Annotated in this window: 56 protein-coding genes, 2 tRNA genes and 2 pseudogenes (1 of these 60 running past the window's edge); 21 read left to right on the top strand and 39 right to left on the bottom strand. The window is 69.0% G+C overall.

From position 1 onward, the window contains the following. A protein-coding gene (locus AB0J16_RS53650; protein ID WP_358555300.1) for a hypothetical protein crosses the window boundary here: on the bottom strand, positions 1–620 show its 5' portion. 382 nt of this gene lie to the left of the window's left edge; the window shows 620 of its 1,002 coding nt (coding positions 1–620); the start codon lies at positions 618–620; its stop codon lies off the left edge, out of view. Positions 621–662: 42 nt separating this feature from the next. After that, positions 663–1,019 (bottom strand): annotated as a pseudogene (locus AB0J16_RS53645) (helix-turn-helix transcriptional regulator); the annotation flags it as partial. A 389-nt stretch (positions 1,020–1,408) separates the two neighbouring features. Between AB0J16_RS53645 and AB0J16_RS53640 the strand changes: the two are divergent. Beyond that, a complete protein-coding gene (locus tag AB0J16_RS53640; protein WP_358555187.1) occupies positions 1,409–1,855 on the top strand; it encodes an ATP-binding protein in 447 nt (148 codons plus the stop codon). A gap of 56 nt (positions 1,856–1,911) precedes the next feature. Here the strand turns inward: AB0J16_RS53640 and AB0J16_RS53635 are convergent, their stop codons facing one another. Beyond that, positions 1,912–2,439 (bottom strand): hypothetical protein, encoded by a 528-nt coding sequence (locus AB0J16_RS53635; RefSeq protein ID WP_358555184.1) that lies wholly within the window; start codon positions 2,437–2,439, stop codon positions 1,912–1,914. 4 nt (positions 2,440–2,443) lie between these two features. Here AB0J16_RS53635 and AB0J16_RS53630 point away from each other — a divergent pair, with 4 nt between their 5' ends. Continuing rightward, entirely contained in the window at positions 2,444–2,749 is a 306-nt protein-coding gene (locus tag AB0J16_RS53630; protein WP_358555181.1) for a hypothetical protein, read from the top strand. 204 nt (positions 2,750–2,953) lie between these two features. Here AB0J16_RS53630 and AB0J16_RS53625 read toward each other — a convergent pair whose 3' ends face one another. From AB0J16_RS53625 to AB0J16_RS53580, 10 genes are all read right to left on the bottom strand, one after another. Next, positions 2,954–3,082, bottom strand: coding sequence for a hypothetical protein (locus tag AB0J16_RS53625; protein ID WP_358555178.1), 129 nt, complete (start codon positions 3,080–3,082; stop codon positions 2,954–2,956). Positions 3,083–3,299: 217 nt separating this feature from the next. Beyond that, on the bottom strand, positions 3,300–3,959 hold the full coding sequence (locus tag AB0J16_RS53620; protein ID WP_358555175.1) for a hypothetical protein: 660 nt from the start codon (positions 3,957–3,959) through the stop codon (positions 3,300–3,302). A gap of 709 nt (positions 3,960–4,668) precedes the next feature. Next, complete coding sequence (locus tag AB0J16_RS53615; protein ID WP_358555172.1) at positions 4,669–5,316, bottom strand: 2'-5' RNA ligase family protein; 648 nt, start codon at positions 5,314–5,316, stop codon at positions 4,669–4,671. Between the two features lie 9 nt (positions 5,317–5,325). Then, a complete protein-coding gene (locus AB0J16_RS53610) occupies positions 5,326–5,523 on the bottom strand; it encodes a hypothetical protein (RefSeq protein WP_358555169.1) in 198 nt (65 codons plus the stop codon). Between the two features lie 608 nt (positions 5,524–6,131). Next, a tRNA-Ala gene (locus AB0J16_RS53605) sits at positions 6,132–6,204 on the bottom strand. Positions 6,205–6,310: 106 nt separating this feature from the next. Continuing rightward, positions 6,311–7,825 (bottom strand): von Willebrand factor type A domain-containing protein, encoded by a 1,515-nt coding sequence (locus AB0J16_RS53600; protein ID WP_358555166.1) that lies wholly within the window; start codon positions 7,823–7,825, stop codon positions 6,311–6,313. A 94-nt stretch (positions 7,826–7,919) separates the two neighbouring features. Next, positions 7,920–8,453: an isoprenylcysteine carboxyl methyltransferase family protein gene (locus AB0J16_RS53595; RefSeq protein ID WP_358555163.1), complete on the bottom strand. Its 534-nt coding sequence runs from the start codon at positions 8,451–8,453 to the stop codon at positions 7,920–7,922. 5 nt (positions 8,454–8,458) lie between these two features. Continuing rightward, complete coding sequence (locus tag AB0J16_RS53590) at positions 8,459–9,478, bottom strand: 3-oxoacyl-[acyl-carrier-protein] synthase III C-terminal domain-containing protein (RefSeq protein ID WP_358555161.1); 1,020 nt, start codon at positions 9,476–9,478, stop codon at positions 8,459–8,461. Positions 9,479–9,619: 141 nt separating this feature from the next. Continuing rightward, positions 9,620–10,666 carry a class I SAM-dependent methyltransferase gene (locus tag AB0J16_RS53585; protein WP_358555158.1) on the bottom strand — a complete coding sequence of 349 codons (1,047 nt, stop codon included), beginning with the start codon at positions 10,664–10,666 and terminating at the stop codon, positions 9,620–9,622. A gap of 22 nt (positions 10,667–10,688) precedes the next feature. Continuing rightward, on the bottom strand, positions 10,689–11,387 hold the full coding sequence (locus AB0J16_RS53580; protein WP_358555155.1) for a helix-turn-helix domain-containing protein: 699 nt from the start codon (positions 11,385–11,387) through the stop codon (positions 10,689–10,691). A gap of 54 nt (positions 11,388–11,441) precedes the next feature. On the opposite strand from AB0J16_RS53580, the gene AB0J16_RS53575 reads away from it, so the two are divergent. Beyond that, entirely contained in the window at positions 11,442–11,852 is a 411-nt protein-coding gene (locus tag AB0J16_RS53575) for a hemerythrin domain-containing protein (RefSeq protein WP_358555152.1), read from the top strand. 15 nt (positions 11,853–11,867) lie between these two features. Here AB0J16_RS53575 and AB0J16_RS53570 read toward each other — a convergent pair whose 3' ends face one another. Beyond that, positions 11,868–12,755 (bottom strand): carboxyl transferase domain-containing protein, encoded by an 888-nt coding sequence (locus tag AB0J16_RS53570; RefSeq protein ID WP_358555149.1) that lies wholly within the window; start codon positions 12,753–12,755, stop codon positions 11,868–11,870. A gap of 59 nt (positions 12,756–12,814) precedes the next feature. Between AB0J16_RS53570 and AB0J16_RS53565 the strand changes: the two genes are divergently transcribed. Further along, positions 12,815–13,843, top strand: coding sequence for a hypothetical protein (locus tag AB0J16_RS53565; protein WP_358555146.1), 1,029 nt, complete (start codon positions 12,815–12,817; stop codon positions 13,841–13,843). On the opposite strand, the gene AB0J16_RS53560 is transcribed toward AB0J16_RS53565, so the two are convergent. Beyond that, entirely contained in the window at positions 13,831–14,223 is a 393-nt protein-coding gene (locus AB0J16_RS53560) for a DUF3224 domain-containing protein (protein WP_358555143.1), read from the bottom strand. The two genes, AB0J16_RS53565 and AB0J16_RS53560, sit on opposite strands and share 13 nt — an antisense overlap. 36 nt (positions 14,224–14,259) lie before the next feature. Beyond that, a complete protein-coding gene (locus tag AB0J16_RS53555) occupies positions 14,260–15,423 on the bottom strand; it encodes an FAD-binding protein (RefSeq protein ID WP_358555140.1) in 1,164 nt (387 codons plus the stop codon). Between the two features lie 151 nt (positions 15,424–15,574). Here AB0J16_RS53555 and AB0J16_RS53550 point away from each other — a divergent pair, with 151 nt between their 5' ends. Continuing rightward, positions 15,575–15,928: a PLD nuclease N-terminal domain-containing protein gene (locus tag AB0J16_RS53550; RefSeq protein WP_358555137.1), complete on the top strand. Its 354-nt coding sequence runs from the start codon at positions 15,575–15,577 to the stop codon at positions 15,926–15,928. Here AB0J16_RS53550 and araA read toward each other — a convergent pair. The 9 genes from araA to AB0J16_RS53505 all read right to left on the bottom strand — a co-directional run bounded on the left by araA (position 15,925) and on the right by AB0J16_RS53505 (position 26,601). Beyond that, the gene (gene araA / locus AB0J16_RS53545) at positions 15,925–17,379 is read right to left on the bottom strand and encodes an L-arabinose isomerase (protein ID WP_358555134.1); all 1,455 of its coding nucleotides are present in this window, start codon (positions 17,377–17,379) and stop codon (positions 15,925–15,927) included. The two genes, AB0J16_RS53550 and araA, sit on opposite strands and share 4 nt — an antisense overlap. Then, positions 17,376–18,038 (bottom strand): L-ribulose-5-phosphate 4-epimerase, encoded by a 663-nt coding sequence (locus AB0J16_RS53540; protein ID WP_358555131.1) that lies wholly within the window; start codon positions 18,036–18,038, stop codon positions 17,376–17,378. Before AB0J16_RS53540 ends, araA begins: the two co-directional genes overlap by 4 nt. Continuing rightward, the gene (araB, locus tag AB0J16_RS53535) at positions 18,035–19,684 is read right to left on the bottom strand and encodes a ribulokinase (protein ID WP_358555128.1); all 1,650 of its coding nucleotides are present in this window, start codon (positions 19,682–19,684) and stop codon (positions 18,035–18,037) included. The genes AB0J16_RS53540 and araB overlap by 4 nt, the downstream gene beginning before the upstream one ends. Positions 19,685–19,726: 42 nt before the next feature. Then, a complete protein-coding gene (gene yjfF / locus AB0J16_RS53530; protein WP_358555125.1) occupies positions 19,727–20,710 on the bottom strand; it encodes a galactofuranose ABC transporter, permease protein YjfF in 984 nt (327 codons plus the stop codon). Continuing rightward, positions 20,707–21,720: an ABC transporter permease gene (locus AB0J16_RS53525; protein ID WP_358555123.1), complete on the bottom strand. Its 1,014-nt coding sequence runs from the start codon at positions 21,718–21,720 to the stop codon at positions 20,707–20,709. Before AB0J16_RS53525 ends, yjfF begins: the two co-directional genes overlap by 4 nt. Continuing rightward, positions 21,717–23,288, bottom strand: a complete 1,572-nt coding sequence (locus AB0J16_RS53520; protein ID WP_358555120.1) for a sugar ABC transporter ATP-binding protein — start codon at positions 23,286–23,288, stop codon at positions 21,717–21,719. The genes AB0J16_RS53525 and AB0J16_RS53520 overlap by 4 nt, the downstream gene beginning before the upstream one ends. A gap of 53 nt (positions 23,289–23,341) precedes the next feature. Beyond that, positions 23,342–24,313, bottom strand: coding sequence for an ABC transporter substrate-binding protein (locus AB0J16_RS53515; RefSeq protein ID WP_358555117.1), 972 nt, complete (start codon positions 24,311–24,313; stop codon positions 23,342–23,344). 70 nt (positions 24,314–24,383) lie between these two features. Then, positions 24,384–25,367 carry a LacI family DNA-binding transcriptional regulator gene (locus AB0J16_RS53510; protein WP_358555292.1) on the bottom strand — a complete coding sequence of 328 codons (984 nt, stop codon included), beginning with the start codon at positions 25,365–25,367 and terminating at the stop codon, positions 24,384–24,386. Between the two features lie 226 nt (positions 25,368–25,593). Next, positions 25,594–26,601, bottom strand: a complete 1,008-nt coding sequence (locus AB0J16_RS53505) for a LacI family DNA-binding transcriptional regulator (RefSeq protein WP_358555114.1) — start codon at positions 26,599–26,601, stop codon at positions 25,594–25,596. A 125-nt stretch (positions 26,602–26,726) separates the two neighbouring features. Between AB0J16_RS53505 and AB0J16_RS53500 the strand changes: the two genes are divergently transcribed. From AB0J16_RS53500 to AB0J16_RS53470, 7 genes are all read left to right on the top strand, one after another. After that, positions 26,727–28,001 (top strand): sugar ABC transporter substrate-binding protein, encoded by a 1,275-nt coding sequence (locus AB0J16_RS53500; protein ID WP_358555112.1) that lies wholly within the window; start codon positions 26,727–26,729, stop codon positions 27,999–28,001. A 104-nt stretch (positions 28,002–28,105) separates the two neighbouring features. Continuing rightward, entirely contained in the window at positions 28,106–28,975 is an 870-nt protein-coding gene (locus tag AB0J16_RS53495; RefSeq protein ID WP_358555109.1) for a sugar ABC transporter permease, read from the top strand. After that, the gene (locus tag AB0J16_RS53490; protein ID WP_357648178.1) at positions 28,972–29,736 is read left to right on the top strand and encodes a carbohydrate ABC transporter permease; all 765 of its coding nucleotides are present in this window, start codon (positions 28,972–28,974) and stop codon (positions 29,734–29,736) included. The genes AB0J16_RS53495 and AB0J16_RS53490 overlap by 4 nt, the downstream gene beginning before the upstream one ends. Further along, the gene (locus AB0J16_RS53485) at positions 29,729–31,774 is read left to right on the top strand and encodes a beta-L-arabinofuranosidase domain-containing protein (RefSeq protein ID WP_358555106.1); all 2,046 of its coding nucleotides are present in this window, start codon (positions 29,729–29,731) and stop codon (positions 31,772–31,774) included. Before AB0J16_RS53490 ends, AB0J16_RS53485 begins: the two co-directional genes overlap by 8 nt. A gap of 20 nt (positions 31,775–31,794) precedes the next feature. Continuing rightward, positions 31,795–35,796: an Ig-like domain-containing protein gene (locus AB0J16_RS53480; protein WP_358555103.1), complete on the top strand. Its 4,002-nt coding sequence runs from the start codon at positions 31,795–31,797 to the stop codon at positions 35,794–35,796. A 60-nt stretch (positions 35,797–35,856) separates the two neighbouring features. Beyond that, positions 35,857–36,057, top strand: coding sequence for a DUF4236 domain-containing protein (locus AB0J16_RS53475; RefSeq protein WP_357939902.1), 201 nt, complete (start codon positions 35,857–35,859; stop codon positions 36,055–36,057). Positions 36,058–36,223: 166 nt separating this feature from the next. Next, on the top strand, positions 36,224–37,606 hold the full coding sequence (locus tag AB0J16_RS53470; RefSeq protein ID WP_358555100.1) for an amidase: 1,383 nt from the start codon (positions 36,224–36,226) through the stop codon (positions 37,604–37,606). A gap of 26 nt (positions 37,607–37,632) precedes the next feature. On the opposite strand, the gene AB0J16_RS53465 is transcribed toward AB0J16_RS53470, so the two are convergent. After that, on the bottom strand, positions 37,633–38,352 hold the full coding sequence (locus AB0J16_RS53465) for a phytanoyl-CoA dioxygenase family protein (RefSeq protein ID WP_358555097.1): 720 nt from the start codon (positions 38,350–38,352) through the stop codon (positions 37,633–37,635). A gap of 93 nt (positions 38,353–38,445) precedes the next feature. Between AB0J16_RS53465 and AB0J16_RS53460 the strand changes: the two genes are divergently transcribed. Beyond that, entirely contained in the window at positions 38,446–38,976 is a 531-nt protein-coding gene (locus tag AB0J16_RS53460) for a type II toxin-antitoxin system Phd/YefM family antitoxin (RefSeq protein ID WP_358555094.1), read from the top strand. On the opposite strand, the gene AB0J16_RS53455 is transcribed toward AB0J16_RS53460, so the two are convergent. Next, complete coding sequence (locus tag AB0J16_RS53455; protein ID WP_358555091.1) at positions 38,977–39,837, bottom strand: intradiol ring-cleavage dioxygenase; 861 nt, start codon at positions 39,835–39,837, stop codon at positions 38,977–38,979. 183 nt (positions 39,838–40,020) lie between these two features. Here AB0J16_RS53455 and AB0J16_RS53450 point away from each other — a divergent pair, with 183 nt between their 5' ends. Then, complete coding sequence (locus tag AB0J16_RS53450) at positions 40,021–40,827, top strand: SAM-dependent methyltransferase (protein ID WP_358555088.1); 807 nt, start codon at positions 40,021–40,023, stop codon at positions 40,825–40,827. Between the two features lie 4 nt (positions 40,828–40,831). Here the strand turns inward: AB0J16_RS53450 and AB0J16_RS53445 are convergent, their stop codons facing one another. Together AB0J16_RS53445 and AB0J16_RS53440 are read right to left on the bottom strand one after the other, a co-directional pair. Beyond that, positions 40,832–41,446 carry a hypothetical protein gene (locus tag AB0J16_RS53445; RefSeq protein ID WP_358555085.1) on the bottom strand — a complete coding sequence of 205 codons (615 nt, stop codon included), beginning with the start codon at positions 41,444–41,446 and terminating at the stop codon, positions 40,832–40,834. Continuing rightward, positions 41,443–42,255, bottom strand: a complete 813-nt coding sequence (locus AB0J16_RS53440) for a hypothetical protein (RefSeq protein WP_358555082.1) — start codon at positions 42,253–42,255, stop codon at positions 41,443–41,445. The genes AB0J16_RS53445 and AB0J16_RS53440 overlap by 4 nt, the downstream gene beginning before the upstream one ends. A gap of 452 nt (positions 42,256–42,707) precedes the next feature. Between AB0J16_RS53440 and AB0J16_RS53435 the strand changes: the two genes are divergently transcribed. From AB0J16_RS53435 to AB0J16_RS53425, 3 genes and pseudogenes are all read left to right on the top strand, one after another. Beyond that, positions 42,708–43,535 (top strand): trypsin-like serine protease, encoded by an 828-nt coding sequence (locus AB0J16_RS53435; protein ID WP_358555079.1) that lies wholly within the window; start codon positions 42,708–42,710, stop codon positions 43,533–43,535. A gap of 131 nt (positions 43,536–43,666) precedes the next feature. Beyond that, positions 43,667–44,242: a dihydrofolate reductase family protein gene (locus tag AB0J16_RS53430; RefSeq protein ID WP_358555076.1), complete on the top strand. Its 576-nt coding sequence runs from the start codon at positions 43,667–43,669 to the stop codon at positions 44,240–44,242. A 157-nt stretch (positions 44,243–44,399) separates the two neighbouring features. Next, positions 44,400–44,540: pseudogene (locus AB0J16_RS53425) on the top strand (ISL3 family transposase); the annotation flags it as partial. An 821-nt stretch (positions 44,541–45,361) separates the two neighbouring features. Here the strand turns inward: AB0J16_RS53425 and AB0J16_RS53420 are convergent. Beyond that, positions 45,362–45,434 (bottom strand) — tRNA-Ala (locus AB0J16_RS53420). A gap of 76 nt (positions 45,435–45,510) precedes the next feature. Between AB0J16_RS53420 and sigJ the strand changes: the two genes are divergently transcribed. Continuing rightward, on the top strand, positions 45,511–46,404 hold the full coding sequence (gene sigJ / locus AB0J16_RS53415) for an RNA polymerase sigma factor SigJ (RefSeq protein ID WP_358555073.1): 894 nt from the start codon (positions 45,511–45,513) through the stop codon (positions 46,402–46,404). Between the two features lie 7 nt (positions 46,405–46,411). On the opposite strand, the gene AB0J16_RS53410 is transcribed toward sigJ, so the two are convergent. Further along, a complete protein-coding gene (locus tag AB0J16_RS53410; protein WP_358555070.1) occupies positions 46,412–46,942 on the bottom strand; it encodes a Clp protease N-terminal domain-containing protein in 531 nt (176 codons plus the stop codon). Positions 46,943–46,946: 4 nt separating this feature from the next. Continuing rightward, positions 46,947–47,162, bottom strand: a complete 216-nt coding sequence (locus AB0J16_RS53405; protein WP_357648152.1) for a helix-turn-helix domain-containing protein — start codon at positions 47,160–47,162, stop codon at positions 46,947–46,949. 81 nt (positions 47,163–47,243) lie between these two features. Here AB0J16_RS53405 and AB0J16_RS53400 point away from each other — a divergent pair, with 81 nt between their 5' ends. After that, a complete protein-coding gene (locus AB0J16_RS53400) occupies positions 47,244–47,981 on the top strand; it encodes a dienelactone hydrolase family protein (RefSeq protein WP_358555067.1) in 738 nt (245 codons plus the stop codon). Positions 47,982–47,984: 3 nt separating this feature from the next. Here the strand turns inward: AB0J16_RS53400 and AB0J16_RS53395 are convergent, their stop codons facing one another. The 6 genes from AB0J16_RS53395 to AB0J16_RS53370 all read right to left on the bottom strand — a co-directional run bounded on the left by AB0J16_RS53395 (position 47,985) and on the right by AB0J16_RS53370 (position 52,330). After that, positions 47,985–48,806 (bottom strand): metal-dependent hydrolase, encoded by an 822-nt coding sequence (locus AB0J16_RS53395; protein ID WP_358555064.1) that lies wholly within the window; start codon positions 48,804–48,806, stop codon positions 47,985–47,987. Further along, the gene (locus AB0J16_RS53390; protein WP_358555061.1) at positions 48,803–50,050 is read right to left on the bottom strand and encodes an MFS transporter; all 1,248 of its coding nucleotides are present in this window, start codon (positions 50,048–50,050) and stop codon (positions 48,803–48,805) included. The genes AB0J16_RS53395 and AB0J16_RS53390 overlap by 4 nt, the downstream gene beginning before the upstream one ends. Positions 50,051–50,174: 124 nt before the next feature. Next, a complete protein-coding gene (locus AB0J16_RS53385) occupies positions 50,175–50,861 on the bottom strand; it encodes an SRPBCC family protein (RefSeq protein WP_358555058.1) in 687 nt (228 codons plus the stop codon). Between the two features lie 29 nt (positions 50,862–50,890). After that, the gene (locus AB0J16_RS53380; protein WP_357939863.1) at positions 50,891–51,271 is read right to left on the bottom strand and encodes a hypothetical protein; all 381 of its coding nucleotides are present in this window, start codon (positions 51,269–51,271) and stop codon (positions 50,891–50,893) included. Then, a complete protein-coding gene (locus AB0J16_RS53375; protein WP_358555055.1) occupies positions 51,268–51,630 on the bottom strand; it encodes a hypothetical protein in 363 nt (120 codons plus the stop codon). The genes AB0J16_RS53380 and AB0J16_RS53375 overlap by 4 nt, the downstream gene beginning before the upstream one ends. A 10-nt stretch (positions 51,631–51,640) precedes the next feature. Then, a complete protein-coding gene (locus tag AB0J16_RS53370) occupies positions 51,641–52,330 on the bottom strand; it encodes a TetR/AcrR family transcriptional regulator (protein ID WP_358555052.1) in 690 nt (229 codons plus the stop codon). 54 nt (positions 52,331–52,384) lie between these two features. Between AB0J16_RS53370 and AB0J16_RS53365 the strand changes: the two genes are divergently transcribed. Next, a complete protein-coding gene (locus tag AB0J16_RS53365; RefSeq protein ID WP_358555049.1) occupies positions 52,385–53,740 on the top strand; it encodes a DHA2 family efflux MFS transporter permease subunit in 1,356 nt (451 codons plus the stop codon). Next, positions 53,710–54,204, top strand: coding sequence for a DUF523 domain-containing protein (locus tag AB0J16_RS53360; protein ID WP_358555047.1), 495 nt, complete (start codon positions 53,710–53,712; stop codon positions 54,202–54,204). Before AB0J16_RS53365 ends, AB0J16_RS53360 begins: the two co-directional genes overlap by 31 nt. A gap of 33 nt (positions 54,205–54,237) precedes the next feature. Here AB0J16_RS53360 and AB0J16_RS53355 read toward each other — a convergent pair whose 3' ends face one another. Beyond that, the gene (locus AB0J16_RS53355) at positions 54,238–55,479 is read right to left on the bottom strand and encodes a transposase (RefSeq protein ID WP_358555044.1); all 1,242 of its coding nucleotides are present in this window, start codon (positions 55,477–55,479) and stop codon (positions 54,238–54,240) included. Positions 55,480–55,481 lie beyond the last annotated feature (2 nt).

Genomic DNA, 55,481 nt, shown 5'->3' with positions numbered 1-55,481 from the left:
GCGAGCAACTGCCGGGCGTCGTCCAACTTCTGTTCGACCATGCGCAGCGGTTCACCAAGCATCGCCAGGCCCAACGCCTCTTGCAGCGTGGTCTCGGCGCGAACCTTGAGTGGTAGCCGGGTGGTTGTCCGTTGCGCCGCCTCGGCCAGAGTGAGCACCCGCAGCGCATCCCGTCGGTCATAAGCCAGCTGAGATTTCCGAAGCAGCACATATGCCTGCATGGAGCTGTCGTCGGCCTCCTGCGCCCACTCGATCGCCCGGTCGTACCAGTACGTCGCCGTACGCAGGTCGAGGAGGTCGCGGTACAGCCAGCCGACAAATTCCGCACCATCGGCGCCCACGGCCAGCAACGACCGTCGGACATCGTGCCGCACCCCATGGACAGCGTGCTGCACGGCGCCGAGGATGCCCAATACCTGCGGCAGCACAGCAGCGGGACCAAGCCTGCCATCGTTGGCTTTGCTCTCATCGAGCTGCTGGCGCAGGAGCTCTACGACGGCCCCATCGCGGCGGGCGTCGACCAGGAGAGTCTCGGCCGACGGCAACTCCTCCACGCTCACGGCCGCCCAGGAAGCGATGCTCGGGCCGGCGAATCCCGTCAATGCCAAGGCTGACCGCATGGCCGACTTCTCCGGCAGCTGAAACCACAGACGATCAGGCGGCATACCTAGCAGCCGTGCCCAAGCGATCAGACGCGCAAGGTCCTGGACCGGCGCCCCGGACTCGACGCGGCTGAGCTGGGCCTGACTGAGACTTAGCCATTCAGCAACTCGTTCCTGGGAGAGCGGCTTTCCATGCCAGGGATGGTGACGGTACGACCGGATTATCTGCCCGATGTGCCGAGTAGCGAAGGCCTGCTGCAAGGTGCCGTCTGACCAGAAGCCCGACGGGACGGTCGGCGGCTGCGTTCGGGGCTCATCTCGTCGACGCTGGCAGGGGCCGCAATGGACGCCCCCGTTGTCGCTGGCCAGACGGGTCCCACAGGCCGGACAGGATCGGGGATCCTGGCGTGTCGTCATACTCGTTCCCTTGCGTTGCGCCTGGCCTGAAACCTGCCCAATCTCCCACAAGTCATCTTTATGATGGCAATTCCAGAAAGAATCTGAAATATACATCCCGAAAGAGACCTCGAACAGGTTCTATGCCCGAGTATAAACGCCCGCATTGCGATTCTTAATCGACCATGCAGGGAATGCATAAGCGCTTTATGCGGGAAGTTGCATAGCCCCTTCGAGCGAGTTCACGGCAAGGTCACTTGGCGGGGATAACCCCGCCCCTGACGCACGAGCACGCAGAACGGCCCTCTCACGTCCCGCGCGCCGGGCTGACCCTACGAGCCGCACGACTGGCAGCGCGAAGTAATAAAGGGGAGCGGCCGCCAATCGTGCTAGAGCAGCAGCGAGGCAATATGGCCAAGACCGCCGACGACCAGTTCGTCAACTGCATCCCACTTCCTGCCATGGCTTCATCCGTGCCTACAGCTCGTATGCACACCCGGGCCTTGATGGCCAAATGGCACCTGACCCATGTGGTCGATGACGCCGAGCTGATAGTCAGCGAAATCGTGACGAACGCGATCAGGGCCACCAACATCATCCCGTCGCAGGCGCGCTACACGGAGTTGTACGACCGCATGGAGGTCGTCTGCTTGTACCTCTATCTGCTCACCCCTGAACTGGTAATCGAAGTCTGGGATCCCAAACGGGAGCCGCCGCGACGTCATGACGCAACCCTCGACGATGAAGGCGGCCGCGGCCTCTTCCTGGTGGAATCGCTATCTCAACGATGGGGCATCCGATGGCCCCCAACCGGCGGGAAAATCGTGTGGGCCGGTCTCGCGCTTGGCGCCACCTGAGAGAGAGCCCGGAACGGGCGGGCCGAGCCCCCGCCCTGAGCGAAGTGTCTTCATGGTCAAGCCCTGTGCGCCGGCTCGCGCTCGGGATCCGGGCCGTGGTCCGAGTCGTGGAGCGACGTGTCCGTTGTGATTGCCTTCGCTCTGTGGCGCTTGCGGATCACGAAGACCGCGACGAGTACGAGCAGTACGCCGACGATGATGAGACCCAGGCCGCTGGCGTCCTTCAGCCCTGCGGCGACTCCGATGCCGATCAGCAAAGGCATCGCTGCTGAGCAGGCCGCGCCTGCCACCATCGGGGGCAGGAGTGTGCGGTACGGCATGTGCGCCGCGCCGGCGACGGCGGGCACCATGCTTTGCACGAGCCCGATCGGTACGAGCCGGCCGACGAACACGGCCCAGGGACCGTGCTTGCGGAGCAGGGCCGTGGCCTTGTCCCAGCCCTTGGCGCCGCGCTTCTTGACGACGGCGCCCTGGAGCGCCACTTCGGCGCCAAACTCCCGCTGATCCTGGGCATCGTCATGGCCGCGGCCTCCTTCGCCCTGCTCGCCGCCGCACACCACCTGGCACATCCTGAGCGCGGTCACCCTGATGGGCATCGGACTCGGCCTGGCCTCCGCTGCCATGACCAACGCCATCCTCGCCACCGTCCCGCCGTCTCAGACCAGTGTGGCGACCAGCCTCAACACCCTCGCCCGGACGATCGGCGGCAGCATCGGCACCGCCGTACTCGCGGCGACCCTCTCAGCGACCACCACCGCCCAGCACTTGCCTGCTGAGGCCGGGTTCATCGCCGGCTTTTGGATCTGTGCCGGCGTGCTCGTGGTCGCTGTCCTGGCCGCTCTCCTGATCCCCACCGGCCGACGCCATCGGGCCGGTCAGCTCGTCGGCGAATGATCAGGTGGTGCGGTTCTGCGGGTGGGCTGCCCGCGAGTACGGGCCATCGTGATCGCTCTGCTCGACGCTGGCGTGTTCTTCAGCCCGGCCATGTCTCAGGTCGGCAGGTCAACGGGGGACTGCGCCTGCAGACATGAGAAAACCCGGCCCACAAGGAGCCGGATGGTATGTGCCTTCAGCATAGCAGGCGCGGCTGTTTCAAGATCATGATTTATGGCCGAGAATCGCGAAGGGCCTGCGCATGTTCCGGCAGGCCCAACGGGTAGCTTCGGTGATGTCGGCGCGTCCGGCCAGGCCCAATGCGCCGATGGTCAACTTGCGCAGAGAGGCCATGACGCGGAGCCTGGAGCGGGTGCGGACACAGGAGGGGCGTGCGGCCCTCGAACAGGTAATCTGGCAAAGAGCCAGAATATCCTGGCTTTTTGCCAGTAAGCCTTCGCCAGCACTTGGCCTCCTGCTCACCTCGTACACCGTCGACTCACCGCGTAGCGGCAGCGGGCCGGGGACGGAGCGGCAAGTTTGGCTTCGCATGTACGTCCGCCGGTCCCGCCTACTGATCCCGCCAGGCTGCGGCGCACACCTCTATCCAAGTCGCCAGATCGGGCACCTTATCCATGGTGAGCAGCGAGTACGGCGGGGACCCGGCCAGTGGCGTGACATGTGTGAACGCGTGGTCGGGCGCAAAGAGGACAAGCCGACCATTGCTGCGATGCGCCACCGTCAGGTTCCCGTTGGCCTCCACAGCGACGGCGTAGTACTCATCAGGGTCGATGGGAACCTCAAGGCCGGCGTCCTCCCAAAGCCACGTGTAGGCGGCGAACACATCAGCGATTCGAACGCGTGCCGCATCAAGCGTCAGCACCTGGTTCTGGTTGTTCCACCAGGTGTCAGGCTCCCCAAAACGTTCGATGATCCCACCGCAGACCCTCCAGAAGCTCTTGTGAACCCGAGGGACGAAGTCACCCTCCGCGTCAAAGGGCGTATGGCAGAACCATCCCCGCCGATCATTCGGCGATCCCCACGCCAGCAGCTCATAGTCCGTGCCATCAACGGAGACGGGTGTGAGAGCAGCCGAGCCGAACAGCGCAGACAGTTCGGGCAGGCCGTCAATCGATCCGCGAGTCCACCGCCGTGCCTCACCCACCACAACGCTCTCTCCGGGCTGGACGAACCACGTAACCTCGTCCATAAACGTCTCCCAATCGCTCATGGCTCCGATCATGGCACGCCCCAGGGGCGTCGATCTGCCTCTGACCTGGACCGATGGGCTGTTCAACACTCACTGGGCGGGGCCGCTGCTTGCGACACGCCCCACCTCCCGACATCCCGCGACGATCGTCGCGGACATATGGACTATAAATAACCGCAGGTCAGTGCAGGGATACGAGCTCCCGCGATCGGTAAGCGACGCAACACGCTGCGACCGCGTCAGGCGCTGGCATGGCCATCCCGGCCGTCCACTTCACCGGTTCGACAGTACAAGCCGGCAAGCGCAGCGAGGAGGAGCCGGCCTCGCGCCTGCCAGCCGGTCTGGTGGCCCTGCCCAATGCACCAACTGTCTCTGACCGCCCCACTGCAGCGGCCGACACGTCTGCCGGTCGCGCCATGCGGGCGGCAGCGGTGCCGGTAGCGGTGGAGTTCGAGCGCACGGTGCCGCCAAGCGGCATCCTGGGCGCCTGCGGACGGCCAGATCTGGCTCGGCCGGGCAGCAGGTGACGATCTGGGCCAGCACCACCACCATGCACGTCTTTGTCGGCGATGAGCGGCTCAATACGCATCGGGTGACGCTCACCAGGGCCGAGTTGGGCCGGCTGATGACAGACGGCGGGCGGTCGGGGCGGCCGTCTCCGGCCGATGCCAAACCGTCAAACATCAACGGAAGGTTGACACAAGATCAGACGGCCACCGAGCGTTCGTCTCTATCCAGCCCCGAGAGACACCTTCGTGCGGGTGGTCCAGCGATAGAGCCACTCGGGATCAAGAACCCGGTTCTGCACGATCAGCGCGACCTGCTCGACGTTCACACTGACCGGCTCGGCTCCGACCGCGCTCAGGGCGTCGATGTACGGCCTGCCCGGCCCTGCTGTGTTGATGTAGGTCAGGCTGACGTGCGGGTGAAAGCCCTTGGCTTGCTCAGCTGCCGTGGGCGCATTCCCCAGCACCTCGGCGATGCCGCTCCTGATCTCGCCCCACATCCCATGCAGCGGCCCTGCGGGGGTCGGAGTCAGCACAACTCCCTCGTCCAGCAAGGTCGGCCGGTGGAAGACCAGCTCAACGGGAGCCAGCCCGCCCAGACGGACCCCTACGGCCTCGGTGATCTGGTCAAGCTGCTCCTCGGGCACCTCGTCAACGAACCCGACCGCTTGCACGGTGAGATGTAGCCATCGCGCGGGTACTGGGTTGTGCTCCTCGATCCTTGCGAGGGCCGCCTGGTAGCGCTCGGCGAGCTGATGCAGTTGTGGCGCGTGCTCGAAGGTCAGGTGCCAGGTGTAGACCAGGCGCCCCGGGCGCCACCCTTCCCGAGGCCACCAGTGCGAGCGCACCTCGTCGGTGTCATGCATGCTCATTGAACCGCCTCAGATCTGTGAGGGAACGTCGGGAGCTTGCTCGTCCTGCTCGATGTTGTACTCGTCGATGATCGTGACGCGGTCGGCGGCCAGATGGGTTCCGACACCACCAGGATGGTCTTGTCCACGGCACCCGTGCATGACCTGGCTGCCCTGCGGCAGGCCGAGCGTGGCGGCCTTCTCGAGGTGACGCTGCGGGCGATCCACTGGTCTCGGGCGGGGTGGTGTTCCCTTTTCCGCGAGATCACTATCAGACCGCCTGGAGAAGGTGCGTCTGCTCCATGATCTACCTGCCGCTCTATCCGAGCGGATCGATGGCGCGGTTGGCTGGTTGCAGTCTGCCGGATGAAGCACAACAGAATCCCCGTGATCGTCTACGGCAGTCCGGCTGTCCTAACTCGGTTGGACGAACCGCACTCACCTCAACAGCTAACCACCGTTACCCCTTCGGCGGATGCCGGAAATGATCGATGTCCGGCCGACAAGATCTTCAGGTGGCCCGATAAGTCAACGGGAAACGTGTGGGCGAAGCCCACGCCCAAATCAAGCGCCCGGAGCGAAGCGGAGGCCCTTCAGGGGTCGCGGCTTCGGCGCGACTGGAAACAACGCCTGAGCCCTCAGGCGCGAAGCGCTCCCAAAGGCGAAGCCCTTTGTAGCCAGGGTGGGCGGCAACTCGCCAACCACCGAATCGGGTAACGGGCGGGCCCAGAAAAGAGCGTCCGGAGCGAAGCAAGGCCCTTTAGGGGTCGCGGCTACGGCGCGAACGCCTGAAGCCCTTGAGCGCGAAGCGCCCCGATGAAGTCCTTTGGGGAGAGTGGAGCTATGGGGATTCGAACCCCAGACCTCCTCCATGCCATGGAGGCGCGCTACCAACTGCGCCATAGCCCCTTGAACCGTCCCCAAGTGTATCCGACTCCCAGCCTCAGGCAGCCGCCCCAAGCAGCTGGGCCGCCTCCCGAAGAAGCGGCCCAGCCGGAAAATGCCTGGTCAACGGCTACCCCACCGAGCGGGCCTTGTCGATGAGTCCTGCCAGCTCAGTCACCATCGGGTCCTCCGCCGCCTCCGCCAGGCGCTTGGCCTGCTCCCCCAGTGTCGGCAGGGTCAGCCCGAACGCCTCCCGGTCCCGCATGTACACCGCGAAAGCCGCCGCCACCACGTCCACCTGCAGCCGCACCGGCGCCTTCTCCCATACCGACTCCGTCAGCGCCCCCACGTCCACCGACTTGCTCGTCTCGGCGGGGTTCCTGGTGTCGGGGTTCTGCCAGCGTACGGTCGCCTGGGCCAGTTGCCCCGTCGCGCCTGACTTGAGGCGTACCGCGTAGAGAGCCGTGACCGAGTGGCCTGGGCCGATCTCGCCGCCGTCCCGGTTGTCGTCGCGGAACTCCTCGGTGGACAGCGCGCGGTTCTCGTACCCGATGAGCTGGTAGCCCTCCACCACCGAGGGGTTGAAGACCACCTGCGCCTTGGCGTCGCGCGCCCGCAGCTCGATCGTGGCCGGGAGCTGCGAGGCGAAGACCTTGTCCGCGTCCTCCTGCGTGCTGACGTAGACGGCGGCGCCGTCGCCGTTGTCCGCCAGCTGTTCCATCAGCTGGTCGCCGTAGTCGCGGCCGACGCCGACGGTCAGCAGGGTGACCTGCCGGCCCGCGTACTCCTTGACCCGGTCCAGGATGGAACGCCACTCGGTGCTGCCCTGGTTGGCCAGGCCGTCGGAGAGCAGGATGACCCGGTTGGTGGCCGCGGGGCGGAATGCCTTGGCCGCCTGCTCATAGCCGGTGACCAGCCCGGCCTCCAGGTTGGTGCTGCCGGCCACGGCCAGCTGGTCGACCGCCGCGTGCAGCTCGGTACGAGCGGCCAGCGGCGTCATCGAGGCCAGCACCGTGGCCTCGTCGCTGAAGGAGACGATCGACACCTGGTCGCCCGGCGCGAGCTGGTCGATCAGCGTGTGCAGGGACTGCTTCACCAGGTCGAGGCGGCCGGGCTCGGCCATCGACCCCGACACGTCGATCACGAAGGTGAGGTTGGCGGGGCGCCGCGCCGCCGCGTCGGAGGCGCGCGTCTGCAGGCCGACGCGCAGGACGGCCTGGTTGCGTGAGGGCATCATGGCGCCGTCGACGTGCACGGTGAACCCGTCGTCCCGCGGCTGCGCGTAGTCCTGCCGGAACGCGTTGACGAACTCCTCCGGCCGGATCTGTCCCGGTTCGGGCCAGCGTCCTTCCTGGAGGGTACGGCGGGCATAGGTGTACGAAGCGGTGTCCACGTCCAAGGCGAACGTCGAGATCTGCTCCGCCGACGTGTCCTTCTGCTGCTCGGGTGCGGACGCGCTCGCCCGAGCCTCGGGCTTGGCATCCGCGGGAAGTTCGGGCCTGGACGAAGCCGACGGCGCGGCCCTGGACGAAGCGGGCGCCCGAAGGCCGGAGTCTCCCTTGTTCCCCCCGGGACCGCCGCCGCAAGCGGCCAGTGCCAGGAGTCCAGCAATTCCGACGCTGATCGCCAAAGGACGAAATTTCATCGCAACCACCTCCGGCCGTATGACGGCTCCCGGAAATGGCCTGGCCGGGCCGGTGACGCAAGCGAGCGCAAACCGCGATCAACACGTGATCCGGTCAGCCGACCAGCGCCGCCTCCTCCACCCGGATGCGAATCGTCAGCAACACCCCGTTCACCAGCGTGAACGCCAGCGCGGTGAGCCAGGCGGTGTGGACGAGCGGCAGGGCCACCCCCTCCGTGACCACGGCCACGTAGTTCGGATGACGCAGCCACCTGTACGGCCCGGCGCCGACCAGCGGCATCCCTGGCACCACGACGACGCGGGTGTTCCACTGCCTGCCCAGGGTGGCGATGCACGACCAGCGCAGCCCCTGGGCCAGCAGGACGATCGCGAGCATCGGCCAGCCGAGCGCCGGGATGAAGGGCCGGTCGAGCAGCCACACCTCGGCCGGGCAGGCCAGCAGGAGTCCGGTATGGGCCAGGACGATCCAGGGATAGTGCCGCCGGCCGTACTCGATGCCGCCCTTCGACCTGGCCCAGGCCAGATTGCGGCGGGCCACGGCCAGCTCGGCCAGCCGCTCGACGACGACCAGCCCGATCAGCAGCGTGTACGGACTCACCAGCCCGATCAGGCTCGTGTAAGGAGTCAAAGAGGTCACCAGTGCAGCAGGAGCAGCTCGGCCGAGAAACCGGGCCCGAGGGCGAGCAGCACGGCCGGCTGGCCCGGGCGGCCGCGCGTCTCCTGCAGGACGTGCAGTACCGAGACCGACGACATGTTCCCGTGCTCACGCAGTGACCGCCACGTGACCTCCAGAGCCGCCGGATCCAGGCCCAGCCGCTCCACGATCTTGTCGATCACCTTCGGGCCGCCGGGGTGGCAGATCCAGGTGCCGACCTGTTCGGGGGTGAGTCCGTTATCGGCGAGGAAGCCCTTGATGTCGCCCGCGAGCACCTTCTCCACGAAGGTGGTGAGTTCGGCGTCCAGCACGAGGTGAAAGCCCCGCTCGCTCACCTGCCAGCCCATGAGGTGCTCCGTGCCCGAGTACAGCCTGCTGCGCGTGGCCACCACCTCCGGCCCCTGGCCGCGTCCCACCGCGACCACGGCCGCCGCGCCGTCGCCGAACAGGCCGCTGGCGACCAGGTTCGCGATGGAGGTGTCGTCGCGCTGAGTGGTCAGCGAGCACATCTCGACGCAGACCAGCGCCGCCACCTGTTCGGGCCAGCCGCGCAGGTAGTCGTTCAGGCGCGACAGGCCCGAGGCTCCCGCCGCGCAGCCCAGCCCGAACACCGGCACCCGCTTGACGTCCGGCCGCAGCCCCACGCGCTGGATCAGCCGCGCGTCCAGGGACGGCGTGGCGAGGCCGGTGGTCGAGCAGAACACCAGGTGATCCACCCGCCTCGGCGATACGCCCGCCTTGTCCAGCGCACCACGGAGTGCCCGTTCGCTCAGGTCGAGCGCGATCTCAAGGTAGATGTCGTTGGCGCGGCCGAACGAGTCCAGCTTGGCGTAGTCGTCCAGGGGGAGGGCCAGGTTCCGGCTCTGGACGCCGGTGGCTGCGTGGAAGCGTTCGAGCTGGTCGAGGTCGGCTTCGGTCAGCCGGGAGAATGCCTCGGTGATCTCCGCCTGCGCGTAGCGGTAATCGGGCAAAACAGTCTGTACCCCCGAAATATGCATGTATCTCTTCTGCCGCGGAGAGGGGTCGGCTAACCTGCGGCCGCACGCATGCCCGTACGCGCCGGGCTTCTGAGCCGTTCGAGCCGGAGTACGCCGGCCGAAAGCCACGGACTTCAGCAAGCCAGCCAGAAGCCACAGCCCTCAGCAGGCGAGCCGCCACAGAGACGTCACCTCGGCGGCCCGCGCCGCCCTCAGCGGGTCGGTGTCGTCGGACGCGCGCCGGTGACGCGGCCGAGTGTCGAGCCGCCCCATGACCCGCACGCCCGCGCCGTCGAACGCCGCCATCAGGTCGGCACGGGGCCGCAGGCCAAGATGCTCGGCCAGGTCCGACAGCACCAGCCACCCTTCGCCGCCCGGCTCCAGATGCTCGGCCAGGCCGTCGAGGAAGCCCTGGAGCATGCCCCCACCGGGGTCGTACACCGCCCGGTCGAGCGGCGACGATGGCTCGGCGGGCAGCCAGGGCGGGTTGCACACGACGAGCGACGCGCGCCCCGGCGGGAACAGGTCGGCCGCCACCACCTCGACCCGATCGGCCAGCCCCAGCCGGGCCATGTTGTCGCGGGCGCAGACCACCGCGCGCCGGTCGAGATCGGTGGCCACGACCCGCTCGACGCCCCGCCTGGCCAGCACCGCGGCCAGAACTCCGGTGCCCGTGCCGAGGTCGAAGGCCAGCCGCTTGCCGGGCAGCGGCGCCTGGGCCACCAGATCAATGTATTCACCACGGATCGGGGAGAACACCCCGTAATGCGGATGGATCCGGGCACCCAGCGCCGGGACCTCGACGCCCTTCTTGCGCCATTCGTGCGCGCCGATCAGCCCGAGCAGCTCGCGCAACGACCCCACGTACGGACCCTCCGCCGGCCCGTAGACCTCCTCGCACGCCTGCCGTACGTCGGGAGCGCGGGTGAGCGGAATGACGTGGCCTTCGTCGTACGGGATGAGCAGCAGGCCGAGCGTCCGCGCCCGCCGGCCCTGGGCCTGGCGGTAGCGGTCGAACGTGGCGCCGGGCTCGGCCGGCTCGCACCGGCGGCCCATCGCCTGGAGCAACTGCCGGGCGTTCTGGAAGTCGCCGCGCCACAGCAGGGCGGTGCCCTCGCGAGCCAGGCGGTAGGCGGTGTCGGCCTTCATCCGGTCGTCGGCGATCACCACCCGAGCCGGTGGCGGCGCCTCCAGTGCGGACCGCCACACTGCCGAACACTCTTCGCCCGCCTCAGTCCATGTGATCATCAGGCTCAGACCGTTTCACGGACGACCGTCCCGTGGCCAACCCTTTTAGCAGCAGCCCGGCCACGAGAGCGCGCAGCCCCTCACCGTAGGTGTCGCGCGCGGTGAGCTCCTCCCACCGCCCGCCCACCGCCGCGAGGCGCGGCAACGCCTCGGCGTCGAGCGCGGCGAACACCTGCCGCCGGTACGTCGGCCCGCCCTCCTCCCGCCTGCGCAGCGCCGCCGCCCGCGCGGTGATCTCCCCCGCCGTGTAGTGCCAGATGATCCGGTACGCGGCCACGGCCCGCTCCAGCGACAGCCCGGCGCGTACGGCCGCGTCGATGATCATCTCCGGATACCACAAGGCGTTGACCGAGAGCAGGTCGTCCGCCCTGAGGACGTCCACGATCCACGGGACGCCCACCAGCGCGTCGTGCATGGCGATGGCCGCCGCGGCCATCCGCTCGTCCGGCTCGTCCGGGAGCTCGGGCCGGGGCATCCCCGCCGCGTAGTCGTCGAGCAGCAGCAGGAGGAGTTCCTCCTTGTCGTGCACGTGGTGGTAGAGGGCCATGGGCGTGGTGCCGACCTCACGGGCCAGCCTGCGCATCGTCAGGCTCTCCGTCCCTTCGGCCTCGATGAGCCGGTGGGCGGCGGACACGATGTCCGCCCGGGAGATCTTGGGCGGCCGTCCAGTACGTGCGGGCATCCTGTCATGCTACTTTCTATACGCGTATAAAAACTCTCCAGGAGGTGGTGTGACATGAGCGAAGAACGACTCATCGCCATGGGTGACGAGCTGGTGAAGCTACACGACGGCTTCCGGCGAGAGCTCGCGGCGCTGCGGCGGGCACCCGGCTCGCGGCCCGAGCTGCGGGAGCACTGCCTGACGTTCTGCGACGCGCTGCACGCCCATCACACCGGCGAGGACGGCGTCCTGTTCCCGCACCTGGCGGGCGCGCATCCCGAGCTGGTGGAGGTGCTGGCCCGGCTGCGCGCCGAGCACGAGGTGGTGGCGCGGCTGCTCGCGCGGATCCGCGAGCTCCCCGACGAGGGCGACGTCGGTGCCGAGCTCGATCAGCTGTCCCGCGAACTCGAGGCGCACCTCGACTACGAGGAGGAGCAGTTGGTACCGCTGCTCAACGCGATGACCGACTTCCCCGAAGGGCTCTGACCGACGCCGGGCCGGTTACGGGCGGGTCGTGTGCCGGGGGCCAGGGTCGAGGACGGCGTAGGCGTCGTGGACCCACTCCGTGAGCACCGGCCGCGTCCGCGCCGGATCGATGATGTCCTCGACCAGGAACGCCTCCGCCGTCCTGAACGGTGACCTGACCGCCTCCAGCCGCTCGGCGATCTCCGCCTTCACCGTCTCTGCCTCCGGTCCCGCCTCGGCGAGCAGGCGTTTGAAGGCCACCTCCAGCCCGCCCTCGATCGGCAGCGAGCCCCAGTCACCCGACGGCCAGGCGACCCGCAGGCCGTACCTGTCGTGGGGCCGGTGCGCGGCGCCCGCGACGCCGAAGACGCGGCGGACCAGCACGGACGCCCACGGGATGGTCGACTGGTAGACGGCGGCCAGCGCGCGGGCGCCGTGCCTGATGGTGCCGGCCCGCTCGGCGGCGCTGCCGATCACGAAGCCGGGCTGGTCCACGAGGTGGACGACCGGCAGGTGGAACGTCTCGGCCAGGTCCACGAACCTGGCCGTCTTGTCCGCGCCCTGCGCCGTCATGCCGCCGCCGTAGACGCGCGGGTCGTCGCCCGCCACGACCACCCGCCGCCCGGCGACCACGGCCCTGCCGATGATCACGTTCGACGGGGTGACGCTCTCCAGCCCGTCCTCCCCGTACACGGCCTGGCCGGTGAGCGCGCCGACCTCGCGCCAGCTGTCAGTGAGGGCGGCGAGGCGCTCGCGGATCGTCAGCCGCCCGGTCGCGTGCTGGCGGGCGACCCGCTCCTCGCCTCCCATGCGCTCGGCCAGCCGCTCGCGGCGCTCCAGTTCGGCGAGTTCGGGGTCCCACACGGCGTTCGTCCCTCCACCGGCTGATCGGTAACGATCCTTGAACCATAGGACGATTGTCATAGCGAGGTCAGGATGGATGGCACCTCCCGTCGCGCCCGGTTGTCGGGAGCATCGGTGACATGCGACGAATCCTGCCGGCCTTCGGGCTCGCGCTCCTGTCTCCGCTCGTGGCCGAGTTCCTGCTCGGCGACTTCCCGCTCACCTCGCTGCACTTCCTGGTCCTGCTCGCCCCCACGTACGGCGGCGCCGCGCTGCTGATCCGCGAGGTGGCGCGCAGGGCGGGGATCGGCTGGCCGGGCATCGTGCTCATGTCCCTCGCCTACGGCGTGTTCGAGGAGGGGATCATGACGATGTCGCTGTTCAACCCCGACTACGCCGGTCAGCGGCTGCTCGATCCCGGGTTCGTGCCGGCCTTGGGGATCGGGGTGCCGTGGACGCTGTTCGTGCTGGCGCTGCACACCGTGTGGAGCATGAGCGTGCCCATCGCGCTGACCGAGGAGCTGACCGGCGCGCGGCGCACCACGCCGTGGCTCGGCAAGATCGGGCTGACCGTCACCGCTGTACTGGCCGTGCTGGGCGCGGCCCTGACGACGGTGTTCAGCTACATGAACGGGCACTTCCTGGCCTCCGTGCCGCAGCTGGTGTCGATCGTGGTGATCGTGGTGGCCCTCGTCGCGCTGGCCTTCCGCCTACCGCGCCGCGTCAGCGCCGACCAACTGCCCCACCGGGCCGACGCCGACCAGCCGCCCCGCCAGACCGGCACCGACCGGGCGGCCGAGGCGCCCGCGCCCTGGCTGGTCCTCGTGGTGACGCTGGTGGCGGGCATGCTGTTCGAGGCGCCGAACGTCCTGCTCGGCGACCAGGTCGGCCTGGGGATCGCGCTGCTGGCCGGGGTCGAGGTGGGGATGACCGCTCTGGCCCTGTTCTGGTCGGCCCGGCGCGGATGGGACGGCAGGCACCGGATGGCGCTGGCCGGCGGCGCCCTGCTGACCTACGTGTGGCACGCCTTCTTCTCCGGCCCGGTCGTTCCGGCGACGCCCCTGATCAACCTGGTCAGCCACCTCGTGTTCGGCCTCGGTGCGCTGGTCCTGCTCGCGTTCGCCGCCCGCCGCGTCGCCGCAAATGCCGACGTTCCTCAGAGCCGGTAGTCGAAGACGTACGAGTGCGAGCCGTCAGGAGCGATGAGGATGTCCATCTCCCCTCTGAGGCCGCTCAGCCCGCCGGTGCCGGAGTCCGGGACGACCGAGACGCGCAGTGACTGCTCGCCCCGGTCGCCCACCGCGAAGTGCTGCAGGACGAAGCTGCCCGACCGGCCTGCCAACGTGCCCACGACCCGCTCCATCGCCACGTACGCACGGGAGTCCGCCACCGGCGTCAACGCCATGATCATGCTGACCGTACTGGTGCCGGTCAGGTCGCCGTGGAAGGTCTTGCCCAGCGTGACGTGGGCGAGCGACACGCCGTCACCCTCCTCGTACGGAGGCTGGGGTGTCCAGTCGGCGGTGTCGAAGGTTCCCTTGGCTGTCATGCTTCCCATGGTGCGGGTCATACCTGTCAGATCCGGTCAGGTACCCAGCAGCGTCCCAACGAAGTCGTTGCGGAACTTCCCCGCCGGGTCGTAGCGCCCCACCAGGTCCCGGAAGCGCTCCGGGCACGACGGCCAGCGGGTGAACAGTTTGCCCCAGTGCGGCCGGGGATCGAACGGCGCCAGCCGCTCCTCCACCAGCTCGATCACCGGAAGCACCGCCTCGGTGTCCTTGACCCAGGTGAAGTGCACACCCACGGTGTCGCGGCCGAGATACGGGCTGAGCCACAGGTCGTCGGCGGCGATCGTACGCACCTCGGAGATCTGCAGCACCGGCCGGAGGCGGTCGCCGATGGCCCGCAGCTCGCGCAGCGCCTCGGCCGCGCGCCCCCTGGGCAGCAGGAACTCCGACTGCAGCTCGTCGCCCGCGCTGCTCGGCGGCGAGTCGGCCCGGAAGTGCGGCAGCCGCTCGTGCCACGCCCCCGGCACGCCGAGCTGCTCGGTGCAGCTGCCGGCCGGCATGCCCGGCACCGGGTGGCGGGGCCCGTCGGCCGCGCGGGTGCCGTGCCACTCGCCCGGGGGCAGTTCGGTGCGGCGCTTGAGCCACACAGTGGTCGCCAGCCAGTTGGTGAACAGGCTGACGCTGTAGCCGGCCGACATGACGGCCTCGAAGTCGAAGTCGTCGGGCAGGCCCTCTTGGACGTACTGGCGCAGCTCGAAGGCGGGCACGAGGTCGAGCGTGACCGAGGTGACGACGCCGAGCGCGCCGAGCGCCACGACCGCGCCGGGGAAGTCGGCCTCGCCCCGCGCGAGGGTGATCAGGGAGCCGTCGGCGGTGACGAGGTCCAGCGCCGAAACGGCCGCCGACAGGCTCTGGTTGCCGCCGCCGGAGCCGTGCGTGCCGGTCGCGACCGAACCCGCCACCGAGATGTGCGGCAGCGAGGCCAGGTTGCCGAGCGCGAACCCGCTCGCGTGCAGCACGGGCGCGAGCTCCGCGTACGTCACCCGCCCGCCGACCCGCACGCGCGCCGCGGCGCTGTCGATCTCGATCTCGTACGGCAGGCGGTCCAGAGCGACCAGGTCACCCGTCGAGTCGGCGACGTCGTTGAAGGAGTGGCCACTGCCTAACGCCCGGATGGAGGTGGTGCCGGCGACAAGGCTCTGGAGCTCGTCGAGGGAGGAGGGATGATGCACGTTTTTCATCTGAAAGGCGATGTTTCCCGCCCAATTCTTCAACGTCACTGCCCTACAGTTCCATAGCTCTTGTCAGCGCCGCGAGGGGGCGCTAGTTTCGGGTGCCGCCGACGAAAGCGCCGACGACAAAGGCGCTCTGGGCGCCGCCGAGGAGAATTCCGTGCTCTACCTGTCCGAGGCCCTCGGTCTGGCCACGCTCGTGCTCTGGCTGTACTGCCTCTTCGACGCGATCACCACGCCGGAAGAGGCGTGCCGCAACCTGCCGAAGATCCTCTGGGTGCTCATCGTCCTGCTGTTCCCGCTGGTCGGCTCCATCATCTGGCTGGTGGCCGGGCGGCCGCAGACACTCCCGGCTGCGCGGCCGACCGGATACCCCGAGTACGACCGGCCGGGGCGCGCGACCGCGAGCAACCCCGACGACGATGAGGAGTTCCTGCGCCGCCTCCGCGAGCGGGCAGAGGAACAACGCAGGAACGCCCCGAAGCCACCTGACGACACCCCCAAGGGCGACTAGAAGCCCTGCGCCAGCCGGTAGTACGCCTGGTTCCAGCGCAGCTCCTTGGCGAACCCCCGAGCCGTCGTGTCCGCGTCGATGACCAGCAGTTCGACCCCGAGCATGTCGGCCAGGTCGGTCAGCTCCTCGGTGCCCACGGCCGTCGAGAGCACGGTGTGGTGCGGCGCGCCCGCGGTCAGCCACGCCTCGGCGGAGGTACGCAGGTTCGGCCGGGGCCGCCAGACCGCGCGCGCCACCGGCAGGTTGGGCAGCGGGTGCGGCGGCGCGACGATGTCGATCTCGTTGGCCACCAGCCGGAACCGGTCCCCCATGTCGGCGAGCCCGATGACCACGCCGGGACCCGGCTCGGCGTCGAACACCAGCCGCACCGGGTCCTCCCGGCCGCCGATGCCCAGCGGGTGGATCTCGCACGACGGGGTGCCCGTGGCGATCGACGGGCAGACCTCCAGCATGTGCGCGCCGAGGATGAGCTCCTCGCCCGGCGTCATGTTGTAGGTGTAGTCCTCCATGAACGAGGTGCCACCCGGCGCCATGGCCTTGAGCGTGCGCAGCAGCACCGAGGTCTTCCAGTCGCCCTCGCCGCCGAAGCCGTACCCGTCGGCCATCAGCCGCTGCACGGCCAGGCCGGGGAGCTGGCGCAGCCCGCCGAGGTCCTCGAAGTTCGTGGTGAACGCGCGGAAGCCGCCCGCCTCCAGGAAGCCGCGCAGGCCCAGCTCGATCCTGGCGGCGTAGCGCAGCGACTCGTTCCGCTCGCCCAGCAGCTCCGGCGCCACCCGGTAGAGCTCGGCGTACTCCTTGACCAGCGCCGTCACGTCCGCCTCGGAGGCGGCGTCCACGGCCTCGACCAGCTCGTTGACGCCGTAGGTGTTGACCGAGACGCCGAAGCGGAGCTGCGCCTCGACCTTGTCGCCCTCGGTGACGGCGACGTCGCGCATGTTGTCGCCGAACCTGGCGAGCTTGAGCGTACGCACCTCCGCCAGGCCAGCCGCCGCCCGCGACCAGGCGAGCACCCGGTCGGCCACGAACGGGTCGCTGACGTGCCCGGCCACGGTCTTGCGCGGCACGCCCAGCCGGGTCTGGATGTGGCCGAACTCGCGGTCGCCGTGCGCGGCCTGGTTGAGGTTCATGAAGTCCATGTCGATGGAGCTCCACGGCAGCTCAACGTTGGCCTGCGTGTGCAGGTGCAGCAGCGGCTTGCGCAGCGTGTCCAGCCCGGCGATCCACATCTTGGCCGGGGAGAAGGTGTGCATCCAGGCGATCACGCCGGCGCACGAGTCGTCCGCGTTGGCCTCCAGCATCACCCGCCTGATCGCGGCCGCGTCGGTGAGCACGGGCTTCCACTCGACGGGCACCGGGAGCGCCGCGGCGATCCGCTGCGACTGCTCGGCGACCTGGCGCAGCGTGTCCTCGCCGTACAGTCCCTGGCTGCCGGTCAGAAACCAGATGTTCAACGCGGGCTCCTCTGTTGTCCGTAGACGTTCTGATAGCGGTCGTACAGGCGGTCGATGTCGTCCTGGGCGATGGCCAGCGGCTCGCCGAGCTGCTTGGCCACGTGCACGGTACGGGCGACGTCCTCGCACATCACGGCGGCCTTGACCGCGGCTTTGGGGCTCGGGCCGATGCTGAAGACGCCGTGGTTCTGCATCAGCACGGCCCGCGAGCGGTGCCCCTTGAGCGTCTTCACGATGCCCTGGCCGATGGAGTCGTCGCCGATCAGCGCGAACGGCCCGACCGGGATCTCGCCGCCGAACTCGTCGGCCATGGCGGTCAGCACGCACGGGATGGCCTCGCCGCGCGCCGCCCAGGCGGAGGCGTACGTGGAGTGTGTGTGCACCACCCCGTTCACCTCGGGCATGTTGCGATAGACGTAGGCGTGCGCGGCGGTGTCGCTGCTCGGCGCGTGCTCACCGGCCACCAGGTTGCCGTCGAGGTCGCAGACGACCATGTTCGCCGGCTTCAGCTCGTCGTAGGTGACGCCGGACGGCTTGATGACGAACAGGTCCTCGCCGGGGACCCGGCCGGAGACGTTCCCGGCGGTCCAGACGACGAGGTTGTTGCGCACCAGCTCGGCGTGCAGGTCACAGACCGTCTTCCGCATGGCCTCGGTCATGAGCGGGCCTCGTTCCTGATCGCGCGTAGCGTGTGCAGCATTCGTCCATCCCCGAAGTAGTCGTGCAGTGTGCGGTATTCGGCGTAGAGCCGGTCGTAGGCGTCGGCCCGGTCCGCGTCGGGCACGTAGGCGTTCTCCTGGCGCGCGCCCATCACGGCCGCGGCCTGCTGGATGTCGTCGTACGCGCCCGCCGCTACGGCCGCGTGGATCGCCGAGCCGAGCGCGGGTCCCTGCTCGGAGTCGATGATCGACAGCGGGCGGCGCAGCACGTCGGCGTAGACCTGCATGAGGAAGCGGTTCTTCAGCAGGCCGCCGGCCACCACGAACTCCGCCACCGGCACGCCCGACGCCTCGAACGTCTCGACGATCACCCGGGCGCCGAACGCGGTCGCCTCGATGAGCGCGCGGTAGACGTCCTCGGGCTTGGTGGCCAGGGTCTGGCCGACGACCACGCCGGACAGGTCGTGGTCGACCAGCACGGAGCGGTTGCCGTTGTGCCAGTCGAGCGCGACCAGTCCGTGCTGCCCGACCCGCTGCCCGGCGGCCAGCTCGGTCAGGTAGTCGTGCACCGACTGTCCCCGGTCGGCCGCGAGCCGCGCGTACGAGGCGGGCACGGCGTTGTCGACGAACCAGGCGAAGATGTCACCCACGCCCGACTGTCCCGCCTCGTATCCCCACAGCCCCGGCACGATCCCGTCGCGGACCACCCCGCACATGCCGGGCACCTCGGCCAGCTGGTCGGAGGGCATCACGTGGCAGGTGGAGGTGCCCATGATGGCGACCATCTGGCCGGGCCGGACCGCGTCGGCCGCGGCGGAGGTGACGTGCGCGTCGACGTTGCCGACGGCGATGGCGATGCCCTCGGGCAGCTTGGTCCACTCGGCGGCCTGCGCGGTCAGCCGACCGGCGAGCCCGCCCAGCGGAGACAGCTCATGTCCCAACTTGCCGGCAAACCCGGAGAAGCCGGGGTTGAGGGCGGCGAGGAAGTCCTCGGACGGATAGCCCCCATCCTGATATATCCCTTTGTATCCGGCGGTGCAGACGTTGCGGGTCTCGACCCCGGTGAGCTGCCAGATGATCCAGTCGGCCGCCTCGATCCACCGCTCGGCCCGCCCATAGGTCTCCGGGTCCTCTTCGAGCACCTGCAGGCCCTTGGCGAACTCCCACTCCGAGGAGATCTTGCCGCCATAGCGCGGCAGCCAGCTCTCCCCGCGCCGCGCGGCCAGCTCGTTGATCCGGTCGGCGTGCGCCTGCGCCGCGTGGTGCTTCCACAACTTGGGCCAGGCGTGCGGCCGCTCGGGCGTCTGGAAGCAGAGCGGCGTGCCGTCGCCGGTGGTCGGCAGCACCGTGCACGCCGTGAAGTCGGTGCCGAGCCCGACGACCTGCGCCGGGTCGATCCCGGCCGCGGCCACGGCCTCGGGCACGGCGGTACGCAGCACGTCCAGCCAGTCCTGCGGGGACTGCAGCGCCCAGTCGGGTCCCAGCCGGACCTCGGAGCCGGGCAGCCGGTCCTCGATGACGCGGTGGGCGTACTCGTGCACGGCGGTGCCGACCTCGGCGCCGTCGCCGACCCGCACCACCACGGCGCGGCCGGACAGCGTGCCGAAGTCGACGCCGATCACGTATGTGTTGTTGTTAGCGTTCACACAATCTCCCTTGATCCGGTACGGCGGAGGCCGTGCCGGAGGTCAGGTCCGGCGCGCCGAGAATAGACGCTGGAGCAGGATGAAGACGAAGAGCAGAAGTCCGATGAATATCTTGGTCCACCACGAGCTGAGCGTGCCCTCGAAGCTGATGACCGTCTGGATCAGGCCCAGCACGAGCACGCCCAGCACCGTGCCGAGCAGGAACCCGGAGCCGCCGGTCAGCAGCGTGCCGCCGATGACGACGGCCGCGATCGCGTCGAGCTCCATGCCGACGGCGTGCAGCCCGTACCCCGAGAGCATGTAGAACGACAGCAGCACCCCGCCGAGCGCCGAGCAGAACCCGCTGACCGTGTAGACCGTGATCTTCGTCCGGGCCACGGGCAGGCCCATCAGCAGCGCGGACTGCTCGCTGCCCCCGGTGGCGTAGACGGCGCGGCCCAGGCGCGTGTAATGCAGCACGTACGCCGCCACGAGCACCACCACCGCGGCGATGATCACGCTCGGCGAGATCCACAGACCGGCGAACAGGTCGATCCTGGTCTGCGCGAACGCCGTGAACGTCGGGTCCTCGATGGGGATCGAGTCGGTGCCGATCGTGTAGCACAGCCCTCTGGCCAGGAACATCCCGGCCAGCGTGACGATGAACGGCTGGATGTCGAAGGCGTGGATGATGTACCCCATCACCAGCCCCAGCCCGGCGCCGATGACCAGCACCAGCGGGATCACCAGGTACGGCGGCCACCCGGGCCCCTTCATCAGGCTCGCCGAGATCATCGTGGACAGCGCGACCACCGAGCCGACCGACAGGTCGATCCCCCCGGTCAGGATCACGAACGTCATGCCGACGGCCACAACCAGCAGGAAGGCGTTGTCGATGAAGACGTTGAGTATCACCTGCCCGCTGGCGAACCCCTCGTAGCGGATGCCGCCCGCGACGAACATCGCCACGAACAGGCCGGCGGTCACCAGGACGGGCACGTACTTGGCCGGGATCGTCCTGAGGCCGTTGAGCGTCACGGTCGTCATGCCGTCACCTGGACCTTCTCCTCGGCCGCCGGGCTGGGCGGCACGGCTCGGCGGCGACGGCCGAACACCTTCTCGCGGAACGACTTCGACTGGATGAGGCAGACCGCGGTAACCACGAGCGCCTTGAACAGCAGCGTGGTCTCCGGCGGCACCCCGATGGAGTAGATGGTCGTGGTCAGCGTCTGGATGATCAGCGCGCCGAGCACGGTGCCGCCGAGCGAGAAGCGCCCGCCCGACAGCGAGGTGCCGCCGATGACCACGGCCAGGATGGCGTCGAGCTCGACCCACAGGCCGGCGTTGTTGCCGTCGGCGCTGGAGACGTTCGAGCTGATCATCAGCCCGGCGACGCCGGCGCAGAGCGCGGCGAAGGCGTAGACCATGATGATGATGCCGCGCGCGCGGATCCCGGCGAGCCTGCTGGCCTCGGCGTTCCCGCCGACCGACTCGATCAGCATGCCCAGGGCCAGTCTGCGGGTGAGGAAGACGGTGATCGCCAGGACCACCACGACCAGCAGGATGCCGAAGGGCACGGTCAGCCAGTAGCCGCCGCCGATGACCTTGTACGAGGGGCTGTTGACGGTGATGATCTGCCCGCCGGTGATCAGCTGGGCCAGGCCGCGCCCGGCCACCATGAGGATCAGCGTGGCGATGATCGGCTGAATGCCGACGACCGCGACGAGCAGGCCGTTCCACGCCCCGAGCAGCACCGACAGGCCGAGCGCCAGCGCCACGGCGGTGAACACGCCGGCGTCGTCGCTGATCTGCAGGCAGGCCAGCGCCCCCGCGATCGCCACCACCGAGCCGACCGACAGGTCGATGCCGCCGGTCGCGATGACCAGCGTCATCCCGAGGGAGACCAGGATGAGCGGGGCGCCGAACCGCAGGATGTCGATCAGGCTGCCGTAGAGGTGGCCGTCGCGCATCTGGATCGAGAAGAAGTTCGCGGTGAAGAACAGGTTGACGAGGAGCAGCAGGGCCAGGATGACGACCGGCCAGAGCAGGCGTCTCATTCCGCTCGCCCCCCGCCCGTGCCGCCACTTGCGATGGTCTCCATGAGCACGTCCGTGGTGAGGTCGTCGTCGTTGGGCAGCTCGGCGACCAGCCTGCGGTCGCGCAGGACGCCGACCTTGTGGCTGAGCCGCAGCACCTCCTCCAGCTCGGCGGAGATGAACAGCACCGCCATGCCGCCGTCGGACAGCTGGGCGACCAGGCGCTGGATCTCGGCCTTCGCGCCGATGTCGATGCCGCGGGTGGGCTCGTCGAGGATGAGCAGCCTGGGCTCCAGGATCAGCCACCTGGCCAGCAGGACCTTCTGCTGGTTGCCGCCACTGAGGTCGCGTACGAGGTGCTCCGGGTTGGCCGGGCTGATCTTCAGCGCGGCGATGTACTTGCCGACCAGCTCGTCCTGCTGCTCACGCGGGACCGGTCTGGTCCAGCCCCTGGTGGCCTGCAGGGCCAGGATGATGTTCTCCCTGACCGTGAGGTCGGGGATCAGCCCGTCCGACTTGCGGTTCTCCGAGCAGAACGCGATCCGGTGGTTCATCGCGACGCGCGGCGCGCGCAACGAGACCGGCGTGCCGTCGATGCTCACCTCGCCGGCGCTCGCGTGGTCGGCGCCGAACAGCAGCCGCGCGACCTCCGTACGGCCCGAGCCCAGCAGCCCGGCCAGCCCCACGACCTCGCCCTCGTGGACGGTCAGCGTGAACGGCTCGATGGCCCCGGCCCTGCCCAGCCCGCGCGCCTCCAGCAGCGGCCGGTCGAACACCTTGGCCTCACCGTGCAGCTTCTCCAGGGCGGCGAGCTCCTGGCCGATCATCTTGGCGACCAGCTCGACCTGGCTGAGCTCCGCGGTGAGGTATTCGCCCACCAGCCGCCCGTTGCGCAGGATCGTCATCCGGTCGGAGATCTCGTAGACCTGGTCGAGGAAGTGGGAGACGAACAGGATCGCGATGCCCTCCTCCTTGAGGGTGCGCATCACGCGGAAGAGCTGCTCGACCTCGCTCGCGTCGAGGCTGGAGGTCGGCTCGTCGAGGATCAGCACCCGGGCCTCGATGTCGATGGCGCGCGCGATGGCCACCATCTGCTGGATGGCCGGCGAGTAGGTCGACAGGGGCGCCGAGACGTCGAGATCGAGCTCCAGCCGGGCCAGCAGCTCCGCGGCCCTGGCCCGCATCCGCGGCCAGTCGATCCGGCCCCAGCGCCGGGGCTCGCGGCCGACGAAGATGTTCTCGGCGACCGAGAGGTTCGCGCAGAGGTTGACTTCCTGGTAGACCGTGCTGATGCCGGCCCCTTGAGCCTCCAGCGGGCTGCCGAACGCGACGGGCTCGCCGAGCAGCTCGATGGTGCCGGCGTCGATGGAGTGGACGCCGGTCAGCACCTTGATCAGGGTGGACTTGCCCGCGCCGTTCTCGCCCATGAGCGCGTGCACCTCGCCCGGCAGCAGTCGCAGGTCCACGCCGTCGAGAGCCTTCACGCCGGGGAACTGTTTGCCGATTCCGCTCATCAGCAGGATCGGCGCGGGTACGGCCATCGGCGTCCCTCTCCTCCTCTTGCTCTTGATCGTGTAGCTGTTGATCACGTAGCTCTTGATGACGTAAGTGGGCCGGCCGCGAGGGCCGGCCCGGTCGGCGGTCAGTACTGGCGGTTGGGCAGAGCGGCCTTGGCCTGCTCCTGGTTGAACGCCGTCTCCTGCGTGATCACGCGGGTCGGCACGGTCTCGTTCTTGACGACCTTCTTGGCCAGGTCCATCAGCTGCGGGCCAAGCAGCGGGGAGCACTCGACGATGTAGTTGATCTTTCCGTCGGAGAGCGCCTGCATGCCGTCCTTGACGGCGTCGACCGTGATGATCTTGATGTCCTTGCCGGGCACCTTGCCCGCGCCCTCGATGGCCTCGATCGCACCCAGCCCCATGTCGTCATTGTGCGCGTAAAGCACGTCGATGTCCGGAGTGGACTTCAGGAAGGCCTCCATGACTTCCTTGCCCTTGGCCCGGGTGAAGTCGCCGGTCTGCGAGGCGACGATCTGGAACTTGGGCTCGGCCTTGATGATCTCCTGGAAGCCCGCCTTGCGGTCGTTGGCCGGAGCCGAGCCCGTGGTGCCCTGCAGCTCCACGATCTTGACCGGGTCGCTGGTGCTCTTGTACTCGTCCACCAGCCACTTGCCGGCCTTGCGGCCCTCCTCGACGAAGTCCGAGCCGAGGAAGGTCTTGTAGAGCGAGGTGTCCTTGGAGTCCACGGCCCGGTCGGTGAGGATCACCGGGATCTTCGCGTCCTTGGCCTCCTTGAGCACGGTGTCCCAGCCCGACTCCACCACCGGCGAGAAGGCGATGACGTCCACCTTCTGCTGGATGTAGGAGCGGATCGCCTTGATCTGGTTCTCCTGCTTCTGCTGGGCGTCCGAGAACTTCAGGGTGATCCCGGCTGACTTGGCCGAGTCCTGCACCGACTTGGTGTTCGCGGTGCGCCAGCCGCTCTCCGCGCCGACCTGCGAGAAGCCCATGGTGATCGCGCCACCGCCGCCACCGCTACCGCCGCTCGCGCCGCATCCGGCCACCGCCATGGCGGTGAACCCGGCGAGCATCAATACCGAGATCCTCTTCAACACGTGGGGTCCCTTCTGATGTGAGCGCTAACACCACAGCAAGGGTGCGTGCGCGTTTCCTTCTGTGTACGGCCTACCGCCGGGCCGTACTGGCCCGGGAGACGAGCGAGGGCGGGACCACGAGGCGTTCGCACTCGTGGGAGCCTTGGCCCTCGATCTGCCGAAGGAGCACCTCGATGCTGTGCCTGCCCACCGCGCCGAAGTCCTGCCTGATGGTGGTGAGCGGCGGCGAGAAGAACTCCGATTCGGGGATGTCGTCGAAACCGACGACGCTCACCTGGTCGGGCACTCTCACCCCCTGCTCGGTGAACGCCCGCAGCACGCCCAGCGCCATCTGATCGTTGGCGACGAACACCGCTGTGACGTCCTTCATGCTCGCCAGGCTGCGCCCCGCCTCATATCCCGAGCGCGGGCTCCAGTCTCCGGCGAGCGGCTCAGGGGCCGAACGGCCCGCCTGCTCCAGCGCGGCCCGCCACCCGGCCACGCGTCCCTCGGCCTCCAGCCAGTCGGAGGGGCCGCGGATGTGCCAGACCGTCTCGTGTCCCAGGGAGAGCAGGTGCTCGGTGGCCATCCTGCCGCCGCGCACCTGGTCGACGCAGACGACCGACACGTCACCGGCCTCGCCGCCCTCGACGGCGACCGTGGGCACCCCGAACGGGAGCTCGCCCAGCGCCTGGGCGGCCGACCGTTGCGGCGCGACCACGACGATGCCGTCGACGCCCTGGTCGGCCAGGTAGTCGAGGGCGTCACTGACGCCGATCTTGTCGATGGACTTGAGACTCACGATGCTGACGAAGTAGCCGGCCCCCCGGGCCGCCTGCTCGATGCCATAGACCGTGCTGGCCGGGCCGTACAGCGTGGTGTCGAAGCTGACGACGCCGAGCGTCCTGGAGTGCTTGGTGACCAGAGCGCGGGCGACGAGGTTGCGGCGGTAGCCGAGCTTATCGATCGCCTCCATCACCCGCGCGCGGGTCTCGCTGCGCACGTTGGGATGCTCGTTGAGCACGCGTGAGACCGTCTGGTGCGATACCCCGGCCTCTTTGGCCACATCGGCCATGACCGGCGGTCGACGCCCTTGGGTCGCTCCCACTGCCGTGCTCCCTTCCTGGCTTGGCATGACTGTGAACGTTAACAACAGGTCTCGTCAAGAGGTCGCCCGATTACGGTCGCGTCACACGAGCTCTGCCTTGAGCGCTCCTCATCTTTGGCGCCCAGCCTGGAGAGGAAGTTCACTCAGAATGTTAACGCTAACATATCAGGAGGGCCAGGCCCTCCGCGCGCGGTTACGCCGACGACGCCGTGGAGTCGCGGATCACCAACTGGCAGGGCATGCGATGGACGCCCGGCGTGGCCCGCCCGTCGATGGCCGCGAACAGGTGCTGGGCGGCCGTCCTGCCGAGGAGTTCGAGGTTCATGTCCACGGTCGTCAGGGCCGGGCGCGTCTCGGTCGACAGCACCTCCCAGTTGTCGTAGCCGATCACCGCGATGTCGTCGGGCACTCGCCGCCCCCGCTCGCGGATCGCCTCCACGAACCCGGCCGCGACCTGGTCGCTGCCGCAGAACACCGCGTCGATCTCCGGCTGGGCCATCAGCAGCATCTCCGCCGCGTGCCGCCCCCACCGCTGCGACCACGCGCCCCAGAGCGTCTCGCCCGCCTGCTCCAGCCCCGCCTCGGACAGCGCCAGCTGCACACCCGCCACACGGTCGCGGGCCGCCTTGTAGTGATCGGGCCCGGTGACGTGCGCGATCCGGCGCCGGCCCAGCGCGATCAGATGGTTGACGGCCATCACCGCGCCGCCCACGTCGTCCGGCACGAACGACACGTCCTCCGGATCGTCCGACGGCCCGTAGGCGTAGACCACCGGCACTCCGAGGTCGCGGCTGACGGACGGCCGCAGGTTGGTGCTCTCGCCCACCACGATCAGCCCGTCGACGCGGCGCGACAGCAGCGCGCGCAGGTGGTGCTGCTCCCTGATGGCGTCGCCGCGGGCGTCGCAGAGCAGCACCGCCATCTCCCCCGCGCCGAACGCGTCCTCCGCCCCGAGCAGCACCGGGATGCCGAACCGGCCCGCGCTGTCGGAGGTGAGCAGCCCGACAGTCCGCGTCTGCCCGGACAGCAGCCCCCTGGCCAGGGCGTTCGGCTGGAAGGAGAGCTCCTCCGCCGCGGCGAGCACGCGCTGACGGGTCGAGGCCCGCACGTCCTGCCGCCCGTTGAGCGCCTTGGAGGCCGTGGCGATCGACACCCCTGCCAGGGAGGCCACGTCGTTGATGGTCGCGCGCCTACCCGCCATATTTTCGAAATCCTTTTCAGTAACCCGGTATCTAGGACAAACCATAATACCCATTGACAGGCCCCAATGTTTCTTCTACGTTTCCGAAAACCTTTCAGTTCACGGGGGTCCCGAAGGAGACAACCATGAGACGACGGCTGGCTGGGATCGCCTTCCTCGGTTTGTTAGCGCTCACATCCGCCGCTTGCGGTAGCGGTGGCAGCGGTGGGAGCGAGAAGCAGCCCCAAGCGGCAGGCCCGGTCACGATCACCATGTGGACCCGCGCGGCGACGCAGGCCCAGAGCGAACGGCTGGTGAAGGCCTACAACAGCAGTCACAAGAACCAAGTGAAACTGACCGTCATCCCGACGGACAACTACCAGCCGCGCATCGCGGCCGCGGCCGGCGCGAAGCAGCTGCCGGACGTGTTCGCGGCCGACGTGATCTTCGTCCCGAACTACACCTCGCAGGGCCTGTTCATGGACATCACCGACCGGGTCAACGCCCTGCCGTATAAGGCCGGTCTCGCGCCCTCCCACATGAAGCTGGGCACGCTGGACGGCAAGCTCTACACCCTGCCGCACACGCTGGACCTGTCGGTCTGGTTCTGGAACAAGGACCTCTACGCCAAGGCCGGGCTCGACCCGGAGAAGGGGCCCAAGACGCTGAAGGAGTTCGCCCAGCAGGCCACCACGATCCAGCAGAAGCTGGGCAAGGACGGCAAGGTGCACGGTACGTTCTTCGGCGGCAACTGCGGCGGCTGTTACGTCTTCACCTTCTGGCCCTCGGTCTGGGCGGCCGGCGCCCAGGTCATGAACGCCGAAGGCACCACCTCGCTCAACGACCAGCCCGCGATGACCGAGGTGTTCAAGACCTACCGCGACTTGTACGAGAAGAAGGTCACCGGCCCGACGGCAAAGGAGGAGCAGGGCCCGACCTGGACCGGCTTCTTCCCCAAGGGCGAGATCGGCGTCATGCCCATGCCGTCGACCACGCTCGGCACCATGCCCGCCGGCATGAAGATCGGCGTCACTCCCATCGCCGGTCCCGACGGCGGCGAGTCGACGTTCGTGGGCGGCGACTCGATCGGCATCTCCTCGACGTCCAAGAACGCCGACGCGGCCTGGGACTTCCTGTCCTGGACCGTCTCCGATGACGCGCAGGTCGAGGTCATGGCCAAGAACAAGGACGTGCTCGCGCGTACGGACCTGGCCAACAACAAGTACTCGGCTGAGGACCCACGCGTGGTGCTGATCAACTCGCTGGTCGCCAAGGGGCAGACGCCTTACGCGTTGCGCTTCGGCCAGACGTTCAACGACCCGCAGGGACCCTGGCTGCGGCTGGCCCGCGAGGCGGTGTTCGGCGACGCCGCGAAGGTCCCCCAACTGAATGCCGAGATAACGAAGTCCCTGCAGCAATGATCGCAACTGTGTTCACGGCCTCACTCCGTTCGGCGAGTCGGTCGCTCAAAAAGCTCCCGACTTCGTCGGGAGCGCGACCTCCGGGGCGGCGGGCGGCCCACACGGTGCCGTCCGCCCGATGGCGAAGGAGACAGGTCCAGGGCTGGCTGTACGCCGCGCCGACCGCCGTCATCGTGGGCGTCCTGTTCCTCGCACCGCTGGTGCTGGTCGTCTGGATGTCGCTGAACCGCTGGCCGTTGCTGGGCCAGGCGGTCTTCAACGCGCCCGACAACTACACCAAGATCCCCAAGAACCCGCTGTTCTTCGACGCGGTGCTCTTCACGCTGAAGTACACCGCCATCACCACCGTCCTGCTGTCGGCCGTCGCGCTCGGCCTGGCCCTGCTCGTGCAGGAGCGCCGGCCAGGGGTGGCCTTCTTCCGTACCGCGTTCTTCCTGCCGGGAGCCGTCGGCTTCGCCGCCGCCGCGCTGCTGTTCTACGGCATGCTGAACAACGACTTCGGCCCGATCGACCCGCTGCTCCAGACGCTGGGGATCACGCACGAGCCGGTGAAGTGGATCGGCACGCCCAACATGGCGTTGTTCTCCACGATCGCGCTCGTGCTGTGGCGCTTCGCCGGGTTCAACATGCTCATCCTGCTGACCGGCCTGCAGTCGATCCCCGTCGAGGTGTACGAGGCGGCCAGGAGCGACGGCGCCAACCGCTGGCAGATCTTCACCAAGATCACGATGCCGCTGCTGCGCCCGACGCTGGCGCTGATGCTGATCCTCAGCATCACCGGCTCGCTGCTGGCCTTCGACCAGTTCTTCATCTTCACCAACGGCGGCCCGGACAACAGCACGGTCTCCATGGTCATGGTCGTCTACCGCGACGCGTTCTTCCGCTTCGACCTCGGCGGGGCGGCGGCGCTGTCCGTCGTGCTGCTGGTCGCCCTGGTCGGGTTCAACACTCTGCTGATGCGGAGGCTCAAGTGAGGTATTACCCCACTGTCACGGCGCTGGCCATCCTGTTCCTGTTCCCGCTGCTGTGGAGCGGCTGGGCGTCGCTGGAGGAGCCGTCCAACTACCTGAAGATGGCCCAGTTCGGCGAGGGCGTCGGCACCTACGCCACCAACAGCGTGCTGGTGTCGTCGATGACCGTCGCCGGCACGCTGATCGTCTCCGCGCTGGGCGGCTACGCCTTCGCCCGGTTCGACTTCCCGGGGAAGAACCTGCTGTTCCTGGCCACGCTGGCGATCCTCATGGTGCCGTACGCGACGATCCTCATCCCGCTCTACGTGCTGCTCGGCTACCTCGGCCTGCAGAACTCGCTGCTGGGGCTGTCGCTGGTGTTCGTGATGTTCCAGCTGCCGTTCGCGCTGTTCATGATGCGCAACGCCTTCGAGGCGATCCCGCGCGAGCTGGAGGAGGCGGCGCTGGTCGACGGCTGCGGCACCTTCCGGGCCTTCTCCCGGATCCTGCTGCACGCCGTACGGCCCGCGCTCGTCACCGTCGGCCTGTTCGCCTTCCTCGCCTCATGGAACGACTTCTTCGCACCGCTCATCCTGCTCAACGACGGCGCGTCGTTCACCCTGCCGGTGGCCGTGGTCAGCATGACGCAGGGCACGTTCGGCGCCATCGACTACGGCATGCTCCAGGCCGGCGTCATGGTCATGGCACTCCCCTGTCTCATTCTGTTCGTCATTCTGCAGCGCCACTATGTGCGCGGATTCATGTCGGGAGCTCTGCGTGGCTAATCCTGTCCTGCCCTCATCGGGCGTGCTGTCCCCCCTCGGCCTGGACGCCGTACGTCCGGCGCCCGGCTTCTGGGGCGACCGCATCACCCTCAACCGGGACGTCACCATCGCCCACTGCCAGGAATGGATGGAGCGCGAAGGCTGGATCGGCAACTTCCGTGGCCGTCTGCCCCGCAAGGGCAGGGAGTTCAGCGACTCAGAGATCTATAAGCTGCTGGAGGGGATGGCGTGGGCCGACCACCCCGCGCTGCCCGAACTGGCCGAGACCGTGGCCAGGGCCCAGGAGGGCGACGGCTACCTCAACACCCGATGGTCCGGCAGCCGCTACACCGACTTCGAGTGGGGCCATGAGCTCTACTGCTACGGCCACCTCATCCAGGCCGGGGTCGCCCGGCTGCGCATGCACGGCGAGGACCGGCTGACCGAGGTGGTCAGGCGGGCGGCGGACCACATCTGCCGCCGCTTCATGGACACCTCGGAGACCTGCGGCCACCCGGAGGTGGAGATGGCGCTGGTCGAGCTGTACCGAGCCACCGGCACCGAGCGCTACCTGGAGATGGCCCGCCGTTTCGTCGAACGCCGCGGCCTGCCCGCGCTGGCCGAGATCCCGTTCGGCCGCGCCTACTTCCAGGACGACGTCCCGGTACGGCGCGCGCAGTCCTTGCGCGGGCATGCCGTACGGGCGCTCTACCTGGCCAGCGGCGTCGTCGACGTCGCCGTGGAGACGGGCGACGAGGAGTTGCTGAAGGCCGTCGAAGCGCAGTGGGAGCGCGCGGTCGCCAGGCGCACCCACCTGACGGGCGGCATGGGCTCGCGGCACACCGACGAGTCCTTCGGCGAGGACTACGAGCTGCCGCCGGACCGCGCCTACTCCGAGACCTGCGCGGGCATCGCCTCGATCATGCTGGCGCACCGGCTGCTGCTGGCCACCGGCGACGCCCGGTACGCCGACGTGGCCGAGCGGACGCTGTACAACGTGCTGGCCACCGCGGTGGCCCTGGACGGCCGGTCGTTCTTCTACGCCAACCCACTGCGTGTGCGGGTGCCGGCCGTGCCGCTGAACGGGGTCAACCACGCCGCCGAGGGCGGGCTGCGCTCACCGTGGTTCGACGTGTCGTGCTGCCCGAACAACATCGCCCGCACGCTCGCCTCACTGCCCGCCTATATGGCGACCAGTGACGCGGGCGGGGTGCAGATCCACCACTTCACGCCCGGCGAGATCACCCACGGACCGCTCGCGTTGCGGGTGGAGACCGGGTATCCGTGGTCGGGCGGGGTGCGGGTGCGGGTGCTGTCGGGTGGCAGCGGGCGGATCTCGCTGCGCGTCCCCGCCTGGGCGAAGGGCGCCACGCTCGCGTACGGGCCGGCCGGTGACACGGAATCGGCCGCCAGTGGATCCGACATTTCGCATATGTCGGGTAGTCGGGAGGTCGAGGCCGGGTACGCCGTCGTCGCGGGTGACTGGCAGCCCGGTGATGAGATCCGGCTCGACCTGCCCATGGCTCCCCGATGGACCTTCCCCGACCGGCGGGTGGACGCGCTGCGCGGGAGTGTCGCGGTGGAGCGCGGGCCGCTCGTCTACTGCGCGGAGTCCGTCGCCGACGAGCCGCCACTCGCCGACGTGGCCGCCCGCATCTCATCCGCGCCCATCGACCGTCCGGCCGACCCTCTGGCCGATCAACCAGCTGACCACCAGGCCGGCTCTCCGGAAGGGGCGTCCGCAGCCGCCCCCGTACCGAGGGCGGCCGGTTCCGAGGCGGGCGCGCCCGATCCCGTCGCGGGCGCGCCCGCCGCCGACCCCACCACTGACCCCGCCGCCGATCTCGCCGCCAGTCCCGCTGCCGGTCCCGCTGTCGATCCCGTTGTGGAGATCGAGGTCGCAGTCGTGCTCGGGGCTCCAGCCACCGATGACTGGCCGTACGGGCCTACTCCCGACGCGCCGGACGGCACGGACATCGTGCTGCGGCTGGTGCCGTACCACCGCTGGGGCAATCGCGGCCCCGCCACCATGCGCGTCTGGCTGCCCGTCGCCGACTGACACCCCCCATGGAGAACTCCGTGCGCAAAACCCTCTCCGGCCTGGCCGCGTTAGCCGTCGCGGGCAGTCTGCTCGCCGCCGGCTCCCCGGCCACGGCCGTCCAGGACGATCTCGGCATGCCGGTGTTCACCGGCGCCGACCCCGTTCCGGCCGAGCCCGTCCGTTACCAGCCGCGCAAGATGATGGAGGAGATCTACAAGAAGGAGAAGGGCGGCGACTCGTACTGGATCGACCGCATGCTGGCCCGCCCCGGCGACGACCCGGCGGGCACGTGGCTGATGTCGCGGGGCCGGGCGCTGTTCATGAAGGAGCACGACCCATCGGTCATCGGCTTCAGCGGCAGCGTGGCGTACTGGGAGAGCATCGACAACCGCGACGCCTACAGCGTCTCGCTCGGCACGGACCTCAAGGAGGACGTGAGCAAGCGGTTGCAGATGCCCAGCCACTGGATCGGCCAGTACGCGGGCGGCGATCTGGCCGTGACCGTCAAGAAGTTCATCACGCACGAGAACGTGGCGGTCACCACGCTCGCGGTCACGAACACGGGCACCGCGAAGCTGACCGTGCCGGTCACGGTGACCTCTCCGTACACGAAGACCGCGGACGGCGATCGTGAGCTGACCGGCGTGGTGGCGGCGAAGAACCGGCTGACCACGATCTTCCCCCGGCTCAGCGGCGACGGCCTGAAGGTCGCGGACGGCGCGCTGAAGGGGACTCTCTCGGTCGAGCCGGGCAAGACCGTGCGGACCAAGGTGCAGATGGGCTTCGTCACGGAGGAGCTGGCCGGGTCGCGCGGCGAGTACGACGGCTACAAGGGCCGCTCGCCGGAGAAGGCGCTGCGCCGCCAGCTCCAGGACTACAACGCCTGGTGGGCGGAGAACCTGCCCTACATCGACGTGCCGGACGCCAACATCAAGAAGTTCGTCTACTACCGCTGGTGGTTGATGCGGTTCAACTTCCTCGACGCCGACATCCCGGGCAACGACTTCCAGTTCCCGACGTCGGTGGAGGGGGCGCTCGGTTACAACAACGCGATCGTGCTGACCGTGCCGATGTTCCTGCAGGATCTGAAGTATCTGCGGGATCCGATCTACTCGTACGGCCCGTGGGTGTCGGCCGGCGAGGTATCACGTAACTCGAAATATACGGATAACCCGGGCGATCCGGAGAACTGGTCGAACAGCTACACCCAGTACATCTCGGCTTCCGCGCTGGAGAGCTACCAACTCCACGGCGGCCAGCCCGCGATTCTGCGCAACCTGGCCCGCTACGCGGAGAAGGACGTCTACGGGCAGCTCAACGCCTACGACTCCAACAAGAACGGGGTCATCGAGTACGACTGGGAGGCGATGACCGGCAACGACGCCGACGCGGTGTCGTTCCACTACTACAACCGGGCGAACGAGCGGCTTGAGGGCGCCTATGTCTACGCCAACGCGATGGCGGCGGCGCAGGCGTACACGCTGATCGGCGACACCGCGAAGGCCGCCGAACTGCGGGGCGTGGCCGACAAGGTGAAGAACGGCATCCTCACCCTGCTCTGGGACGACCAGAACAAGCTGTTCAAGCACCGCGACCTGCAGACGGGCAACCTGATCCCGTGGAAGGAATCGAACAACTACATCCCGTTCGCCACCGGCCTGGTCCCGACGGACGACCCGAAATATCGGGAGGCGCTCCGTCTATGGGCCGACCCCGCTGAATATCCGATTTTCCCGGCCTATACGGCTAATCAGAAGGACAAGGCGGAGGCCGCCGCGGCCGGGCATCCGGGGTCGAACAACTTCTCGCAGATCAATTCGACCCGGAACTTCTCGCTGTTCTCCAGGGCGCTGCGCGAATACACCTCGCCGTACATCACGGCCGACCGGTACAAGCAGTTGCTGTACTGGAACGCCTGGTCGCAGTTCGTCGGCGGCGACACCCGTTACCCGGACGCCAACGAGTTCTGGTCGAACTGGAATCCCGCCACCAAGACCATCGACTACCGGTCGTGGATCCACCATACGATCCTCGGTAGTAGCAACTGGACGGTCATCGAGGACGTGATGGGCCTGCGCCCGCGTTCCGACGGCAAGGTCGAGCTGTGGCCGGTCGACATCGGCTGGGACCACTTCACGGTCAACGGCATCAACTACCGCGGCAGCGACCTGAGCATCGTCTGGGACAAGCCCGGCGACGGCAAAACGCACTACGCGGGCGTGCCCGAGGGCTACTCGATCCTCATCGACGGCAAGCGCAAGGTCACGCTGTCCGGGCTCGCGCACGCGGTCTGGGACCCGGCCACGGGCAAGGTCGAGGGTGGCACGGTGGTGCACGCCGAGGCGGCGCGGTCGATGAAGGCTCCGGCCGAGGTGAAGCTGTCGGGTGACCGGGTCGAGGACCTGTTCCAGAAGGCCGGGGTCGATCTCGGTTCCACCCGGCCGAACCTGGTCAAGTCCGCCACGGCCTCGTACGGCGACCCGGCGGGCGCGGTGGACGGGTTCACGATCAACGAGCCGTACTGGGGCAGCAAGGGCTCCGGCAAGGCACAGGACTGGCTGGAGGTGGACCTGGGCTCGGCCCGGCCCGTCGACCGGCTGCGCCTGTACTTCTACAACGACCGCAAGAGCTACAGTGAGCCCGCCCTGTACTCGGTGCAGTACCTTGACGGCTCCACCTGGAAGGACGTGCCCGGCCAGGCCAAGGACCCGGTCTATCCCCGGGCCAACCTCAACGAGGTCCGTTTCAGCTCCCTCACCGCCCAGAAGCTGCGCGTGCTGGTCACCCACCGGCCGGGCTACTCGACGGGCTTGAAGGAGGTGCAGGCGTACGCGACCGGCTCGGCTCCGCCGTCCGTGGGCAACCGGGCTCCGTACGTGCTGGCCGTACAGGACGCGACCTTCAACCGCCCCGGGCAGGCCAAGCTGGACACGGTCGTCAAGGACGACGGGCTGCCGTCGGGGACGCTCAGCATGACGTGGAGCGTCGTCGACGGACCGGGGCAGGCGTTCTTCACCGACCCGGCGAGCCCGGCCACGGTCGCGTCGTTCACCGAGGCGGGCACGTACCACCTGAGGCTGACCGCCTCCGACGGCGCCAAGTCGGCGTCCGGCACGGTCGCCGTCACGGTGGGCGCGCTGGGCACGCAGGTGAACGTGGCGCCGTACGCGACGCCGACCGCCTCCTACACCTCGCCGTGGGAGAAGGTGACGGCGATCAACGACGGCATCGAACCGCCGCGCTCCAACGACGGCGCCAACCCGCGCTGGGGCACCTGGCCGCAGGAGGGCACGCAGTGGGTGCAGCTCGACTGGCCCTCGCCGGTACGGGTGAACAAGGCGGACCTGTACTTCTTCGACGACGGCGGCGGCGTCCGCGTCCCGGCGTCATGGAAGATCCAGGCGTGGGACGGCGACTCCTTCGAGGACGTGACCGGCGCCGCCTCGTACCCGACCGCGGCCGACGCCTACAACACGGTCTCGTTCGACACGGTGACGACGACGAAGCTGCGCGCCGAACTGGTCTCCGGGCCGGCGTCCGTCGGGGTGCTGGAGTGGAAGGCGTACGCGGTGCCGCCGGACTCGGTGCGGCCCGTGTACGTCCCGACGGTGGCCGGCACGCTGCCCCAGCTCCCGGCCAAGGTGGAGACGCTGTACGCGGACGGCGGCCGGGGTCAGGCCGCGGTGACGTGGCAGCAGGTGACCGCCGACCAGGTCAAGACCGGTGGCACCAGCTTCAAGGTCGCCGGGCTCGCCGAGGGCCTGCGCTCGCCCGTGGAGGCCACGGTGTACGTCAGGACGAGTCCGGCGGTGACCATCACCTCGATCGCCGAGGAGGCGGTGCGGACCCGGGCGGGCACCGCGCCGTCGCTGCCGGCGACCGTGGTGGCCACGTACAACGACGGGTCCAAGGACAGCTCGGTCGCGGTCACCTGGGCGCGGATCGACCCGAGCTCGTACGCCTCCCCCGGCACCTTCTCGGTGACCGGGCAGGTGGCGGGCACCACGGTCCCGGCGAACGCGACGGTGACAGTGGAGTGACCACCACAATAAACCCGATATTTCGCAAATTTTCGGGTAGCTGGGAGCCCTCGCGATCTCATGGAGGGAACCTCGATGGGCTGGAGCTACCGAAAGTCGATCAAGCTCGGGCCGTTCAGGCTCAATCTGTCGCGCGGCGGCGTCGGGCACAGCTGGGGCAACCGGTTGTTCCGTGTCACTCGCACGGCGGACGGCCGCCGCACGATATCCGTCAACCTGCCGGGTGGATTCACCTGGCGCAAGACCACCCGGCATAACTAGCCGGATATTCCGAAGGGCCGGAGGCGATCGCCTCCGGCCCTTTTTCCTGCCGCTCCCACCTGCGCGTTCTCCGGCTGGCTGAAGCGGCCGGGAAAGACAAGACTGCCTCTTTCTGAATTCTCGCCCTAGATTCCTCGGCACCGCTTACCCCCTCAAGGAGGATGTTGTGGCTGAGCTATGGGCATCGACCGCCCAAGACCTGGCGCGGCTGATCGGCACCCGCGAGGTGTCCAGCCGTGAGGTGGTCCAGGCCCATCTGACGCGGATCGCCGAAGTGAATCCGCAGGTCAACGCCATCACGGTGGTGCTGGAGGAGCAGGCCCTCGACGCGGCGGACGCCGCCGACCGGGCCCTGCGCGACGGCACGGCGCCGGGCCCGCTATGCGGCGTCCCCATGACGGTCAAGGAGAACGTCGACGTGGCGGGCTCGGCGACGACACTCGGTATCGTCCCCCTGCGCGACGCTGTAGCCCCGCGCGACGCCCAGCACATCGCCCAGTTGCGCGCGGCGGGCGCGATCCCGATCGGCCGGACGAACATGCCGGAGTTCGGCATCCGCTGGCACACCGACAACGACCTGCGCGGCGCGACCCGCAACCCCTGGTCGGCCGGCCACACGCCGGGCGGCTCCAGCGGCGGCGACGCGGCCGCGGTGGCGACCGGCCTGACCCCGCTCGGCATCGGCAACGACGGCGCGGGCTCGCTGCGCTGGCCCGCGCAGTGCTGCGGCGTCGCCGCACTGAAGCCGTCGCTGGGCCGGATCGCCCAGCGAGGGCAGGCGTCGCCGTTCGCGTTCCAGCTGCTGGGCGTGCACGGGCCGATCGCGCGCCGGGTGGCCGACCTGCGGCTGGCCTTCGACCACATGTGCGGCCACGCCCCCGGCGACCCCTGGTACGCCCCGGTCCCCCTGCGGAGTCCCGCCCCGGCGAGGCCGATCGGCGTGGCGGCGGTCACCGGCCTCGACGCGGACCCGCAGGTCACCGCGGCCGTGCGGCAGGCGGCCAAGCTGCTCGCCGACGCCGGTTACCGGGTGACGGAGAGCCTGCCGCCCGCCCTGGACCGGGCCTCCGAGATCTACACCCAGATCATGTCCTCCTACGGCCGCGTCCATGAGGAGCAGCCACCCGTCGAGACGGTCGCCTCTAAGGGGTTCGTCCAGTTCTGGGCCGCCTACGAGGAGATCTGGACGCGAGCGGGCGGGCGCGCCGCCTTCGACCCGATGATGGAACGCGCCGCCATCGCGCGGGCCTGGGACGACTGGACGGCCTCGGCGCCGCTGGTCCTCGCGCCGATCTGCACGATACCGGCGTTCCCGGTGGGCGCCGACCTCGATCCCGAGTGGCTGGCCGGGTGGCCGGCGGCGCTGCGCATGAGTGTGGTGGCCAACCTGCTGGGGCTGCCCTCGGTCGCGGTCCCGACCGGTTTGGCGGACGGGCTGCCGCAGGCCGTACAGATCATCGGACCGCGCTTCCGCGAGGACCTGTGCCTGGACGCGGCCGCCGCCATCGAGGCCGGAACCCCGCCCCTGACACCGATCGACCCCCGATAACCGGTGGGTCGAGCCAGTGGCAGGTCTCAGCGGAGCGCTCTGGCCAGCGGCGTGCCGGCCGCCGGGTCCAACGGCTCGGTCAGCATGAACGGCATCTGCGCCATGAACCTGGGCCTCTCACCGAAGTGCTCCTGCGCGGCGTGCACGGTCAGCGGATGCACCAGGTAGGCGTCCCCCGGTGAGCCGGTCGCCAGGGCCAGCGGCCGGTCCTTGCTGGCCGCGTCCGCCAGCCCGCCCGCGCTGATGTGGTCGTACACCTGCTGCTCGTCCAGCGCCCCGAAGCTGTCCCGCTGCGACCCCGCCCTGACCCGGGTCGGCGCGTCCGACTCGCCTACCTCCGAGAACAGCATCAGCACCAGGAGCGTAGTCGAGCGGACGGTCACCCCCCAGCTGCCGTCGGGCCGCGACACGTTGGCGTCCAGGTGCCAGCCACGGTCGTCGGCCGGCGGTCGCCGCGGGAACCGGATCGGAATGTTGCCCGCCGCGCCACGCGGCTGCCAGCCACCCTTCCCGCACACCGCGTCCAAGCCCGCCGCCAGCTCGGGCGATCCGACCAACTCGCCGAACGGCCCATACCCGGTCATGTCCGCGGCCCACACCACCGGCTCGCGCCACCCTTCGGGCTCGTCCGGCGACAGGCCGATCTGCTGCCACAGCAGCGCCTGCGCCGCCTCACCCTGCTCGCGCGAACCGATCGTCAACTTCACGAAACCGTCCCGCACGAACGACTCCACCAGTGCCTCCATGCCGACCACGCTATTAATGGCCGCAACCGGTTTTCGAGCCCGATTTTGTAAGGCGGCTTGCATTTTATCGGTAAGGCGGCTTACATTCTACCGATGTACGACACCCCGACCGTCTATGAAGAGCTCGTCGCCCGGCTCGGCCCCCCGCTCGGCGTCGAGGAGGCACGCGTTCACTGGGGCCGGTTGGTGCGCGCCGCCCAGGACGGCGAGACGACGCTGATCACCCGCGAACGCTGGGAATGGGCCGCCCTGGTCCCGCTGTCCGGGGTGTCCGGGCCGCTGACCGGCCTGCCCACCCTGCCGCTGTCAACGGTCCGCCGCAAGCTCGGCGACCTCGTACGACAGGCCGCCCAGCCGCACGACAGCGGCCCCATACTCCTCACCCGCCACCGCGCCCCCGTGGCCGCCCTGGTCGCCGCCCGCGACCTGGCAGACCGGCGCGAACACCGCCTCGCACCGGAGGACCTGTTGCGCGACGGCAACACCATCCTGTTGACCGAGCTGCCGGGACCGGCCTACTCCGCCGTCGCCCGCGACTCCGACGGCAACCCGATCGCCACCGGACTGGGTGAGAGCGTCAGCGAGGCCCTACGGCGCCTGCGCCCGCCCGAGGCCGGGGCCTGATCACTTGCCGTCCTTGTCGGAGTCGGCGGAGAAGACGATCGCCCCCAGATAGCCGTCGTCCTCCTGGGTGACCTTCAGCAGCATGCTGTCCTTGTAGATGGTGTCGCCGTCGTTGAAGGTGTCCCGGCCGGTGTGCGCCGCGTACGGCGACTGCGTGAAGACCTTGGTGTTGAGCGCCTCGTCGAACATCACCTGGGTGGTCAGCACCCGCGCGTTGCTGAAATGCACCATCGCGTGGATGTGCACCGTCCGTCCCCGGTACCAACCCGGCCAGATGGTGGTGAACTCCACGGTCCCCGCGCTGTTGGTGACCTGGGCCCCGCGCAGGTAGCGCTTGTCGTCCGTCGGGGTCAGGTCGTTCGCGCTGGTCTCACCGGTCGGGGCACCCGTGGGCGGGCCACCGTTCGGCGGGGCACCGGTCGGCGGGGTGCCCCCGGGACGGCCGCCGCCACCGGTCGACTGCGACTCCGCTCCCGAATAGAGCCCGGCCGCGTCGCAGTGCCAGATCTCCACCACCGCGTTCCCCAGCGGCTTGCAGGTCTCGCTGTCCTGGACCTTGACCGCCAGGCGCAGGCGCGTCCCCTTCCGGTCCTCCCGGATGTCGCTGCGGATCTTGTCCGCGTCGAAGTAGTAGGGGCCCTGCGTGGTGGTGGCGGTCAGCGTACAGGTGTTGGCGTCGGCGAACAGGGCGGTGAGATCCTTGGTGGTGGTCGCCGTCGGAGACACGCTCGCCCCTGTCGAGGTGGTCACCGCCGGCGCGTCCTGGCCGCAGGCGGCGAGCAGGCTGCCCAGCCCGAGCGAGCTGACCCCGGTGATCAACCGCCGCCGGCTGACGCGCTGGCCCTCATGATCGTGTCCCATGTGGTCGCCTTCCGAAGAGTTGAACTTCCCTTGCGCCAGCAAAGCTAAGAACCACCCCTTGAGACGCCATTTGCTGCGGATGAACCTTTCATGAGTCTTCGACCGTACAAACCAGGACAAGCCTCCCGGATGGCCCTTGGCTTGCTACTGTCCTCTTAGCCGGGTGGGAGCGAGGAGATGACAATGAATGACACGCCCCGACGGCCAGGGGTATCGGCCAACGCTCCCAGCGTCGCCCGCATGAACGACTACTTCCTGGGCGGCAAGGACAACTTCGCCGCCGACCGCGAGGCCGCTGAGCGGGTCCTGGCGCTGATCCCCGACGCCAAGGCGATGGGCGAGTACGTCCAGGAGTTCCGCGAACGGGTCGTGCGCTACCTGGTCGAGCAGGGGGTCACGCAGTTCGTCCATGTCAGCTCAGGACTGCCTACCAAGCGGAACGTCCACGAGGTGGCCCAGTCGCTCGACCCGGACGCCAACGTCGTGTACGTCGCCGACGACCCGGTCGCGCTCAACCACGCGCGGGCGCTGCTGGCCACCAACGCGCGCACGGGAGTGGTCGAAGGGGACATCCTCCACCCCGACGCCATGCTGGACGATCCCACCCTGAATCAGCTGATCGACTTCGACCGGCCCGTCGGCGTCCTCATCATTGGTGCGCTCCAGTACATCCCCGACGAGGACGGCCCGTTCGAGCATGTGGCCCGGCTGTGCGAGCGGCTGGCGCCCGGGAGCTTCCTCTGCCTCACTCACGCCGTCTTCGACGGCCGCCCGGAGATAGCCGAGCAGATCGCCGACGTCTTCCGGGAGGCGCTCAACCGGCCCAAGGGCGGTCCGCGCAATCGCGACCAGGCGGTGCGCTTCTTCGACGGGCTGGAGCTCGTCGACCCCGGCTTCATCTATGTCCGCCAGTGGCGCTCCAGCACCCCGGTCTCCGACCAGGAGGCCAAGCGGGCCTGGGTCCTGGCCGGAGTCGCCCGCAAACCGTGATCCTCTACCGCTCCGGGACCGAGCCGCGCGCCGACCGCACCCTGATCTGGCCGAGCGCGGCGTGGCTGGCCCGGATGTCGGAGATCAGCACGTACGCGACCAGCAACAGCCCAAGACAGAGGGCGTCGGCCCCCCACCAGGGGATCTCGGCGAGCAGCAGATAGCCGTCACTGTCGCTCAACGACCTGATCACCACGGTCACCGCCGCCACCACCACGGTGACCATCAGCCAGCTGCGCAGTCGGGGCAGATTCCCCTTGTTCCACAGCCGGATCCGCCAGCTCATGAACACGGTGAGCACGCCGAGCAGCGCGCAGAACCCGATCAGCCACCACGGCAGCGCGAAGGCGGTCTGCTCGGCGATCTGCGCCTGCGTGGTGCGCAGCTCGGTCTCGGCCTTCCGCTTGGCCACCATGGCGGCGTCGAGCTGCTTCTGCAGCTGGGCCACGCTCTGGCGCGTCTCCTGACGCGGCGGCGTGGGGACGTCCGTCGGCAGCATCCGCGCCACGACGGTCAGCATGATCGCCACGAAGGACAGCGCCAGGACGATGGACATGAACAGGTCGATGAAGCGCAGGTCGAGCGGCGGCGCGAACGATCTGGAGGCCCGCTTCCTCACTGCTCCCTCACCAGCGTGTACTTCTGCGGCCGGCTCTCGGCGGCGCTCAACCGCTCCACCGCGGTGCGCAGCGCGTCCAGACCCTTGACCAGCTCCTCGGTCCTGCCCCTGGACTGCGACAGCTCCTGGGTGAGCCCCGTCATGGCGGGCGCCACCTGCTTGACGGGCAGGCGCGCGATATAGATGAGGAACACCTCATCGGCGGCCACCACGCTGGCCCGCTCCGCCCGCTCGATCAGCGCCATCCCACCGAAGGCGAGCACACTCAGAAACAGCGCGACCAGGGTGACACCGAACGCCGACGCCAGCTCGGGCAGCACGTGCTGCTTGAGCGCGGTGATCAGCACGCTGGGGTCCCCCTGGTTGTCCAGGGCGTTCGAGAAGGAGCTGACCATGGCGGCCATCGTCAGCGCGGTGCCGATGAACCCGAACACCGGCAGCGCCCAGATGAGCGCGTGGTCGAGGTGATGCTTGTTGGCCATCTCGCTGTCGTCCAGCGCGGACCGGGCGCCCAGCACCGCCTCACAGTCGTTCCCGGCCTCGGCCGCCTCCTTGAACAGCTTGAGCCGCCGCCCCACCAGCGTGTCCTCGCTCGGCTTCACCGCCTGCACGTTCGCCACGGCCCGCGCCGTCGCGGCACTCTCCCGCCGGATATCCGGTACGGCCCTGACGAGCCTGAGAACGGTGGTCAGGAACACCGCGATGATCAGCGTGACCACGACCTCCGCGGCCGGCGGGGCCGTGGTCGCACCCACGGACACCAGCAGCGTTTCCACCGCTCCGGCCACGAACAGCAGCGCGGAAACCATCAAGCCCACCGCAGGCGCGAACGCCGAGTGACGCCAGCCGTACTTTGACACCCTTCAACCCCACTCCGGCCCACAAACTTGTCAAAGGACTACCTAAGCACACGTAAAGCAACCATTGGGTTACGGAGGGCAGATCGGCTCTTCTCAGTTCGATCGCAGCGACCATCCGTCGACCTCCGAGGCGGAGGCCAACTACCCGCGAACCTCTGCATTGGGCGCCCTCTGGTCGACGGCAACAAACGACTCGGTTGGACGTCGGCGGTCGTCTTTCTTGAGCTGAATGGCGAGACACTGGACGGCACCGAGCGGCAAGTCCCAAGTCGTCACCCATCTATGCGCGGCATCGCCGAATCCCGCGTCCCCGCACTCACAAGCGTCACATCAGTCCTGACCCAGGTAAATTTTTTGCGCGGTATTCCATGCGGAGGCTATGTTCCGCCTACACTCCTCAGATGCGTTACGTCCCTTTTGTCCTAGTTTTTGCTGCCACGATCGCTTATTCCGCCACGCCCGCGGCAGCCATCACCAACGGCTCGGACGACGGTGACGCCCATCCGGAAGTAGGGGCCCTCGTCGCCGAGAAGCCGCACTCCGACGGTACCTGGGCGTACTGCACCGGCACCCTCGTCTCGCCGACGGTCTTCCTCACCGCCGCGCACTGCGGGGAGCGGAATCAGAAGACGGCCCAGGTCTCCTTCTCCCATCACTACACGCGCGGCGACCAGCTCTACGCCGGCCGGTACATCCCCGACCCCCGATTCTCGACGGACTCGGATCTGCACGACATGGCAGTCGTCGTCTTCGACAAGCCCGTCACGGGCATCCGCCCGGCCCAGTTGCCGGAGGTGGGCATGCTCGACCGCCTCAAGGCGGACGGCAAGCTGAAGTCCACACATTTCACCCCCGTCGGGTACGGCGCCCTCTCCCCGGCCAAGGGAGGCCACGGCTCCCAGGCCAAGGGAGGGCACGGCGAGCAGTGGCATTACACCGACACTCGCCGCCAAGCGTCCATCTCCTTCGAGAACCTGTCCGCCAAATGGCTGGACCTGTCCCTGACTTCCCATGGGGACGGCAGCACCTGCTTCGGCGACTCAGGCGGCCCGAACTTCCTGGGCGGCCCCGACTCGCATCTCCTCGTGGCCACGTCGATCAGCGGGGCGGACGACGCCTGCAAGGGAACCAACTACGACTACCGCCTGGACAAGCCGTCAGCCCGGCAGTTCCTCGGCAAGTACGTTCCTCTTCCCGAAGCCGCCGGCGCCTCCGCTGACCCCCGGTAGTCCCCCTGGATGAGCCCGGAAAGTTTTTGCAGGAAAATCCGGGAGGTGTGTCGGATCGGGGCGGTGGTGTTCGTAGCAGGGGTGAGGCCGCCACAAGGCGGCCGCGGCCAGCTTCCCGCAAGGAGACACCCATGACTGCCACGTACACCTTCGACATCTTCTCCACGCTCGACGGCTTCGCCAACCACAGCGGCGACTGGGGCGGCTACTGGGGCAAGCAGGGCCCCGAATTGCTCGCCCATCGCGCCGCCGCCTACCGCGACCCGCTGCGCATGGTGCTCGGGGCCAAGACCTACTCCTCGAACGCGCCGTTCCTTGACGCGGGCTTCGACCGCAGCCTGTTCGACGCGTGGATCACGCGCATGTTCGACTCCCCGGTCACGGTGCTCTCCAGCCGGCTGACCGAGCCGCTGGATTGGCCGGGCACGACCATCGAGTCCGGCGACCCTGTCGAGGTGGTCACGCGCCTCAAGGCCGAATCCGATGTGCCGCTGCGTTCCCACGGCAGCCTGACGCTCAACCGGGCACTGCTGAACGCCGGCCTGATCGACGCCATCGAGGTGACGGTCTTCCCCGTGATCTCCGGGACGACCGGCGTGGACCGGATCTTCGACGGCGCGGACGACTTCGACCTCGAACTGCTCGAAGCCCGGACCTTCGACGGCCACACACAGGTGCTGACCTACCGGCCGACCCGACACGGTTGATCGGCGACGGGGCGTCGTTGACCCAGGCCGGGCACGTTAATCACTCAGGTCCGATTGGCGCCGGTGGCGAAGTGACGTCGCCGCATGGAACCGGCCACGCTGGATGAGTTGATCGAGTTCTGGGCGCTTCTGGATGAGGATCGATCGCTGGTGCTGGTCGCAGGGCGCGACCGCACTGGGGTTCCGCCTGGAACACCTACGCGGCTCCGCCCCGGGCTTCCGCAATCTCACCGGCTACGTCGCCTGGTCACTGCTCGAGACCGACGGATTCAGACCCCAGTCATACCCTCGATCATGAAGAGCCGGTAAACCACGACCACCTGATCAGGGCTGAAGCCCAGCGCCTTGATCACGTCGATGTGCCGGAGCCCCGGACTACCGCGCCGCTGATCACATTGCCATCAGAACCGCGACCACCAGCCCGCGGGGATGCGGACGCGGTGCGCCGGGTACCGGTGCGGGGCGGACGCGAGGGTGGTGTCCCACCCAATGGTGGATCAACGATCTCATTGTGCGTTTCCTACGTGGGCGAACAGGGCTGAGCGGGTGAGAAGCTACACCGCCCTGCGGGAAGTCATCCTAGGACCCGTGAAGCCGCTCTGGCCGGAGAAGGCCCCAACGCGGGGAAACGGCGTCCCGGCGCCCATACGGGCGAACGTAGTCACGCGATCAACAGAGATGACATCCCGCAGAGCGGTGCGGTTTCTCGGCCACTCAGCCCTGACCGTCCTCGCAGAAGCCATACAACGAAATCGTGGATCCACCACTCAGCGGCGGACGCCATCTCGACAAGATGCGGCTTTCCAGATGGTCACAGCAATGAGATCCCGCCGTGGCAAGCAGGCGAAGCGCCTAAATAAGACCGCCCGAGCGAAGCGAAGGCCCTACAGGGGTCGGGACCAGGCCCGACTGAAAGAAAACGCCTGAAGCCCCCAAGCGCGAAGCGCCAAAGAGGCGAAGCCGATTAGGAACCAAAAAGAAAACAGCCCGGAGCGAAGCGAAGGCCGATTGGCCCGACGCTGGGGGTCCGGGGGTTATCCCCCGGGGTAAACAACGAGGAGGCCAGGGGGAAGCGAAGCCCCCGTAGGGGGCAAGCGACCATACAACCCCGCCGACGAGTGGAGCTATGGGGATTCGAACCCCAGACCCCCTCCATGCCATGGAGGTGCGCTACCAGCTGCGCTATAGCCCCTTGGTGCGATCTCAGTGTATAGGAATCCTGGTGTGGGTGTGTCACACACGATCCCCCGTGATACGTCTTAAGTCTCATGTCGACCTTCGAAGACCACCGCAGCCTGCTGACCGGCGTCGCGTACCGGATCCTGGGCAGCGTGGCCGATGCCGAGGACGTGGTGCAGGAGGCGTGGCTGCGCTGGTCCGGCGTGGATGAGACGATCGTCGCCGATCCCAAGGCGTACCTGGTCAGGATCACGTCGCGGCTGGCCATCGACCGGCTGCGGTGGGCGAAGTCGCGGCGCGAGTCGTACGTCGGCCCGTGGCTGCCCGAGCCCATCAGCACCGCGCCCGACGTGGCGGAGCACGCGGAGCTGGCCGATTCCGTCGAGTTCGCGCTGCTCGTGGTGCTCGAAACGCTCTCGCCGCTGGAGCGGGCGGTGTTCGTGCTGCGGGAGGCGTTCGATCTGCCGTTCTCGGAGATCGCCGAGGTGATCGGCCGGGCCGAGCCCGCCACGCGGCAGCTGGCCAGGCGCGCCCGCGATCACGTACAGGAGAAGCGGCCCCGCTTCGATGTGGACCGCGGCGAGCGGCGGCGCATCACCGAACGCTTCATCCGCGCCTCCACCAGCGGTGACCTGGACGGGTTGATCGAGTTGCTGTCCACCGACGTGACGTTGGTGAGCGACGGCGGCGGCAAGGCCCGGTCCCCGCTGCGCGCCCTGACCGGCGCCGCGAACGTGACGCGCTTCCTGACGTCTATCGCCACCCCCGACGGCATCGCCAAGTTCATGGCCTCGATCGGCGCGAGCGACTTGGTCACCCTGTCGTACGACCTGGCGAACGTGAACGGCGCACCCGCCATAGTCGCCTCGGCCGCGGGCCGGGTCGTCACCGTCATGTCCCTGCTGGTCACGGACGGCAAGATCGACACGATCTACCTCATCGCGAACCCAGACAAGATCACCCACCTCGACGCCCCGGCCTGACGCAGCGCTACGCAGTCCGGGCCATCGGTATTCCCGCCTCCTCCACCAGCGCCCGCAGATCCACCCCGCCGTCCCGCAGAATCCGCCCCACTCCGTTCGAGCAATCGGCCAACAACCCCCAAAGCAGCCGCTCCCCCGTCACCGCCCCCGGCCGCCACATCGCCACCTCCACCGCCTTCCGCGCGTGCATGGCCAGCGGTACCGCCCCCAACGGCCCGTACAGGGTCACCCGCAGCGGCTTGAGCCGCGACCGCGTCAGTCTCCACCGCGCGGGGTCGGCGGTCCCCTCCCTGGTACGGCGGTGCACGGCGTCGAGGTCGATCCCCAGAGTGGCGAGCAGTTCACGGGTGTCACCGAGATCCACCTGCCCCCGTACGTCCTCAGCCGTTACGGTGAACCGCTCCAGCGAGAAGGGCCGGACCTCGGCCAGGGCGAGCAGCAGGAGGTCAGGGGTGAGCGCCGCACGCCCCGCGTCGAGGGCCAGCGTCCCGGCCCTGATCAGCGTGCGGCGGGCGGGGTTGGTGAATCTGGCGAGCATGTGGCTACCTTCCGACTCGGCGGGCGTGCTTGCGGTGCGCGGACTGCCGCCTGACCCCGAGGGCGTCGGCGATCTGCTCCCAGGACCACCCCTGGTCCCGGGCGTTGGACACGTGCGTGGCCTCAAGCTCCTCCAGCAGGGCTCTCAGGGCGGCCACGGCCGCCAGACCCACGCCGGGATCGCGATCGGTGGCCGCCTCGGCCAGCTCGTTGACCTTCATGGTGTCAGCATGCGCTGACAAGCATCCGCTTGTCAACACATGCTGACACGCCTATCGGCCGAGTGGTAATTTCGCCCCATCATGTGCTACGACGACGATGCGAAACCACCCGCCCTCACCACCCCCATCACCGGCACGAGCGCCTCCGACATAAGGCTGACCTCGGCCGACGGCACCATGTTCGCCGCCTATGAGGCCCGTCCCGACGACGTCCGCGGGCCGGGCGTGGTCATCCTCCCCGACCTACGCGGCCTGCACGACTTCTACCAGCAACTCGCCGTACGGCTGGCGGAGCAGGGTCACCCGGCCATCGCCATCGACTACTACGGCAGGACCGCCACCGACGACGAGCGGGGCGAGGACTTCCCCTTCATGGAGCACGTCTCCAAGCTCGGCAGGGAGACCATCCAGGACGACATCATGGCCGCGGCCGAGCGGCTGGGCAGGCCGGCGGTGGCGCTCGGGTTCTGCGCGGGCGGGCGCAACGCGTTCCTCGCGTCGGCGCCGCGCTTCGGGCTGGCGGGCGTGATCGGCTTCTACGGCGCGCCGGGCATCGTGGGCCCGTACGGTCCCGGGCCGACGCAGCACGCGGCCGAACTGGGCGCGCCGATCCTGGGCCTGTTCGGGGGCGCCGACGAAAAGATCACCGGTGAGCAGGTGAGCGAGTTCGGCGCGGCGCTGACCGAGGCGGGGGTGGCGCACGAACTGGTCACGTACCCGGGCGCTCCGCACGGCTTCTTCGACGCCACCGCCGCCGAGCACGAGGAGGCCTGCGCCGACGCCTGGCAGCGGGTGCTCGCCTTCCTCAGAGACAAGTAGTCCTCAGAGACAGGTAGTACGCATGATCAGCGCGGCATCCTGAAGATCCAGCTCGACCGTGACGACCCCGAGCTCCGCCGTACCCCGGACATGCGTCCCCCCGCACGGGATCGACGTCTCCCCTTCCGGCAGCGCGCAGTGCCACGTACGGCGGGCCGTCAGCCCGGGTCCCGGCACGTCGAGCCAGACCGCCGCGTCGGCCGCGACCCATGCCTTGAGCCGGTCGTTCACCTCCGAGGCGACCTGCGAGAGGTCCAGCCCCTCGGCGGAGAACCCCTTCTTACGCAGGGACTTGCCGAGCCGGTAGACGTCCTCGCTGCCGAAGGGGGAGATTCGCGACGAGGTGATCGCGCTCTGGTCGAAGTCCGGGTGGCCGAGCCCGTCGGGCGCCGCGGGCTTGCGCCAGTGCCCGGCCAGGGCGGCGTTCAGGGCGAGCGCGGCCAGGTGGCAGGCGGTGTGCCCGGCCGACAGGGCCGCCCGGTGGCCGGGGTCCACCTCCAGCGCGACCTCGGCCCCCACGGGCAGCGGGCTCTCGGTCACGTGGACGACCAGCCAGGCCCAGCCCTCGGTGCCCCGGCGTACCGGGATGTCGGCGCCGAGGAAGATCTCGCCGGTGCCCGACTGGGCCCCCGTGACGCAGTCGGCCACCGGCAGCCCGCCGATCGTGCCCCGGTCGGCGGGCTGGTCCGGCCAGGTGTGATCGAGCGGGTGGAACGGTGTTTCGGCGACGACGAGACCGTGCCGGCCCCCCGCCGGCACGACCTCGACGATTTCCGAGCGGCCACTGACATGACCGTCGGGGAAGGTGACGACTGTCGAGTTCATCCGCCTATTCTGGCAGGGACGAGCTTGCTCACCGGCAGGGACTCGTCCTCGAGATACCGGTTACGTCCCGCGTACAGGCCGGTGAGCAGCTGCACGACCAGCACCGCGAACATCAGCGCGTACGGCAGCGTCCACCCGCCGGTCATCTGGTGCAGCACCCCCACGAGCAGCGGCCCCGCACCCGCGATCAGGTAGCCGGCGCTCTGCCCGAACGCCGACAGCGCGGCGGTGGTCTCCGGCGTGCGCGTACGCAGGGCGAGCATCATCAGCGCCAGCGGGAAGGACCCCATGCCGATCGCCACGAACGTCACCCAGACCGCCGCCGTCGAGATCGGCGCGAGCCACAACCCGGCGAACCCGATGGCGTAGCAGGCGACGAGCCCGACGACGACCGGCCGCTGGTCGCGGAAGCGGGAGGCGAGGACGGGCACCAGGATCGAGACCGGGATGCTCAACGCGGTGAACACGCCGAGCAGGAGCCCGGCCTGGCCGGTGGTGTAGCCGCCGTCGGTGAGGATGGTGGCGAGCCAGCCGAACATGATGTAAGCGATCATGGACTGGGTGCCGAAGTAGATCGCGACCATCCAGGCCAGCTTGCTCCTGACGAGCCGGCGGATGCCCGCGTCCTCCTGGCCGATGCGCCGTTCCGGCTCACTGCGCAGGAGCGCAAGCCACGGAATGACGGCGACGGCGGCCAGGGCCGCCCACACGCCGAGCGCGATGTGCCAGTCACCTGACGCGCGCTCGATCGGTACGGTGGCCGCGGCGGCGAGCATGGTGCCGACGGCCAGCGCCACGGTGTAGACGGTGGTCATGATCCCGGTACGACCCGGGAAGTGACGCTTGATCAGCGTCGGGATGAGCACGTTGCCGACGGCCCCGCCCGACAGCGCGATCGCGCTGCTCAGCAGGAACACCGGCGCGGAGCCGACCAGCGAGCGCACGAGCAGGCCCACGCCGAGCGTGACGAGCGCGAGCAGCAGCAGCCGGTGCTCGCCGACGCGCCTGGCCAGCGTGGGCGTGACCGCGCCGACCGTCGCGAAGGCCAGCACGGGCAGCGTGGTGAGCAGGCCGGTGCCGACGCTCGACATGCCGAGCGCGCCGGCGAGCTGGTCGAGCAGCGGGCCCACGCTGGTGACGGCGGTACGCAGGTTGAGCGCCGCGAGGACGATTCCCAGCACGAGGAGCCAGACAAGGGATCTGCCTTTGGACTCTTGGTCGGTCTCTTGGGCGAGCACGCTCATGCGGGGACGGTCCTCCACTCATCAAGTCATGGGATGAATCGTCATGTTAACAGGCCCGAAACCCGCATTTATTCCTAAACATGGCAAACCCCCCGAGAACACCCGGGGGGTTGCGCTAGAGCCATCACAGGATGGGGCGCGGCTCCTGCGGCGGCTCGTCACGGGGAGGCACCGGGCCGGGCGGCGGGCTCGGCACGGGGCCGGGCGGCGGAAGCGTGGCGCCGCCGGGGAACTCGCCGCCGCCGCCGATGGTGCCGGGCGGCATCGGGCGATCACCACCGCCGGGCGGCGTCGGCCGGTCTCCGGTCACGGGCGGTACCGGCTGGTCGCCCTGGTCGTAGCCGGAGCCGCTCTGGTGCGGCCCGGGCACGTCGCCGCGCCAGCCGCCGGTCTCGCCGCCGCGCGACTCGATGAACGACTTGAAGCGTTCCATGTCGTTCCTGATGCGCAGGCGGACGATCTGCAGCCAGTCGCCGACCGTCTCGACGAAGCCCTCAGGGTCGTACTCCATCTGGAGCGTGACCTTGGTCGTGTTCGGGTCGAGGTGGTGGAAGGTCACCACGCCCGCCTGGTGCGGCCGGTCGGCCGACCGCCAGGCGATCCGCTCGTCCGGGTGCTGCTCGGTGATGTCGGCCTCGAACTCGCGCTTGACTCCCGCGATCTCGGTGACCCAGGCCGTACGTGTGTCGCTGAGCTGCTTGACTGATTCGACACCCTCCATGAACTCGGGGAAGCTCTCGAACTGCGTCCATTGGTTGTATGCCACCCTGACGGGGACCTGGACATCTACGGAGTGCTCGATCGTGCTCATGAGGGGCCCCTGCCCGAGCCCTCGGCCCGTTAACGCCTGCGCAGCAGCCAGTAGAGGCCGACGAACGGCAGGACCAGCGGGATGAACAGGTAACCCTTCCCGTAGACCGACCAGACCGTTGCCTCCGGGAAAGCGGCCGGATCGAGGACGCTGGCCGTGCCGATGAGCAACACGCCCGCCAACTCGACACCCAGTGCCGCCAGCGCGAGGGTGCGCGCGCCACGGGCCAGCGCGACGGTGAGCAGGATGTAGACCAGCGCGGCGAGCGCCGACAACGTGTAGGCCAGCGGCGCCTCGCCGAACTTGGTGAGGATCTGCACCGTGGCCCGCGCGCCCGCGGCGAGCGCGAAGAGCCCGTAGACGGCCACGAGCGCCCGGCCCGGCCCGCTGCCGATCGCCGGTCCGCTCATGGGAGGCCCTGCCAGATCTGTAGCAGCCGGCCCGTCATCACCGCGATCGCGAACCCGGCCACGACCAGGATCGCCGGCCCCCACCGGCTCCGCTCGGCCAGCGCGAGGAAGACGCCCGCCGGCGGGATGACCGCCTGCCCGGCGAGGTAGCCGTAGAGCGTGCCCTTCTCGGCGGGGCCCTGGCCGCCGACCACCGCGGCGATCACGATGCCCGCCTGGACCAGCACCGCCACCTCCAGCACGGTGAACCCGACCAGCAGGATCATGCCCATGGACCGGTTGCGGATCGCGGCGATCAGGCTCGCCAGGGCGAGCAGCAGCGAGCCGACGATCACGATCGTGGCGACGGTGGTGTTCATCGAGAAAAGGCTATCGCTCGGGTAGGTCGCCCTCGATTCCGTCCAGCAGCCAGTTGAGACCCCGCTCGTAGGTGTCGTCGGCGCCCGCCACTCCGCCCTCGATCAGCGGCGCGAGCCGGGGGAACGCGCCGCTCGCGACCAGCTCCCGCATGTAGGGCTCGGCGAGGGCGCTCCGCTCGGCGTCGCTGACCCCCATCCGGCGGGGCGCGGCGCGTTCCAGCGACTCGCGGACGATGAAGCCCAGCGAGTAGTCGTCGATCGCGGCCAGGATCCGCCACTTGGCCGGCTGGTCGACCGCCAGCCCGTCGAGCGCGGCCAGCGACTGCTCGACATGGCGCAGGCCGTTGGGGCCGACGGAGACGCGCTGGGAGACCAGGTCGACCCGCCACGGGTGCCGGAGCACCATCTCCCGCTCGCGCCGGGCGATGGTCAGGATCGCCTCGCGCCAGTCCTCCGGCAGCGGCTCGTCGACCAGCACCTCCGCGGCGATCTCGTCGGCCATCAGGTCGAGCAGGTCTTCCTTGCGCTCGATGTAGGAGTAAAGGGTCATCGTGCGGGCGCCCAGCTCGGTGGCCACGCGCCGGATCGAGACGGCCCCCAGCCCTTCAGCGTCGGCGATCGTGATCGCGGCGGCCACGATCGCCTCCCGGGTCAGCGCGGGGCGTCGCTGCGGCGCGGGCCGCGACCAGACGGAACTCACGAGCCCAGTCTAAGCGGGGCGATACGTCGTACGAGAAGTGTTACGGTGTACGGCATGCGATACAGCGTACGAGATCCCCTCAAGATGACCGGCCTGGTGGTCCTGCTGGGCGTGATCATGACGATTCTCGACACGACGATCATGAATGTGGCGGTCAACGTCCTGGCCCGCGACTTCCACACGACGCTCGCCACCATGCAGTGGGTGATCACCGGCTACCTGCTGGCCCTGTCCATGACCATCCCGATCACCGGCTGGGCTGTCGGCCGGTTCGGCACGAAGGCGGTCTGGCTGACCTCGCTGGTGCTGTTCGCCGGCGGCTCCGCCCTGAGCGCCGCGGCCTGGTCGGTGGGTGCCCTGATCGCCTTCCGCGCGGTCCAGGGGCTGGGCGGCGGCCTGCTCATGCCGGTCGGCCAGGCGATGATCGCCCAGGTCGCGGGCCAGGACCGGATGGGCCGGGCGATGGCCATGATCTCGGTGCCCGCGATGCTGGCCCCGGTGCTCGGGCCCGTGCTCGGCGGCGTGATCGTGCGCGACCTCGACTGGCGCTGGCTGTTCCTGGTGAACCTGCCCGTCTGCGTCATCGCCCTGGTGGCCGCGATCAAGCTGCTGCCCGGTGGGCAGCCGACCGGCGGCAGCCGCCTCGACGTGCTCGGCCTGGCGCTGCTCTCCCCCGGCCTGGCCGCGCTGGTGTTCGGCCTGTCGGAGGTGGGCAACGGCGCCTCGCTCGCCCATCCGGCGCTGTGGGGCGGGCTCGCGCTGGTGGCGGTGTTCGCGGTGCGGGCGGTGCGGACGCCGGGCGGGCTGCTCGACCTGCGGCTGTTCGGCGACCGTACGTTCGCGGCCGCCGTGGTCGCGCTGATCTGCTACTCGGCGGCGCTGTTCGGCGTGACCGTGCTCGTCCCCCTCTACAGCCAGCTCGCCAAGGGCGGCGACGCGCTGGACGCGGGGCTGCTGCTGGCGCCGATGGGCCTGGGCGCCGCCCTGACCATGCCGATCGCCGGCAAGCTCACCGACCGGAGCGGGCCGCGCGGGGTCGGCGCGGCGGGCGTGGTGCTGGCGACGCTCGGCGTGCTGGGGTTCGTGCTGTTCGGCGAGGTGGTCCCGATGTTCGTGCTGGGCCTCGGGCATGGGCTGGTCGCGCCGTCCGTGGCCGCCGCCGCGTTCAAGACGCTCGACCGGGCCGCCATGCCCGCCGCCTCGACGCTGAGCAACATCTCGGTACGGCTGGCGTCGTCGTTCGGCGTGGCGCTGCTGGCCGTACTCCTGCAGCTGTTCACCAGGGCGGGCGTCGCCGAGCCGTTCACCTACGCGTTCGGTTGCGCGATCGCGCTGGCCGCTGTCTCGCTGGTGCCGATCGCGCTCCTAAAATCGTCGGTATGGAGAGAGTCCTCGTCAGCGCCTGCCTGATGGGCCGGCGGGTGCGCTATGACGGCGGCGCCAAGACCAGCGCCGACGCCCGGCTCGCCGCCTGGCGTGAGGAGGGCCGTCTGGTGCCGTTCTGCCCCGAGGTGGAGGGCGGGCTGCCGACCCCCCGCCCGGCCGCCGAGATCGAGGGCGGGGTCAGCGGCGCGGCCGTGCTCTCGGGAGCCGCCCGCGTGCTCACCGCCGACGGGTCCGACGTCACGGCCGAGTTCCTGGCGGGCGCGCAGTCGGCGCTCGCCGTCGCCCGCTCCTTCGGCGTCCGGGTGGCGGTGCTGAAAGAGGGCAGCCCCTCGTGCGGCTCGCTGACCGTCTACGACGGCACGTTCCGGGGCCGCCGGACGCCCGGCCAGGGCGTCACCACGGCGCTGCTGGAGCTCAACGGGATCCGCGTCTTCACCGAGGACCACATCGCCGAGGCCGACGCCTACCTGCGCACTCTCGACACTTGACGCGCTCCCCGGGATGGATCCTGAGGATTCCGCCTATGCCGCATTGGCATTTCGGTGGCTTCCTGCTTCTTCGGCCGTGCCCTGTGCCTGGCGCTTGCGCGCTGGGCGTGGGGTCTTACCTGCCTCCACAGGCGTTTGGGGTCTCCGCTTCCCGCCCATCTCAGGGTCGGGTTTCCGTCCAGCGGCGACCTGCCGCCTCCCGGCGGCCAAGATGTTGATCGCGGCATTCACATCCCGGTCATGGCTCACGCCACAGGCGCACACCCACTCCCGCACGCTCAGCGGCATCACCTGCGCCAGGTTCCCGCACGCCGAGCAGAGCTTGGAGGAAGGATGGAAACGGTCAATCCGGGCGAAGGTGCGACCGTAGAGTTTCGCCTTGTACTCCAGCATGCCCACGAACGCCGACCAGCCCGCATCGTGCACGCTCTTGGCCAGCCGCGTGCGGGCCAGTCCCTTGACCGCCAGATCCTCCACATAGATCGCTTGGTTCTCGCGAACTATCCGCATAGAGGTCTGATGGTGGAACTCCCGGCGCGCATCAGCGACCTTCGCATGCTGCTTGGCGACCTTCATCCGGGCCTTGACCCGGTTCGCCGACCCCTTCTCCTTACGCGACAGCACCTTCTGAAGGCGCTTGAGTTTCTTCTCCGCCCGGCGCAGAAACCGGGGCGAGTCGATCTTCCGGCCATCGGCCAGCACCGCAAAATGCGACAACCCCAGATCGATACCGGTCTCAGCCTCGATGCGAGGCAATGGCCGTTCGGCGACGACGACCACGAACGAGGCGAAGTACCGGCCCGCCGCATCCTTGATCACCGTCACGCTCGACGGATCGGACGGCAGACGGCGTGACCAGCGCACCGCGATGTCACCGATTTTCGGCAGGGACAGCTTCCCGTCTGCCGTGATCGTGAACCGGGCGTTCCTGGTGAACCGGATCGCCTGCCGGCTGTCCCGTCGAGAGCGGAACCGAGGCGGCGCCATCTTCGGCCCCTTGCGCTTGCCGCTCACACTGGCGAAGAAGTTGCGGTAGGCCACGCAGGCGTCGGCCAGGGCCTGCTGGAGCACCACCGCCGACACCTCACCCAGCCATGCCCGATCGGGACGTTGTTTGGCCTGGGTGATGACCTGCTTGGACAGCTCGCCATCGATGATGAACGGCAGCCCTTCGGCGTGGGCGTGGCGGCGCAGCGCAACCGCGTCGTTGTACACCACCCGCGCACACCCGAACGCCCGCGCCAGCGCGATGCACTGGCCGGGGGTGGGGTCCAGGC

It is taken from the genome of Nonomuraea sp. NPDC049750, assembly GCF_040659625.1.
Lineage (GTDB): Bacteria > Actinomycetota > Actinomycetes > Streptosporangiales > Streptosporangiaceae > Nonomuraea.
This window is presented reverse-complemented; position numbering and strand designations above follow the sequence as displayed.

Bases quoted from the DNA above. Each gene is read 5' to 3' on its own strand.
- AB0J16_RS53455 (WP_358555091.1), bottom strand. From the start codon at position 39,837: ATGGGACACGATCATGAGGGCCAGCGCGTCAGCCGGCGGCGGTTGATC.
- AB0J16_RS53625 (WP_358555178.1), bottom strand. From the start codon at position 3,082: ATGGCCTCTCTGCGCAAGTTGACCATCGGCGCATTGGGCCTGGCCGGA.
- AB0J16_RS53500 (WP_358555112.1), top strand. From the start codon at position 26,727: ATGAGACGACGGCTGGCTGGGATCGCCTTCCTCGGTTTGTTAGCGCTC.
- AB0J16_RS53380 (WP_357939863.1), bottom strand. From the start codon at position 51,271: ATGAGCGGACCGGCGATCGGCAGCGGGCCGGGCCGGGCGCTCGTGGCC.
- AB0J16_RS53375 (WP_358555055.1), bottom strand. From the start codon at position 51,630: ATGAACACCACCGTCGCCACGATCGTGATCGTCGGCTCGCTGCTGCTC.
- AB0J16_RS53405 (WP_357648152.1), bottom strand. From the start codon at position 47,162: ATGAAGGTCAACGAGCTGGCCGAGGCGGCCACCGATCGCGATCCCGGC.
- AB0J16_RS53360 (WP_358555047.1), top strand. From the start codon at position 53,710: ATGGAGAGAGTCCTCGTCAGCGCCTGCCTGATGGGCCGGCGGGTGCGC.
- AB0J16_RS53555 (WP_358555140.1), bottom strand. From the start codon at position 15,423: ATGAAAAACGTGCATCATCCCTCCTCCCTCGACGAGCTCCAGAGCCTT.
- AB0J16_RS53575 (WP_358555152.1), top strand. From the start codon at position 11,442: ATGAGCGAAGAACGACTCATCGCCATGGGTGACGAGCTGGTGAAGCTA.
- AB0J16_RS53505 (WP_358555114.1), bottom strand. From the start codon at position 26,601: ATGGCGGGTAGGCGCGCGACCATCAACGACGTGGCCTCCCTGGCAGGG.
- AB0J16_RS53630 (WP_358555181.1), top strand. From the start codon at position 2,444: ATGGGCATCGGACTCGGCCTGGCCTCCGCTGCCATGACCAACGCCATC.
- AB0J16_RS53390 (WP_358555061.1), bottom strand. From the start codon at position 50,050: ATGAGCGTGCTCGCCCAAGAGACCGACCAAGAGTCCAAAGGCAGATCC.
- AB0J16_RS53580 (WP_358555155.1), bottom strand. From the start codon at position 11,387: ATGCCCGCACGTACTGGACGGCCGCCCAAGATCTCCCGGGCGGACATC.
- sigJ (WP_358555073.1), top strand. From the start codon at position 45,511: ATGTCGACCTTCGAAGACCACCGCAGCCTGCTGACCGGCGTCGCGTAC.
- AB0J16_RS53400 (WP_358555067.1), top strand. From the start codon at position 47,244: ATGTGCTACGACGACGATGCGAAACCACCCGCCCTCACCACCCCCATC.
- AB0J16_RS53540 (WP_358555131.1), bottom strand. From the start codon at position 18,038: ATGACCGAGGCCATGCGGAAGACGGTCTGTGACCTGCACGCCGAGCTG.
- AB0J16_RS53640 (WP_358555187.1), top strand. From the start codon at position 1,409: ATGGCCAAGACCGCCGACGACCAGTTCGTCAACTGCATCCCACTTCCT.
- AB0J16_RS53560 (WP_358555143.1), bottom strand. From the start codon at position 14,223: ATGACAGCCAAGGGAACCTTCGACACCGCCGACTGGACACCCCAGCCT.
- AB0J16_RS53600 (WP_358555166.1), bottom strand. From the start codon at position 7,825: ATGAAATTTCGTCCTTTGGCGATCAGCGTCGGAATTGCTGGACTCCTG.
- AB0J16_RS53525 (WP_358555123.1), bottom strand. From the start codon at position 21,720: ATGAGACGCCTGCTCTGGCCGGTCGTCATCCTGGCCCTGCTGCTCCTC.
- AB0J16_RS53365 (WP_358555049.1), top strand. From the start codon at position 52,385: ATGCGATACAGCGTACGAGATCCCCTCAAGATGACCGGCCTGGTGGTC.
- AB0J16_RS53430 (WP_358555076.1), top strand. From the start codon at position 43,667: ATGACTGCCACGTACACCTTCGACATCTTCTCCACGCTCGACGGCTTC.
- AB0J16_RS53570 (WP_358555149.1), bottom strand. From the start codon at position 12,755: ATGACAATCGTCCTATGGTTCAAGGATCGTTACCGATCAGCCGGTGGA.
- AB0J16_RS53440 (WP_358555082.1), bottom strand. From the start codon at position 42,255: ATGGTTTCCGCGCTGCTGTTCGTGGCCGGAGCGGTGGAAACGCTGCTG.
- yjfF (WP_358555125.1), bottom strand. From the start codon at position 20,710: ATGACGACCGTGACGCTCAACGGCCTCAGGACGATCCCGGCCAAGTAC.
- AB0J16_RS53590 (WP_358555161.1), bottom strand. From the start codon at position 9,478: ATGCATATTTCGGGGGTACAGACTGTTTTGCCCGATTACCGCTACGCG.
- AB0J16_RS53475 (WP_357939902.1), top strand. From the start codon at position 35,857: ATGGAGGGAACCTCGATGGGCTGGAGCTACCGAAAGTCGATCAAGCTC.
- AB0J16_RS53385 (WP_358555058.1), bottom strand. From the start codon at position 50,861: ATGAGCACGATCGAGCACTCCGTAGATGTCCAGGTCCCCGTCAGGGTG.
- AB0J16_RS53410 (WP_358555070.1), bottom strand. From the start codon at position 46,942: ATGCTCGCCAGATTCACCAACCCCGCCCGCCGCACGCTGATCAGGGCC.
- AB0J16_RS53615 (WP_358555172.1), bottom strand. From the start codon at position 5,316: ATGAGCATGCATGACACCGACGAGGTGCGCTCGCACTGGTGGCCTCGG.
- AB0J16_RS53435 (WP_358555079.1), top strand. From the start codon at position 42,708: ATGCGTTACGTCCCTTTTGTCCTAGTTTTTGCTGCCACGATCGCTTAT.
- AB0J16_RS53510 (WP_358555292.1), bottom strand. From the start codon at position 25,367: ATGGCCGATGTGGCCAAAGAGGCCGGGGTATCGCACCAGACGGTCTCA.
- AB0J16_RS53395 (WP_358555064.1), bottom strand. From the start codon at position 48,806: ATGAACTCGACAGTCGTCACCTTCCCCGACGGTCATGTCAGTGGCCGC.
- AB0J16_RS53465 (WP_358555097.1), bottom strand. From the start codon at position 38,352: ATGGAGGCACTGGTGGAGTCGTTCGTGCGGGACGGTTTCGTGAAGTTG.
- AB0J16_RS53620 (WP_358555175.1), bottom strand. From the start codon at position 3,959: ATGAGCGATTGGGAGACGTTTATGGACGAGGTTACGTGGTTCGTCCAG.
- AB0J16_RS53450 (WP_358555088.1), top strand. From the start codon at position 40,021: ATGAATGACACGCCCCGACGGCCAGGGGTATCGGCCAACGCTCCCAGC.
- AB0J16_RS53565 (WP_358555146.1), top strand. From the start codon at position 12,815: ATGCGACGAATCCTGCCGGCCTTCGGGCTCGCGCTCCTGTCTCCGCTC.
- AB0J16_RS53460 (WP_358555094.1), top strand. From the start codon at position 38,446: ATGTACGACACCCCGACCGTCTATGAAGAGCTCGTCGCCCGGCTCGGC.